This window comes from Kribbella sp. NPDC000426, assembly GCF_040300265.1.
Lineage (GTDB): Bacteria > Actinomycetota > Actinomycetes > Propionibacteriales > Kribbellaceae > Kribbella.
Genome location: NZ_JBEPDK010000007.1, coordinates 338,711 through 393,888 on the forward strand (window position 1 = coordinate 338,711; position 55,178 = coordinate 393,888).

Annotated in this window: 59 protein-coding genes (2 of these 59 running past the window's edge); 32 read left to right on the forward strand and 27 right to left on the reverse strand. The window is 68.4% G+C overall.

Going from position 1 to position 55,178, the window contains the following annotated elements; translation table 11 throughout:
• Positions 1-204, reverse strand: partial view of a cysteine dioxygenase family protein gene (locus tag ABT313_RS33215; protein WP_350861968.1) — the beginning only. It extends 306 nt beyond the left edge of the window; only the first 204 of its 510 coding nucleotides appear in the window; the start codon lies at positions 202-204; its stop codon lies off the left edge, out of view.
• 75 nt (positions 205-279) lie between these two features.
• Between ABT313_RS33215 and ABT313_RS33220 the strand changes: the two genes are divergently transcribed.
• Positions 280-1,146 carry a LysR family transcriptional regulator gene (locus ABT313_RS33220; protein ID WP_350861970.1) on the forward strand — a complete coding sequence of 289 codons (867 nt, stop codon included), beginning with the start codon at positions 280-282 and terminating at the stop codon, positions 1,144-1,146.
• Between the two features lies 1 nt (position 1,147).
• On the opposite strand, the gene ABT313_RS33225 is transcribed toward ABT313_RS33220, so the two are convergent.
• Both ABT313_RS33225 and ABT313_RS33230 read right to left on the reverse strand, forming a co-directional pair.
• The gene (locus ABT313_RS33225; protein ID WP_350861973.1) at positions 1,148-4,375 is read right to left on the reverse strand and encodes an ATP-dependent helicase; all 3,228 of its coding nucleotides are present in this window, start codon (positions 4,373-4,375) and stop codon (positions 1,148-1,150) included.
• Positions 4,375-7,593: an ATP-dependent helicase gene (locus ABT313_RS33230; RefSeq protein ID WP_350861975.1), complete on the reverse strand. Its 3,219-nt coding sequence runs from the start codon at positions 7,591-7,593 to the stop codon at positions 4,375-4,377. The genes ABT313_RS33225 and ABT313_RS33230 overlap by 1 nt, the downstream gene beginning before the upstream one ends.
• A gap of 160 nt (positions 7,594-7,753) precedes the next feature.
• Here ABT313_RS33230 and ABT313_RS33235 point away from each other — a divergent pair, with 160 nt between their 5' ends.
• Positions 7,754-8,665: a hypothetical protein gene (locus ABT313_RS33235; RefSeq protein WP_350861977.1), complete on the forward strand. Its 912-nt coding sequence runs from the start codon at positions 7,754-7,756 to the stop codon at positions 8,663-8,665.
• Between the two features lie 4 nt (positions 8,666-8,669).
• Here the strand turns inward: ABT313_RS33235 and ABT313_RS33240 are convergent, their stop codons facing one another.
• From ABT313_RS33240 to ABT313_RS33255, 4 genes are read right to left on the reverse strand one after another with little or no spacing between them, the layout of a single operon-like run.
• Positions 8,670-8,966, reverse strand: coding sequence for an MGMT family protein (locus tag ABT313_RS33240; protein WP_350861979.1), 297 nt, complete (start codon positions 8,964-8,966; stop codon positions 8,670-8,672).
• 9 nt (positions 8,967-8,975) lie between these two features.
• The gene (locus tag ABT313_RS33245) at positions 8,976-9,815 is read right to left on the reverse strand and encodes a TIGR03560 family F420-dependent LLM class oxidoreductase (RefSeq protein ID WP_350861981.1); all 840 of its coding nucleotides are present in this window, start codon (positions 9,813-9,815) and stop codon (positions 8,976-8,978) included.
• A 49-nt stretch (positions 9,816-9,864) separates the two neighbouring features.
• Positions 9,865-10,227 (reverse strand): hypothetical protein, encoded by a 363-nt coding sequence (locus tag ABT313_RS33250; protein WP_350861983.1) that lies wholly within the window; start codon positions 10,225-10,227, stop codon positions 9,865-9,867.
• 9 nt (positions 10,228-10,236) lie between these two features.
• Complete coding sequence (locus tag ABT313_RS33255) at positions 10,237-10,503, reverse strand: DUF2277 domain-containing protein (protein WP_167207287.1); 267 nt, start codon at positions 10,501-10,503, stop codon at positions 10,237-10,239.
• A gap of 87 nt (positions 10,504-10,590) precedes the next feature.
• Here ABT313_RS33255 and ABT313_RS33260 point away from each other — a divergent pair, with 87 nt between their 5' ends.
• Together ABT313_RS33260 and ABT313_RS33265 are read left to right on the forward strand one after the other, a co-directional pair.
• Entirely contained in the window at positions 10,591-11,235 is a 645-nt protein-coding gene (locus ABT313_RS33260) for a TetR/AcrR family transcriptional regulator (protein WP_350861985.1), read from the forward strand.
• Positions 11,232-12,020: a maleylpyruvate isomerase family mycothiol-dependent enzyme gene (locus ABT313_RS33265; RefSeq protein ID WP_350861987.1), complete on the forward strand. Its 789-nt coding sequence runs from the start codon at positions 11,232-11,234 to the stop codon at positions 12,018-12,020. Before ABT313_RS33260 ends, ABT313_RS33265 begins: the two co-directional genes overlap by 4 nt.
• Before the next feature lie 4 nt (positions 12,021-12,024).
• Here ABT313_RS33265 and moeZ read toward each other — a convergent pair whose 3' ends face one another.
• The 3 genes from moeZ to ABT313_RS33280 all read right to left on the reverse strand — a co-directional run bounded on the left by moeZ (position 12,025) and on the right by ABT313_RS33280 (position 17,096).
• Positions 12,025-13,218 carry an adenylyltransferase/sulfurtransferase MoeZ gene (gene moeZ / locus ABT313_RS33270; protein WP_350861989.1) on the reverse strand — a complete coding sequence of 398 codons (1,194 nt, stop codon included), beginning with the start codon at positions 13,216-13,218 and terminating at the stop codon, positions 12,025-12,027.
• Positions 13,219-13,392: 174 nt separating this feature from the next.
• A complete protein-coding gene (locus ABT313_RS33275; protein WP_350861991.1) occupies positions 13,393-16,140 on the reverse strand; it encodes a Calx-beta domain-containing protein in 2,748 nt (915 codons plus the stop codon).
• 92 nt (positions 16,141-16,232) lie between these two features.
• On the reverse strand, positions 16,233-17,096 hold the full coding sequence (locus tag ABT313_RS33280) for an alpha/beta fold hydrolase (RefSeq protein ID WP_350861993.1): 864 nt from the start codon (positions 17,094-17,096) through the stop codon (positions 16,233-16,235).
• A gap of 111 nt (positions 17,097-17,207) precedes the next feature.
• Here ABT313_RS33280 and ligD point away from each other — a divergent pair, with 111 nt between their 5' ends.
• From ligD to ABT313_RS33305, 5 genes are all read left to right on the forward strand, one after another.
• Positions 17,208-18,134, forward strand: coding sequence for a non-homologous end-joining DNA ligase (gene ligD / locus ABT313_RS33285; protein WP_350861994.1), 927 nt, complete (start codon positions 17,208-17,210; stop codon positions 18,132-18,134).
• A gap of 13 nt (positions 18,135-18,147) precedes the next feature.
• The gene (locus tag ABT313_RS33290; protein ID WP_350861996.1) at positions 18,148-18,327 is read left to right on the forward strand and encodes a hypothetical protein; all 180 of its coding nucleotides are present in this window, start codon (positions 18,148-18,150) and stop codon (positions 18,325-18,327) included.
• 92 nt (positions 18,328-18,419) lie between these two features.
• Complete coding sequence (locus ABT313_RS33295) at positions 18,420-19,049, forward strand: TetR/AcrR family transcriptional regulator (RefSeq protein WP_134108667.1); 630 nt, start codon at positions 18,420-18,422, stop codon at positions 19,047-19,049.
• 131 nt (positions 19,050-19,180) lie between these two features.
• The gene (locus tag ABT313_RS33300) at positions 19,181-19,408 is read left to right on the forward strand and encodes a DUF3107 domain-containing protein (protein WP_130439935.1); all 228 of its coding nucleotides are present in this window, start codon (positions 19,181-19,183) and stop codon (positions 19,406-19,408) included.
• Between the two features lie 145 nt (positions 19,409-19,553).
• Entirely contained in the window at positions 19,554-19,829 is a 276-nt protein-coding gene (locus ABT313_RS33305; RefSeq protein WP_350861999.1) for a GlsB/YeaQ/YmgE family stress response membrane protein, read from the forward strand.
• Between the two features lie 55 nt (positions 19,830-19,884).
• On the opposite strand, the gene ABT313_RS33310 is transcribed toward ABT313_RS33305, so the two are convergent.
• Positions 19,885-20,565: a ferritin-like fold-containing protein gene (locus ABT313_RS33310; protein ID WP_350862001.1), complete on the reverse strand. Its 681-nt coding sequence runs from the start codon at positions 20,563-20,565 to the stop codon at positions 19,885-19,887.
• 311 nt (positions 20,566-20,876) lie between these two features.
• On the opposite strand from ABT313_RS33310, the gene ABT313_RS33315 reads away from it, so the two are divergent.
• Together ABT313_RS33315 and ABT313_RS33320 are read left to right on the forward strand one after the other, a co-directional pair.
• A complete protein-coding gene (locus ABT313_RS33315; RefSeq protein WP_350862003.1) occupies positions 20,877-22,904 on the forward strand; it encodes a DEAD/DEAH box helicase in 2,028 nt (675 codons plus the stop codon).
• 86 nt (positions 22,905-22,990) lie between these two features.
• The gene (locus tag ABT313_RS33320; RefSeq protein ID WP_350862005.1) at positions 22,991-23,899 is read left to right on the forward strand and encodes a DUF4349 domain-containing protein; all 909 of its coding nucleotides are present in this window, start codon (positions 22,991-22,993) and stop codon (positions 23,897-23,899) included.
• On the opposite strand, the gene ABT313_RS33325 is transcribed toward ABT313_RS33320, so the two are convergent.
• On the reverse strand, positions 23,893-24,645 hold the full coding sequence (locus ABT313_RS33325; protein WP_350862007.1) for a ParA family protein: 753 nt from the start codon (positions 24,643-24,645) through the stop codon (positions 23,893-23,895). The genes ABT313_RS33320 and ABT313_RS33325 overlap by 7 nt on opposite strands.
• 61 nt (positions 24,646-24,706) lie before the next feature.
• Between ABT313_RS33325 and ABT313_RS33330 the strand changes: the two genes are divergently transcribed.
• Complete coding sequence (locus ABT313_RS33330) at positions 24,707-25,585, forward strand: alpha/beta fold hydrolase (protein ID WP_350862009.1); 879 nt, start codon at positions 24,707-24,709, stop codon at positions 25,583-25,585.
• Here ABT313_RS33330 and ABT313_RS33335 read toward each other — a convergent pair.
• Positions 25,582-26,622: a hypothetical protein gene (locus ABT313_RS33335; protein ID WP_350862011.1), complete on the reverse strand. Its 1,041-nt coding sequence runs from the start codon at positions 26,620-26,622 to the stop codon at positions 25,582-25,584. The two genes, ABT313_RS33330 and ABT313_RS33335, sit on opposite strands and share 4 nt — an antisense overlap.
• Complete coding sequence (locus tag ABT313_RS33340; RefSeq protein WP_350862013.1) at positions 26,619-27,149, reverse strand: RNA polymerase sigma factor; 531 nt, start codon at positions 27,147-27,149, stop codon at positions 26,619-26,621. The genes ABT313_RS33335 and ABT313_RS33340 overlap by 4 nt, the downstream gene beginning before the upstream one ends.
• Before the next feature lie 194 nt (positions 27,150-27,343).
• Between ABT313_RS33340 and ABT313_RS33345 the strand changes: the two genes are divergently transcribed.
• The 3 genes from ABT313_RS33345 to ABT313_RS33355 are packed head-to-tail and all read left to right on the forward strand — an operon-like array spanning position 27,344 to position 28,815.
• A complete protein-coding gene (locus tag ABT313_RS33345) occupies positions 27,344-28,153 on the forward strand; it encodes a hypothetical protein (protein ID WP_350862015.1) in 810 nt (269 codons plus the stop codon).
• Positions 28,150-28,461 carry a hypothetical protein gene (locus ABT313_RS33350; protein ID WP_350862017.1) on the forward strand — a complete coding sequence of 104 codons (312 nt, stop codon included), beginning with the start codon at positions 28,150-28,152 and terminating at the stop codon, positions 28,459-28,461. Before ABT313_RS33345 ends, ABT313_RS33350 begins: the two co-directional genes overlap by 4 nt.
• Positions 28,462-28,500: 39 nt before the next feature.
• Positions 28,501-28,815, forward strand: a complete 315-nt coding sequence (locus ABT313_RS33355; protein ID WP_350862019.1) for a hypothetical protein — start codon at positions 28,501-28,503, stop codon at positions 28,813-28,815.
• Between the two features lie 7 nt (positions 28,816-28,822).
• On the opposite strand, the gene ABT313_RS33360 is transcribed toward ABT313_RS33355, so the two are convergent.
• The 7 genes from ABT313_RS33360 to ABT313_RS33390 form a co-directional block, all read right to left on the reverse strand.
• On the reverse strand, positions 28,823-29,776 hold the full coding sequence (locus tag ABT313_RS33360; protein WP_350862021.1) for an ABC transporter ATP-binding protein: 954 nt from the start codon (positions 29,774-29,776) through the stop codon (positions 28,823-28,825).
• Between the two features lies 1 nt (position 29,777).
• Positions 29,778-30,593 carry an ABC transporter permease gene (locus tag ABT313_RS33365; protein ID WP_350862023.1) on the reverse strand — a complete coding sequence of 272 codons (816 nt, stop codon included), beginning with the start codon at positions 30,591-30,593 and terminating at the stop codon, positions 29,778-29,780.
• Positions 30,586-31,383, reverse strand: coding sequence for an ABC transporter permease (locus tag ABT313_RS33370; protein WP_350862025.1), 798 nt, complete (start codon positions 31,381-31,383; stop codon positions 30,586-30,588). Before ABT313_RS33370 ends, ABT313_RS33365 begins: the two co-directional genes overlap by 8 nt.
• A 233-nt stretch (positions 31,384-31,616) precedes the next feature.
• Positions 31,617-32,456 carry an alpha/beta fold hydrolase gene (locus ABT313_RS33375; RefSeq protein WP_350862027.1) on the reverse strand — a complete coding sequence of 280 codons (840 nt, stop codon included), beginning with the start codon at positions 32,454-32,456 and terminating at the stop codon, positions 31,617-31,619.
• A gap of 77 nt (positions 32,457-32,533) precedes the next feature.
• Positions 32,534-33,403: a RecB family exonuclease gene (locus ABT313_RS33380; protein ID WP_350862029.1), complete on the reverse strand. Its 870-nt coding sequence runs from the start codon at positions 33,401-33,403 to the stop codon at positions 32,534-32,536.
• A 13-nt stretch (positions 33,404-33,416) separates the two neighbouring features.
• Complete coding sequence (locus tag ABT313_RS33385) at positions 33,417-34,034, reverse strand: MarC family protein (protein WP_350862031.1); 618 nt, start codon at positions 34,032-34,034, stop codon at positions 33,417-33,419.
• Positions 34,031-34,912, reverse strand: coding sequence for a PHP domain-containing protein (locus ABT313_RS33390; protein ID WP_350862033.1), 882 nt, complete (start codon positions 34,910-34,912; stop codon positions 34,031-34,033). The genes ABT313_RS33385 and ABT313_RS33390 overlap by 4 nt, the downstream gene beginning before the upstream one ends.
• A gap of 103 nt (positions 34,913-35,015) precedes the next feature.
• Between ABT313_RS33390 and ABT313_RS33395 the strand changes: the two genes are divergently transcribed.
• Positions 35,016-35,414, forward strand: coding sequence for an NUDIX domain-containing protein (locus ABT313_RS33395; protein WP_350862035.1), 399 nt, complete (start codon positions 35,016-35,018; stop codon positions 35,412-35,414).
• Between the two features lies 1 nt (position 35,415).
• Here ABT313_RS33395 and ABT313_RS33400 read toward each other — a convergent pair whose 3' ends face one another.
• On the reverse strand, positions 35,416-36,141 hold the full coding sequence (locus tag ABT313_RS33400; protein ID WP_350862037.1) for a helix-turn-helix domain-containing protein: 726 nt from the start codon (positions 36,139-36,141) through the stop codon (positions 35,416-35,418).
• Positions 36,142-36,226: 85 nt separating this feature from the next.
• Between ABT313_RS33400 and ABT313_RS33405 the strand changes: the two genes are divergently transcribed.
• Both ABT313_RS33405 and ABT313_RS33410 read left to right on the forward strand, forming a co-directional pair.
• Positions 36,227-37,048, forward strand: a complete 822-nt coding sequence (locus ABT313_RS33405) for an NAD(P)H-binding protein (RefSeq protein WP_350862039.1) — start codon at positions 36,227-36,229, stop codon at positions 37,046-37,048.
• Positions 37,049-37,065: 17 nt separating this feature from the next.
• The gene (locus tag ABT313_RS33410) at positions 37,066-37,821 is read left to right on the forward strand and encodes a GNAT family N-acetyltransferase (RefSeq protein WP_350862041.1); all 756 of its coding nucleotides are present in this window, start codon (positions 37,066-37,068) and stop codon (positions 37,819-37,821) included.
• On the opposite strand, the gene ABT313_RS33415 is transcribed toward ABT313_RS33410, so the two are convergent.
• On the reverse strand, positions 37,797-38,198 hold the full coding sequence (locus tag ABT313_RS33415; RefSeq protein ID WP_350862043.1) for a DUF4267 domain-containing protein: 402 nt from the start codon (positions 38,196-38,198) through the stop codon (positions 37,797-37,799). The two genes, ABT313_RS33410 and ABT313_RS33415, sit on opposite strands and share 25 nt — an antisense overlap.
• 90 nt (positions 38,199-38,288) lie before the next feature.
• Here ABT313_RS33415 and ABT313_RS33420 point away from each other — a divergent pair, with 90 nt between their 5' ends.
• From ABT313_RS33420 to ABT313_RS33430, 3 genes are all read left to right on the forward strand, one after another.
• Positions 38,289-38,864, forward strand: a complete 576-nt coding sequence (locus ABT313_RS33420; RefSeq protein WP_350862045.1) for a TetR/AcrR family transcriptional regulator — start codon at positions 38,289-38,291, stop codon at positions 38,862-38,864.
• Positions 38,865-38,957: 93 nt separating this feature from the next.
• On the forward strand, positions 38,958-39,512 hold the full coding sequence (locus ABT313_RS33425; protein WP_350862047.1) for a hypothetical protein: 555 nt from the start codon (positions 38,958-38,960) through the stop codon (positions 39,510-39,512).
• Positions 39,513-39,550: 38 nt separating this feature from the next.
• Positions 39,551-39,934, forward strand: a complete 384-nt coding sequence (locus tag ABT313_RS33430) for a putative endonuclease domain-containing protein (protein ID WP_350862048.1) — start codon at positions 39,551-39,553, stop codon at positions 39,932-39,934.
• A gap of 25 nt (positions 39,935-39,959) precedes the next feature.
• Here ABT313_RS33430 and ABT313_RS33435 read toward each other — a convergent pair whose 3' ends face one another.
• On the reverse strand, positions 39,960-40,535 hold the full coding sequence (locus ABT313_RS33435) for a histidine phosphatase family protein (RefSeq protein WP_350862050.1): 576 nt from the start codon (positions 40,533-40,535) through the stop codon (positions 39,960-39,962).
• A 116-nt stretch (positions 40,536-40,651) separates the two neighbouring features.
• Here ABT313_RS33435 and ABT313_RS33440 point away from each other — a divergent pair, with 116 nt between their 5' ends.
• Genes ABT313_RS33440 through ABT313_RS33465 form a run of 6 tightly spaced genes read left to right on the forward strand, consistent with a single transcriptional unit; the run spans position 40,652 to position 48,158 of the window.
• Entirely contained in the window at positions 40,652-41,680 is a 1,029-nt protein-coding gene (locus ABT313_RS33440) for a LacI family DNA-binding transcriptional regulator (protein ID WP_350862052.1), read from the forward strand.
• A gap of 11 nt (positions 41,681-41,691) precedes the next feature.
• The gene (locus ABT313_RS33445; RefSeq protein ID WP_130439983.1) at positions 41,692-42,987 is read left to right on the forward strand and encodes a sugar ABC transporter substrate-binding protein; all 1,296 of its coding nucleotides are present in this window, start codon (positions 41,692-41,694) and stop codon (positions 42,985-42,987) included.
• 5 nt (positions 42,988-42,992) lie between these two features.
• Positions 42,993-43,934 carry a carbohydrate ABC transporter permease gene (locus ABT313_RS33450; RefSeq protein WP_350862054.1) on the forward strand — a complete coding sequence of 314 codons (942 nt, stop codon included), beginning with the start codon at positions 42,993-42,995 and terminating at the stop codon, positions 43,932-43,934.
• On the forward strand, positions 43,934-44,746 hold the full coding sequence (locus ABT313_RS33455) for a carbohydrate ABC transporter permease (protein ID WP_350862056.1): 813 nt from the start codon (positions 43,934-43,936) through the stop codon (positions 44,744-44,746). Before ABT313_RS33450 ends, ABT313_RS33455 begins: the two co-directional genes overlap by 1 nt.
• Before the next feature lie 10 nt (positions 44,747-44,756).
• Entirely contained in the window at positions 44,757-46,331 is a 1,575-nt protein-coding gene (locus ABT313_RS33460; protein WP_350862058.1) for a glucoamylase family protein, read from the forward strand.
• 12 nt (positions 46,332-46,343) lie between these two features.
• Positions 46,344-48,158 (forward strand): GH39 family glycosyl hydrolase, encoded by a 1,815-nt coding sequence (locus ABT313_RS33465; protein ID WP_350862060.1) that lies wholly within the window; start codon positions 46,344-46,346, stop codon positions 48,156-48,158.
• Here ABT313_RS33465 and ABT313_RS33470 read toward each other — a convergent pair.
• The gene (locus ABT313_RS33470; protein ID WP_350862062.1) at positions 48,064-48,825 is read right to left on the reverse strand and encodes a FadR/GntR family transcriptional regulator; all 762 of its coding nucleotides are present in this window, start codon (positions 48,823-48,825) and stop codon (positions 48,064-48,066) included. The genes ABT313_RS33465 and ABT313_RS33470 overlap by 95 nt on opposite strands.
• Before the next feature lie 170 nt (positions 48,826-48,995).
• Here ABT313_RS33470 and ABT313_RS33475 point away from each other — a divergent pair, with 170 nt between their 5' ends.
• The 4 genes from ABT313_RS33475 to ABT313_RS33490 are packed head-to-tail and all read left to right on the forward strand — an operon-like array spanning position 48,996 to position 53,375.
• On the forward strand, positions 48,996-50,267 hold the full coding sequence (locus ABT313_RS33475; protein WP_350862064.1) for an ABC transporter substrate-binding protein: 1,272 nt from the start codon (positions 48,996-48,998) through the stop codon (positions 50,265-50,267).
• Positions 50,267-51,211, forward strand: coding sequence for a carbohydrate ABC transporter permease (locus ABT313_RS33480; RefSeq protein ID WP_350862067.1), 945 nt, complete (start codon positions 50,267-50,269; stop codon positions 51,209-51,211). The genes ABT313_RS33475 and ABT313_RS33480 overlap by 1 nt, the downstream gene beginning before the upstream one ends.
• Entirely contained in the window at positions 51,201-52,049 is an 849-nt protein-coding gene (locus tag ABT313_RS33485; RefSeq protein WP_130439999.1) for a carbohydrate ABC transporter permease, read from the forward strand. The genes ABT313_RS33480 and ABT313_RS33485 overlap by 11 nt, the downstream gene beginning before the upstream one ends.
• 18 nt (positions 52,050-52,067) lie before the next feature.
• Positions 52,068-53,375 carry an alpha-L-fucosidase gene (locus ABT313_RS33490; protein ID WP_350862069.1) on the forward strand — a complete coding sequence of 436 codons (1,308 nt, stop codon included), beginning with the start codon at positions 52,068-52,070 and terminating at the stop codon, positions 53,373-53,375.
• A gap of 170 nt (positions 53,376-53,545) precedes the next feature.
• Here the strand turns inward: ABT313_RS33490 and ABT313_RS33495 are convergent, their stop codons facing one another.
• Entirely contained in the window at positions 53,546-54,049 is a 504-nt protein-coding gene (locus tag ABT313_RS33495; RefSeq protein WP_350862071.1) for a MaoC family dehydratase, read from the reverse strand.
• 90 nt (positions 54,050-54,139) lie between these two features.
• Positions 54,140-54,673 carry a YflT domain-containing protein gene (locus tag ABT313_RS33500; protein WP_350862073.1) on the reverse strand — a complete coding sequence of 178 codons (534 nt, stop codon included), beginning with the start codon at positions 54,671-54,673 and terminating at the stop codon, positions 54,140-54,142.
• 75 nt (positions 54,674-54,748) lie between these two features.
• Between ABT313_RS33500 and ABT313_RS33505 the strand changes: the two genes are divergently transcribed.
• On the forward strand, positions 54,749-55,178 hold the 5' end (the start) of the coding sequence (locus ABT313_RS33505) for a magnesium and cobalt transport protein CorA (RefSeq protein ID WP_350862075.1). 677 nt of this gene lie beyond the right edge of the window; only the first 430 of its 1,107 coding nucleotides appear in the window; its start codon is at positions 54,749-54,751; its stop codon lies off the right edge, out of view.

Sequence of the window (55,178 nt, forward strand, 5' to 3'; positions counted from 1 at the left end):
GACGTGCAGCGTGTGGCTCTGGTAGGTCTCGTCCGATCCGAGGCGCTGTTCGGCCGTGAGTACGTCGGGAGTCGGCAGGTGACGGCGCAGTTGCTCGGCCACGAGCTGCGCGGTGCCGTGCCAATCGGCGTGCTGGTCGATCGCGGTACGGACGCCCGCGGCGAGGTCGGTCAGTTGACTGGTGGAGATCGTTGTCGTCGTCATGTCTTGAGCGTGCGCCACCCCAACCCATAGCGTCTAATGCCAAGTTTCGTTCTCACCCATAGACGGGTTTGATACATGCTCGATGTCACGAAGTTGCGCGTCATCGACGCCGTCGCGCGCCACGGATCGGTCACCGCCGCCGCGCGGGAACTGCACTATTCCCAGCCGTCGGTCACCCATCACCTGTCCCGCCTCGAGGCCGAGACCGGCGCACAGTTGGTGCAGCGCGCCGGCCGCGGCATCCGCCTGACCGAGGCCGGCCGGATGCTCGCTACCCGGGCCGCCGAGATCATCGGCCGGATCGACGCAGCCGACGCCGAGCTCGCCGCGCACGTCGGCCTGCGGGTCGGGCGGGTTCGTCTCGCGGGGTTCTCGTCGGCGATCGGCTCGCTCGTACCGGCAGCGGTCGCGGCGCTGGCCGGCAAGCATCCGGAGCTCGAGGTCAGCCTGACCGACCTGCATCCCCCAGAGGCACTCGAGCTCCTCCGCACCGGCAACATCGACGTCGCGATCGTCTTCCGGTACGACGAGACCGAGCCGGAGCCGAGCGGCGTACGGCTGCACCACCTGCTGGACGACCCGCTTTACCTGCTGTCGAAGGATCGGCCGGTCACGCTGGCCGAACTCGCCGACGCGACCTGGATCGCCGGCTGCGATCGTTGCCGCAGTCACCTGACTTCGTTGTGCGCGGTAGAGGGCTACGAGCCACGGGTCGGCTACACGTCCGACGACATGGTGGTGATGCAGGCCCTCGTCAGGTCCGGTCTCGGCGTAACGACGATGCCCGGTCTCGCGCTCCGCAGCCATCAGGTCGACGGCATCTTCGCAACCGAGATCCCCGGCTCACGCCGGCACGTCTACGCCGCGACGTACGGCGAACCGCCCGACCCACCCGCGATCGCAGCCGTGCTCGCGGCGCTGGACGAAGCTGCCGCGAGCTGAGTCAGCCGTTGAGGAGGTGGGTGAGTTCCGCCTTCCCGGGAAGGTTTTCGGGGCGGACGATGTCGCCGGTGCGGACGTAGTAGAAGGCTGCGGTGATCTGGGACAGGGGGATGTTGAGTAGTTCGGACCAGGCGACGCGGTAGATGGCCAGCTGGAGGGGGTCGGCGGTTTCGGAGCGGTGGGTTTTCCAGTCGATGACGTCGTAGCCGCGGGATCCGTCGTCGCGGACGACCTGGTAGACGGCGTCGATGCGGCCGCGGATGACGCGGCCGTCGAGGGCGAGGGCGAAGGGGGCCTCGATCTCGTACGGCGTGGTTTCGCCGAACGGTCCGTCGCGGAACGCATCCATCAGGTCGGTGAGGTCGGTGTCGTCGACGATGTCCTCGTCCGCAGCGCCGGGGAGGTCGTCCGGGTCCAGCAGGAGTTGCTGGCCGAAGTAGCTCTCCACCCAGGCGTGGAAGCGGGTGCCGAACCGCGCCGCCCGGTTGGGTTTGCGGGGCATCGGGCGGGCGAGCTCGGCGGCGAGACCGTCGGGGTCCTTGGCCAGTCGCATCACCTGCGTCGCGGACAACGCGGCCGGCAGCGTCACGTCGTACGCCTTGCGGCTCCGGCTTTCCCTTGCCTCGGACAACAATCGCTCGATTTCGGAGTCCCAGCGCGCGACCGTCGCCTGCTCGTCGAGCAGCAGCGACTCCTCGGCCTCGACCGACGGACCTTCCGTCCGCGACAGCTCCACGAGCGCCGCCGCGTCGAGCCGCCGCTGGTACGACTCCAGGTCGTACGCCGTCGGCCACGGCGCCTGCGTCTGCTCCGCAAGCTCCGGGTTCTCCGCCGTCAGCTCCGGTTGCTCGGCCCACTCGATCACGCGGTCTCCGGCATGCTTCTTCAGCGTCGACAGGTACGACGACGGGCCGCGCGGGCGCTTCTGCGTCGGCCCCCACCAGTGCCCGGTCGCAACGAGCAGCTCCTTCGCGCGAGTGAAGGCGACGTACCCGAGCCGCCGTTCCTCCAGCGCGTTCATGTCCTTGCACTCGTCCGCGAACGACTTCAGCCCCGCGTTCGACAGGTCGTGAATATCCGGCAGCGTGTCCGCGTCACCGCGCAACGGCCACGGCAGCACCTTCGCGTTCGTCGTCCACTTGTCCCGGCCGCGATCCGACGGGAACACCTTCGAGACCAGCGTCGGCACGAACACGACCGGCCACTCCAGGCCCTTCGACCGGTGCGTGGTCAGCAGCTTCACCGAGTCGGCCTCGCTCGGTACGGCGAGGTCGAGGCCGGCGGCGTACTCCTCCTCGGCCGCCAGGTAGGCGAGCAGCCCGTCGAGCGAGCCGTCGGACTCGGTCGAGACAAAGTTGCCGACGGCATCCAAGAACGCGGCGAGGTGGTCGCGGCGGCCGGCGTCGACGTGGTCGGGGGTCGCGGTCAGCTCGACGTCCAAGCCGATCGTGCTGATCACTCGGCGGACCAGGTCGAGCAGCGGCTCACCGGCGTGGGCGCGCAGTTCGCGGAGTTCGGTGGACAGCTCCTTGAAGCGGACCAGCGCTTCCGGCGCGTACTCCGAACGGCCCGGATCGTCGACCGCTTCGGCCAGCGAGATGACCTCGGTCGAGTCCATCCCGGCCACGGCCGCGTCCAGCGCAGCGACCAGGTCGTCGGCAGCCGGCCGCTCCCCCGCATCGGCGAGTGCGCGGGCACGGTTGGCAAGCAGAGCGAGGTCGCGGTGGCCGATCCGGTACCGCGGGCCAGTGAGGATCCGGAGCATCGCGGCGTTCGCAGTCAGGTCGTTGACGGCCTGCAAGGTGGCGACGACGTCGACGACTTCCGGCAGTGCGAGGAGCCCGCCGAGACCGACGACCTCGACCGGGACCTTGCGGGCGATCAACGCTTCGTGGACCGCGCTGAGGTCGACGTTGGTCCGCATCAGGATGCCGATGTCTTTCCAGCGGCGGTTCCGGGTCTGGTGTGCGGCGACGATCGCGTCGGCGACCCACTCGATCTCCTTCGAGCGCGTCTCGAACAGTCCGACGGTGATCGCACCCTCGGGAGCGTCCGCCGGAGCCTCGAGCGGGATGACGCCCGGATGCTGCTCGTACAGCTCGGCAGCGTGCTGGTTGGCGGCCGCGAGGATGCGACTGCCGCAGCGCCGGTTGATGCTCAGCACGTATCGCTGGGCCGGCGTGCCGTCGGCCTGCGGGAAATGCACCGGGAACTCGTCGAGGTTCGCGACCGAGGCACCGCGCCACCCGTAGATCGCCTGACAGGGGTCGCCGACAGCCGTGACCGGGTGGCCACGCCCATCCCCTCCGGCGAACAGGGCCGTCAACATACGCCGTTGCGACACCGAGGTGTCCTGATACTCGTCGAGCAGCACAACCTTGTACCGAGCCCGCTCGACGGCAGCGACCTCCGGACATTCCTCCGCCAGCCGCGCGCCCAACGCCATCTGATCGGCGAAGTCGACAACGCCACGCTCAGCCTTGTAAGCCTGGTACTCCTCGACAAGCTGCAGGATCTCGCCACGCTTCAACGCGGTCTCGGCAAGCTTCCGCACCTCCACCGTTTGCTTACGAGCAGCGGCGACCTCGAGCCGCACGGCCTCGTCGTGGTCGCGGATGTCGTCCGCACGGAGCAGATGATCCGCAAGCTCGCCATCCAGCGCGAGCAGACTGTTGACGAGCGTCGGCACGTGGTGCGACGCAAACCGGATCGGCCCGGCCGACCGCCGTACAACCCGGCCGGCAAGCTGGTACCGCGTTGCATCGGCCAGCACCCGCGAGTCCGGCTCCAGGCCGAGCCGCAGGCCGTGCTCGGCGATCAACGTGCCGGCGAACGCGTGGTACGTCGAGACAACCGGCTCGCCCGGTTCCTCGGGCTCCCAGTTGGGGATGTTGCTCCGCAGATGCGCGGCCAGCAGCGGATGCTGGTCCTTCGGCAAGGTCGATCCGAGTACGCCGGCCTTCGTCAGGTCGTCGCGGATCCGTACGTCGAGCTCGTTCGCGGCCTTCTTCGTGAACGTCAGCCCGAGCACTTCCTCCGGCTTCACCTGTCCGGTGCAGATCAGCCACACCACGCGCGCGGCCATCGCGGTCGTCTTGCCGGAGCCGGCACCGGCAACGATCACGCCCGGCGCGAGCGGCGCCGTGATCGCGGCCAACTGCTGATCGGAGAACGGGATCCCGAGGAGGTCACACAGGTCTGCGGTGGTGCGGAGTTGGGCGGCGGCCATCAGACGATCTCCCGGCCTTCTGGCTGGATCGGGCAGAGGGCTCGGGCTTCGCACCGGGTGCAGCCGTCGTTGCGCTGGGCGGTGAACTGCTCGGTACGGATCATCGACTCGGCGTCGTCGACGGCTTCGTCGAGCCAGGTGCGGCCGTCGTCGTCGGCCTCCAACGGGCCCTGGTGCTGCACCTTCGGAAAGCCGCCGTTGTCGTCGTGCCGCAACTGGACCAGCTCGGCGCCACCGGCGACCGCGTCCTCGCCGAGCTTCTTCAGCTGGCGGGAGTTGATCGCCCGCTGGTAGATCGCGAGCTGCACATGCCGCGCCAACGCCGGCTTGGTCGGGATCGAGCGGCCGGTCTTCAGGTCGACCACCCGGACAGTCCCTTCGGCATCCTTCTCCACCCGGTCCATCCGGCCCTTGACCCGGACCGCAGGCTTGTCCTCGTCCGGCAGCAGCACGTCGAAGTCCACCTCGGTCCCCACCAGCGTCCGGTCCGGGCGTCCCTGGTGCCATGCGACGAACCGGCGCAACGCCTGCTCCGCCTCGGCGCGCTCGCGGTCCGAGATCCACGCGGACTCGAAGTCGAGCTGCGTCCACACCTTGTCGAGCCAGCCGTTGAGCTCGTCGATCGACGGGGGCAACGTCCCGGTCGCGACCGCATCGGCCAGCGTGTGCAGCACCATTCCGAAGCCGATCGCCGACGTGCTCGGTGTCTCTCCGCCGGCACGCCGCGTCAAGAACCATCGCAGCGGGCAGTCCACGATCGTCGTCAACGCGCTCCCCGACAACGGCACCGGGAGCGAAGGATCGGCGATCGGCCGCTCGGACCGGGTCCGCTCCCGCACACCCCACCACCGCGACGGATCGGCGGTCGGCACCAACGCATACTCACGGTCGTCAACGGCGTCGGCCAACTGCGCCAGCCGATCGGCCGCCACCCGCTTCAGCGCAGGTGACGACGAGGGATCCGCGAGTACGCAGCGCAGATCAGCGACCAGCCCCGGCAACGACAACGGCCGTCGCGGCCGACCCGCGACCAGTTTCAAAGGAATGTCCAGCTCGGCAAGGAATCGGGACGGCTGGTCGCCGTCGGCCTCGGGCGCCTGCACCGCCGTCACGATCAACCGCTCCCGGGCCCGGGTGATCGCGACGTAGAACAGCCGTCTCTCCTCGGCCAGCAACGCACCAGCCGACAGCGGATCGATCAGCCCGTCCGGCCCCAACCGGTCCGGCTCCAGCAACGACCCGCGCCGCCGCAGGTCGGGCCACTGCCCCTCTTGCACCGAGGCGACCACAACGAGCCGCCACTGCAGACCCTTGGACCGGTGCGCGGTCATCAGCTGTACGCCGGCCTCGCGGTACGTCCCGTCGAACCGGTTGTCCGCCGCGATGTCCAGCGACTCCAGCTCCGCCAGGAAGGCCGAAACCCCCTTGAATCCAACCTGTTCCTCGGCTCGGCCGGCCGCATCGAACAACGCGCACAGCGAATCCAGATCACGGTTGGCCGCGCGCGCGGTCTCGCCCCCCGACCCGGCCTGTCCGCGCAGCCGCCGTAACCAGGGCGACTCGGACCACAGTGACCACATCACCTCGTCCGGCGCGGCTCCCGCGGTCACGATGTTCCTTGCCTTGAGCAACCGCTCGCCCAGCGCCGCGAACCGCGCCTCGGCCGGGGACGCCTCCTCGTCGAGCAGCAGCGGGTTCATCAACGCTTCCCGCAGCAGCTCGTCCGACGAGCGCGGCAGCCGCTGGCCGCCCGCAGCATCCCGGTCGCGGCGGCGCAGTACCCGGGCCAGCCGCCGCAGCTGCCCCGCGTCCATCGCCCCCAACGGCGACAACGCCAACGCGCGCACGACCTCGACAGTCAGCGTCTCGGGATCGGCCACCGCCCGCAGCGCCAGCAACATCGGCCGTACGGCGGGCTCGCGCGACAGCGGCAACTCGTCACCCGCGACGTCCACCGGGATCCCGGCCGCGCACAGCGCACGCCGCAGCGGCGGGATCGAACGACTGCCGGACCGGACCAGCACAGCCATCTCGTGCCACCCGACGCCGTCCTGCACATGCGCCCGCCGCAGCAGGTCCGCGATGTGCTCGAGCTCGGCGCCACTGGTCGAGTACAGATTCGCCTCGACCTTCCCCGGGCCGAACACACAGGCCGACGCATCCGGGTTGCGGAACCGCTCGAACGTCTCCCGGTCGAGCGAACCCGGCACGCCGAGCCGGTTCACGACGTTGCGCGACACCCGCTGCAGCGTCGTACCGAACCGTCGTGTCGTCCCCAACGCGATCTGTGCGGCCTCGGCGCCGTCCCGGGCCCGGAACTCGTCGGCGAACCGCAGCAGACCACGGACGTCGGCGCCACGGAAGGTGTAGATCGACTGGTCCGGATCGCCCACGACGACGAGGTCGCGGCCGTCGCCCGCGATCGCCTGCAACAGCTTGGCCTGACCGGGATCGGTGTCCTGGTACTCGTCGACGAACACGGCTTTGAACTCGGCCCGCAGCTTCGCCTGCACCGACGGCTGCTGCGCCAGGATCACCGCGCGGTGGATGAGCTCGGAGTAGTCCAGCACCTGCTCGGCATCCAGGACCTGCAGGTACTCCTCGAAGAAGTCGCCGACCGCGACCCACTCGGCCCGCTCCGCCGACCGGCCGATCGCGGACAGGTCCTCCGGGTCGAGCCCGAGCTGCCGTGCCTTGCCGATCACCGCCTGCACCTCGTCGGTGAACCCGCGCGTCTTCAGCGCCGGATGCAGACTGCCCGGCCAGTGCACCGCGCCGACCTCACGGCTGCCCGACAACGCCTCGGACAGGCGCAGCGACTGCTCCGGCCCGGACGGCAGCCGCAGCGGCACGTCGAACGCGTCGGCCGGTGTGAACCGCCGGAGCAACGCGTAGCAGAAGGAATGGAAGGTCATCGACGGCATCACCCGGGTCGTCCGCCCGAGCCGGCCGGTGATCCGATCCCGGAGCTCGGTCGCCGCCTTCCGCCCGAAGGTCAGCACGAGCACTTCATCGGGACTCAGCCCGCGATTGCGCACCCGGTCGACGACAGCCTCGACCAACGTCGTCGTCTTCCCGGTCCCCGGACCGGCGAGGACCAGCAACGGGCCGCCGGGATGATCCACGACGGCCTGCTGATCAGCATCCAGGACAGGCGCCGCAGCGCTTCGTCCCTCGGCCCGGACCAACCGATACCGGGACCCCTGTCTGCTGACCATCGCACCATCTCAACAGACCCCACCGACAATCTGCGAAGAGCCACCCCGGGCCTCGTCGCGATAGCCGGAAACCGGACAACACGGACGTAGCCGGGCGATAACTTTCCGCACCCGCGGCGCATCGAGTACCTCGGAAGCAACCAACGATAAGGAGCACCGAATGAGGACGATGCGACGCACGGCCGCCCTCCTGGGGGCGGCTGTTCTGCTGGCTGGTCTGGGGACCGCCACTGCCTCCGCAACGAAGACGGCGAACCCGAAGATCCAGTCGATCTGCTCGCTGGATCTCGGCTCGATCACCGCGCAGGGAAACTATGTCGACCAGGTGGTGTCCGCCGCCAGCCCGCCAGTTGCGAGCGAACGCCGGGTCGGTCCGCAGGTCGCCCAGCCGGGCGAGACGCGGGCGAGCGCGACCTGGGAGTTCAAGCCCGAGCCCGAGGGCGGCAGCTCCGACAGCGGCTACGCGCTGTACGGCGACACGCTCTACAGCACGGTCATCAACAACGTGCCGGACGGACCGTGGTGGGGCCGTGGGCTCGCGATGGAGGACATGGGCGCCTACACCTCGATCGCGCGGGCGGCGTACCCGAAGGGCGACTCGCCGACCCGGCAGTACTTCTACGCGCTCCGCACCGACGGCTCGCTGGCGCGCTGGAAGCTCGACAAGGAAGGGTTCCACCCGCTCGGGACGTACGCCGGCTTCTCGGCCGTGAAGACGATGACGCTGATCAGCACGACGTCGACGTACGACACCTTCCTGGCCACCACCAAGGCCGGCGCGCTGTACACGATCCACATCCCGACCACGTCGCCGCTGACGCCGGTCGTGAAGGTCGTCCGGTCGTCGACCTGGCAGGGCTTCGAGGCGATCGTCGCGGAGAAGTGCGGCACGCAGTCCACGCTGCTGGCCGCGATCGACACCGACAGCGGGTCGGCGTACCTGTACGCCGTTGGTCACGCCAACGGTACGGCCACTGTCATCCAGAGCCTGGGCAAGGTCCCGGGCACGTTCGACGACCCCGTCTACTTCCTGCGCACCTCGCAGGCAGGCACGCCGCTGAACGGCGAGTGAGGGTCTAGGACTGCGGATCCCAACGGGCGTCGCGGAGGTTCACGCGCCCGTTGGTGATCCGTACCCCGTCCGACCGCAGCCGGTGGAGTTGCTCGTCGCCGACCTCTTCGGCCGGTACGCCGGACGCGCGGATCACCCGCCACCACGGCACGCTCGCGCCGTACTCGCGCATGATCGCGCCGACCTGGCGCGGCCCGCCCTGCCCGACGTACTCGGCGATATCGCCGTACGTCGCGACGCTGCCCTCCGGGATCGACTCCACTGCCCGCAGGACGGCCTCGATGTACTCCTCCCGATCCACGAGGTCAATCTAAGCCAGCGGCGCGAGCGCCTTCGCGAGCGGCTCCAGGACCGACGGCGGCGCGTCCAGCGGCAGGTTCATGATCACGAGGTCGACGCCGGCCTCGGCGTACGCCGCCGCGTCGGCGACCGCCTTGTCGAGCGGGCTGTCCGGGTCGACCCGGACGTTCACCGAGCAGGTGATCTCGTTGACGTCGCGGCCGACCTCGTCACAGCGCTGGACCAGGACGTCCTTGAGCGGCTTCCACTCCTCCGGGCTCGGGACGATCACGTTCCACTGCTGCGCCCACCGGGCCACCGCGCGGAGCGTCCGCTTCGGGCCCTTGCCGCCGATCGTGATCGGCGGGTGCGGGGTCTGCACCGGCTTCGGGTTGCAGTACGCCTCGGTGAGCTTGACGTACTTGCCGTCGAAGTTGGCGACCTTCTCGGTGAGCAGCTTGATCATCGCCTCGGTGCCCTCGTCGAAGCGGTCGAAGCGCTCCTTCAACGGGTACAGGTCGATGCCGTACGCCGCGGTCTCCATCTCGTTCCAGCCGGCGCCGATGCCGAGCTCGAGCCGGCCGTTGCTGATGATGTCCGTGGTCGCCGCCATGTTCGCGAGGACGGCGGGATGCCGGTAGATCATCCCGGTCACCTGGCAGCCGAGGCGGATCCGCGAGGTCGCCTGCGCCAGCGCGGCGAGCGTCGTCCAGGCCTCCAGGTTCGGGCCCTGCATGTCACCGCTGAGCGGGTAGAAGTGATCCCAGTGCCAGGCGGACTCGAAGATCTCGAACTGGTCCGCCGCGATCCACACGTCCCGCATCTGCTGCCAGGTGGTGTGTTCCGGCCTGGTCTTGATCGCGAACCGCATCCCGCGCCTCCCTAGAAGGGGAACCGTTTCCCCGACGGGACATTACCAACTAGCCGATGCACAGGGACGTGATCGGGCGACTCTGCTGGAGGACCGTCACCAAGGTGAAAACCTCGGACACAACGGCGGCGACGGCGGTCCAGAACAGGATCAGCACGAGCGTCTGCCGGCTGCGCCCGAACCAGCGCAGCAGCAGGAACAGCGCCACTGCCCCGACGGCCACACCGGCGAAGCTGAGCACGAAGGCACTCATCGGCAACGGCAGCGTGCCGTCGCAGGCAGCATGCCGACGTCGCGACAGCTCGGTCTCGGCGTTGGCGCTGGTCAGCGACAACAGCACGCCGGCCACGATCAGGCCGAACACCACCCCCTGGTGCCGGCGGGCCGGACGACCCTCCGCTTCGTCCCCCACGGGAAGCTTCTAGTCGAGGCCGAGGCGCGCGCGAACCTCCGGGCGCCGCAACGGTGGGACGGTCTGCGGCGGAGTCCGGCGGGCCGGCATCTCCTCCAGCAGTTGTTCGGTGATCCGCGCGACCTCGGTGGCCGCGCGCTCGATCGGGCCGCGCGTGGTCGCACTCAGCGAGCCGACGCCGGTCACCTTCCGCACGTACTGCAACGCCGCCGCGTAGACCTCCTCAGAGGTAGCGGACGGCTCGAGTCCCCGGAGCACGGTGATGTTTCTGCACATGTCACGACAGTACGTGGCTGGTGGGACAGTTAGGTCAAAACCTACGAGCTATTGACTTCCCTAATGGTCGTAGGTTTTCCTCAAGGCATGAGTACTACCGTGCCGGACCGGCGGTCCCGGCGTCGCCAGGAGACGATCGGGGAGATCCTCGACGTCGCGATCGAGCTGATGGCGGCCGAGGGCGTCGCCGCGCTGAGCCTGTCGGCGGTCGCCCGCCGGCTGGGGATGCAGCCGCCGTCGCTGTACCAGTACTTCCCGTCGAAGATCGCGATCTACGACGCGCTGTTCCAGCGGGGCGCCGAGTTGTTCCTGGCCGCGCAGCGGGAGGCGATCGCCGCAGCCACCACCGACGACGTCGTGGAGCTGCATCTGATCGGCACCACGGCGTACGCGCGCTGGAGCATGCAGAACCCGGTCTACTCGCAGCTGATGTTCTGGCGGACGATCCCCGGGTTCGAGCCGAGCCCGGAGGCGTACGCGCCGGCCCAGGAGGCGCTCGGCGTACTGCAGGACGGTCTGCAGGCGGCGGTGGACGTGGGCCGGCTGCACCCGGACGCTGCGAGCGAGGAGGGTCTCGCAGTGTTCACGTCGATCACGGCAGGGGTGTTGTCGCAGCAGATGGCGAACGAGCCGGAGGCGACCTTCGAGACGGGGCGGTTCACGCGGCTCTTCCCCGTCGTACTGGAGATGTTCTACCAGCACTACGCACCTAACAGGGGGAAGAAGAAATGAGCGCAGTACTCGCGGAACAGATAGGGCGGGCCGACCGGCCGCGGTGCCGGGTCCATCGGGACGCCGAGCTCCAGGCGTGGCACGGGCTGCTCGCGTCGATCGACGGGGACGAGTGGCAGCGCCGTACGGTCTGCGACGAGTGGGACGTCGCGGACATCGCCGGCCACCTGATCGGGCAGGCCGAGGACGTGAACCGGCTGTTCTCGTTCCCGCGCCGCTACCGGAAGGCCAAGCGGGTCTATCCCGACGTACTGCGGATCGACGCCCACATGATGGTCCAGGCTGACGAACACCGCGGTACGCCGCCGGCGCGGTTGCGGGCCGAGTTCGATGAGGTGTGGGCGAAAGCGACCCGGAAGATCTCGACCGAACCGGCGCTGATGCGGCGGATGTCGATGTCGATCGACGGGTTCGAGAGCGTCCGGCTGAGTCTCGGGTACATCCACGACATCCTGCTCGCGCGGGACCTGTGGATGCATCGCGATGACGTCTGCCAGGCGCTCGGCCGGCCGTTCGACGCCGGGCCGCACGCCGAGGAGCTGGTCGCGCAGGTGATGTACGACGTGATCGACGGGCCGTGGTGGGGAGAACGGCCCGCCGTCGAGGTGGAGCTGACCGGTCCGGGAGGTGCGACGTACCAGCTCGGGAGGGGCGAGTCGGTGGGTCGCGCCGCCGTCGACGCGGTCGGGTACATGCGGACGCTGTCCGGACGCGACGACGCCCCGGTGGTTACCGGTGATCCGGTAGCCACCGAGGCGATCGCGTCCTGCCGGATGCCGTTCTAGTTCGTTAGTACGAGGGCTGGCTCGGGTCGATCTGGTCGACCCAGGCCACCACGCCGCCGCCGACGTGGACGGCGTCGGAGAAGCCTGCGCCCTTGGCGATCGCGAGGACCTCGGCCGAGCGGACGCCGGACTTGCAGTGGAAGACCAGCTGCTTGTCCTGCGGCAGCTTCTCCAGCGCGACACCGGTCTGGAAGTCGGCCTTCGGGATCAGCACCGAGCCCGGGATCCGGTTGATCTCGTACTCGTTCGGCTCGCGGACGTCGATCAGCACGAAGTCCTTCTCGCCGTTGTCCTTGAGCTTGATCCACTCGCTCAGCTGCTTCACCGAGATCGTCGAGCCGACGGCCGCGTCGGCCGCCTCCTCGGTGATCGCGCCGCAGAAGCTCTCGTAGTCGATCAGCTCGGTGACGGTCGGGTTCTCACCGCAGATCGCGCAGTTCGGGTCCTTGCGGACCTTCAGCGAGCGCCAGTTGAGGTCGAGCGCCTCGTAGATGTTCAGCCGGCCGAGCGACGGGTCGCCGATACCGGTGAGCAGCTTGATCGCCTCGGTCACCTGGGCCGCGCCGACGGACGCGCACAGCACGCCGAGCACGCCGCCCTCGGCGCACGACGGGACCATGCCGGGCGGCGGCGGCTCCGGGTAGAGGCAGCGGTAGCACGGGCCGTTGTCGGCCCAGAACACGCTGACCTGGCCGTCGAAACGGAAGATCGAGCCCCACACGTACGGCTTGTGCAGCAGCACGGCGGCGTCGTTGACCAGGTAGCGGGTGGCGAAGTTGTCGGTGCCGTCCACGATCAGGTCGTACTGCTCGAAGATCTCGAACACATTGTCGTTGTCCAGCCGGGTCTCGTGCAGGACGACGTTCGTGTACGGGTTGGCCTCGAGGATGGACTCCTTGGCCGACTGGGCCTTGGACTTGCCCACGTCGGACTGGCCGTGGATGATCTGGCGCTGCAAGTTGGACTCGTCGACGGTGTCGAACTCGACGATGCCGAGGGTGCCCACACCGGCGGCGGCCAGGTACAGCAGAGCAGGGCTGCCGAGGCCGCCGGCGCCGATGACCAGCACCTTGGCGTTCTTCAGCCGCTTCTGCCCGGCCATCCCGACCTCCGGGATGATCAGGTGCCGCGAGTAGCGTCGCACCTCGTCGATCGTGAGCTCGTCGGCCGGTTCGACCAGCGGTGGCAGTGACGACACGTTGTCGGCTCCTCAGGAAGACGTCGGACGGGATCTGATGGTTTTCAACCATCTGTCCCACCTCCATGTTCCCGCACTCGCCAACCCGGTCCCGCGAGAGTCCACATCCCGGGAGAGTCGTCTCAGAAACGCGACGTGCCGGGCGCCCCCAGGGTGCCCGGCACGTCGGTAGTACTAGTCGTTGTCGATGATCGTTGCTGTGAGGGTCACCGGGACCTTCAGCGCGGCGCCGTCGACCTGCTGGATGATCGCGGTGAACGTCTCCGCCGGTTCCTTGACCTTGTCGTCGAGGATCTTCACGGACAGCTCGCCGGTGGTCTGCCCCGGCTCGACGTACCCGTCGACGGCGCGGTCGACCGGGCCGGTGCCGTCGTCGTTGGCGGATGTGTAGTCCTTGCGGATCACCGCCGTACCGTCCTTGAGCACTCCGCTGAACGACACGAACTTGTCGCTCGGAGCGGACAGTTTGACGCCGAAGTTGACCAGGCCGGTCTTCTCGGCCGTCTTCAGGCTGCTCAAGGTCAGCGACGGCGTCGGGTCGTCGTCCAGGACCAGACCGTCGCCGAAGGACTCGTTCAGCAGCCCGTCGTGCGGTACGGACAGCACCAGGCTGAAGGGCAGGTCATAGCTGTCCCGTGTGTTCCCGGTGATCGGCACAGACACCTTCTGCCGCACCTGTCCCGGCTTGAACACCAACTGCCGCCCAACGTCCCCGACGCTCTCACCGAGGTCGCCGTTGGTCTCGACGTACACACTGACCGGCCGGATGCTCGGCCGCGACATGGTCACCCAGAAGTCGACCGAGTGCGTGCCCTGGTCGCCTTCCTTCACCGTGACGCTCGACGCGGACAGCTTCGGCAGCAGCGCCGCAGGCACCGAATGGCCCAGCCCTGGCGACGAGAAGGCCAGATCGCTCACGTACGCCGACCCGCTGGCCACCCTGTCCGTACGGAGCTCCACCGCGCGCACGTCACGCAGGTCGATGCCCTTCAGCGACGACACCGGGATGCGGACCGTCCGGAGCAGGTTCTTCGGCAGACCGCTGTCGTTGCTCCCCGGCATCCGCACCAGCGCGTCACTGACAGCAGACACCGGTACGACGGCCGCCCGTCCGTGCCCGTCGACCACGTGAACGCTCAGATCGGTTCTCGGCGCCCCGGCCGGGTCCGGTGCGGCGCGGAACGTCAGTGCGGCAACCCGCCGCACGTCCCGCTGCCCTGCCGGGACGTTGACTCGCACTACCCCGTTCGTCCCACTCCACTGCAGTTTCGTGACCGCAGTGGTCGGCGTCTTGGCCGCGAACCACGCAGCACCCCAGTGCGGCGCGTTGGACCAGTCATCAGTCGCCATACAGGTCGGCGTCGAAGCTCGCAGCCCAGTAGTCGTCACACCAGCGCAGACCGTCGCAGTCACCTTCCCGGTAACCGCTCCGGCCGGCAGTGCCTTGTCCAGACGGTTCACGTCCCGTCCCTGCGACACCACCCGAACGACTGCCTTGCCCGCGGCCGCCGCCCGCGAGTCGGAGCCGTCGAACTGCGGCAGGAACTGCGTCTCGTGTCCCAGTTGCAGCCGGAAGAACCCGGCGACGTACGCCGTACCAACCGCCTGCTGCTCCTTCGGCGTCAAGCGACCCGGGTACTTCGCGCCGCACGGCGAGGCCTTCTCGTCGCCGAACCAGTCGTCGTTCGACGGCGCGGCGGACTGCCCCGGCGTCCACTCGGTGTTGAAGAAGTTGTGGTTGGCACCCATAACCGTGACCGTCGACCGCGCCGAGGCGTCGCCTCCGACGGAGTACCGGGTGTCGTCGTAGAACTTCTGTCCTTGCAGGTCGGACACGTCGCCGTCGCAGTACGGCAGTACGACGCTCATCGCCACACCTGGCACGGTTGCCCGCGCGAAGTCGGTCGGGGCGAGCGGCAGCACCGCACGGATCCCGTATTGACCGCCGCGGTCCGCGTTGAGGACCGCGGCACGCGCGACACCCTCACCGCCGCGGGAGTGGCCCATCAGCCCCACGTTCTGCAGGTCGATCTTGCCGACGAACCTGGTGCCGAACGGGCCGCCGCCGATCGTCGACCACTTCCGCCACAACGCCAGGTGGTCGAGGATCAGCTCGGCCCGAGCCTGCGCGCCCGCGTCGTACGCCTCGCTGTCCCAGGCGTTGATCGCGTTGGCGCTGATCGACACGACCTGGTACCCGTTGCTGGCCAGCGCTGTCGCCGGTCCGTCGTACCCGCGGTAGCTCGGGATCGCCTTCATGCCCGGCGGGCACGGCCACGGCTTGTCGTCGTCGGACGGGTGGGTCGGATCGCCGTAACAGACCTCGTGCCGGCCGTGCAGGAAGACGACCAGCGGCCGCGGACCGACCGCACCACGCGGCGAGTACACCTTGCCGAGCAGCTCCGAGCGGTGGCCGAGGCCCGGCAGGTAGACAGCCTCGTTGCCGAGGTTGTACTCCGCTGTGTCGACCTTGTACTTACCCAGCGCGCCGGGGTCGGCCGGCAGCAGCGGACCACGCCGCGCCTTCAACCAGTAGGCGTCGGTCGGGCCGGCCGCGGTGATGCTCCGGCTCATCCCGGACTGCTTACCCAGGTCGCCGGACCAGACCAGGCGTACGTCGCGGGCCTTCAGCACGGCCGGGTCGGCGCTGACCAGTGTCAGCGACTTGCGGTCCGGCGACTGCTGCGCCACACCCAGCGGTCTGCCGTCGACCTCCAGCAGCGGAAGCGAGGCACGCATCGGGGCGGGGGTGTCCAGGTGCAGCGTGAGCCGGTAGCCGCCGGTCACCGCACTCACATCCCACTGGTTGCCTTGAGCAACCGATTGTGGTGTTGCCGGCGGTGCGGCGGTAGCGGTGAGTGTCCCCACACCGAGCAGTGCGACCATCCCCAGCGACAGACTTCGGGCGGTTCTGCCGATCACTCGCACAGTGGTCCTCTCGTTCGTTCGACAAGTCATCTGTAGTACTTGTCAGGCGAGAGGAAAGTTGACCGGATCCGTCGCTCAGTCGTGTCTCAGTCGGACGTCGGATTCGACTCGATCAACTGGCGGAAAGCCCGGGCCACCTCGGCCGGATGCTCCATCTGTGCCACGTGTCCGGACTGCGGCAGATAGAGCAGCCGTGCGTTCGGGAACGTGCGCTGGGCCTTGGTGCGGATCCGTGCGTCGACCAGCCGGTCTCTACCGCCATAGATCAACAGGACCGGGCACTCCACTTTGGCTGCGTCCGCCCACAACGACCGGCGCGGTCTGGCCAGTGACGACCGCAGAATGCTCCGAGCGCCGTCCACCGTGGCCTGCCGGCCCCACGGGTCCGTGTCACGCCGGTGCAGCTCCGCCTCGTACGCCGCCCGTACCTCTGGCGCCAGCGACCGCGGATCGCCGAACACCATCGCCAGCGAGGCCTCGAACCGCCGCTCGAACGGCAGCCGCGCCGACCTCTGCAGTACTGCGGGGCCGAGCCTGGGCGTGGCGAGCGCCGTGAACCAGAGCGCACTGGCCGACACACGTGGATGTGGCAGCGCCGGCGACACCAGAGTCAGCGAGGCCACCAGGTCAGGACGCAGCGCAGCCAGCGCGACCGACGACGCCCCGCCCATCGAGTTCCCGAACACGTGCACGGGCTGGTCGTACTCACGCTCCAGCAGTTCGACCAGCACTGCGGCCTGCTCCGAGATCCCCGCCGCGCCCGACAGCGGCGTACGGCCGAAGCCAGGGAGGTCGGGGGCGACCCCGCGGATCGTGTCGTTGAGCATCAGACCCAGGGCGGTCCAGTTCAGGGACGATCCGCCCAGGCCGTGCACGAACAGGGCAGGCGGGAGGTCCGGCGTCGCACCAGGCAGGTCCCTGACCAGCAGATCCACCCCCGCGACCGGCACCCGCCGCTCCGGCCACTGATTCAGCTCCGGGGGTAGGCCATCCCCGGTTACTGGCCCGTAACTATCCACGCCACCCATGTTAGGACTGTTCCTAGGTGGAGACTGGGACGCATGGCGGGCGCGCAGCAGCAGCTGACGACCGAGGTGGACGGGCAGACCATGAAGCTCACCAACCTCGGCAAGGTGCTGTACCCACAGACCGGGTTCACCAAGGCCGAAGTGATCGACTACTACCACCAGGTGGCCGAGCTCCTGCTCCCCCACCTCAGCGACCGGCCCCTGACCCGCAAACGGTGGCCCGACGGCACCGAGGCGGCGTACTTCTTCGAGAAGAACGCTCCCCGCGGTACGCCGTCCTGGGTGCGCACCGAGACGCTGCCGACCCCTGGTAGCTCGACCGGACGCGACGAGATGAGCTTCGTGGTGTGCGACGACATCCAGACCGTGGTGTGGCTGGCCAACCTGGCCGCGCTCGAGCTGCACGTGCCGCAGTGGCGGATCGGGCTCTCCGACCAGGGCAGGGACCCGCAGGCCGACCTGATCGTCTTCGATCTCGACCCCGGGCCCGGGGCCACCATCGTCGAGTGCTGCGACGTCGCCCTGGCCCTGCGGGAGCTGCTCGGCCACTACGGGATGGAGGGCTGGCCGAAAACGTCCGGGAACAAGGGCATGCACCTGTACGTGCCGATCGAGCCCGCGTCGTCCCGGGAGACCAGCGCGTTCGCCAAACAGCTGGCCGAGCAGCTGGCAGAGGCCCTGCCGGAGAGCGTGACCGCCAACATGACCAAGGCACTCCGGCCCAACAAGGTCTTCATCGACTGGAGCCAGAACGCCAGTGCGAAGACCACGCTGGCGCCGTACTCGCTCCGGGGCTCCGACGAGCCACGGGTCTCCACACCGATCGACTGGGACGAGGTGGCGTCGGCCAGGTCCCCGGAGGAGCTCCGGTTCCTCCCGCACGACGTACTGGCCCGGATCGAGGAGTACGGCGACGTACTCGAGGGCCTGTACGACGATCCGCAGCCGCTACCGACCTGAGCAAGGAGGCGCCATGTCAGAGACCGACTTCGAAGGCCCGGACTACGACCCGGCGTTCGACGCGGAGTACGACACCGACCGGGACCCGCTCGACGAAGCCGCCGAGGAGGACGTGCCTGCTGACGCCAATCCCGCGGACGTGGAGGAGCAGCGCCGCGAGGTGGGCGACGACGAGGAAGACGATTACCGCTGACGGTGCCATCGCGGCCCGGTTCGGCGGGGAAGCTACTGGTGGGGAGGACTGCCCGGTAGGATTCGGGGAACGTCATCCGAAGGAGCACCACCGTGTCGACGACCCCCGAGACCGCACCGAAACGCGGCAGCCGCCTGCCTCGGCTGGCTCGGCGCGCGCAACTGCTCGAGGCGGCCCAGGAGGTGTTCGTCGCGAACGGCTACCACGCCGCCGCGATGGACGACATCGCCGACCGGGCCGGCGTCTCCAAGCCGGTCCTGTACCAGCACTTCCCCGGCAAGCTCGAGCTCTACCTCGCGCTCCTGGACACCTCCTGCGACGCGATCGTCGCCTCGGTGCAGGACGCGCTCAAGTCGACCGAGGACAACAAGCTCCGGGTCGCGGCGACCATGCACGCCTTCTACGACTACGTGGCGAACGCGCAAGGCGCGTTCCGGCTGGTGTTCGAGTCCGACCTGACCAACGAGCCGGCCGTGCGCGAGCGGGTCGACCGGGTCACGCAGGCCTGCGCGGAAGCCGTCTCCGAGGTGATCAGTGCGGACGCCGGCCTGAGCCGCGAGCAGTCGATGGTGCTGGCGGTCAGCCTGGTCGGCATGGCGCAGGTCAGCGCGCGGTACTGGCTGGGTGAGGGCAACCCGTCGATCCCGCAGGAGCACGCCGCCGACCTGGTCGCCTCGCTGGCCTGGCGCGGCATCCGCGGCTTCCCCCGCACCGATAGCTGAGGTTCTGCCGCCGATGTCCTGCGGCTGAGGTTCTGCTCTGGGCGGACGGGTGAGAGCTCGGCGGCGGCAGCGGATAGGCTCGAAAGCATTACCGGCGAGAGCCGCCGGTCGGAACGTGCCCGGAGGGTTTCGTGGAGGTAAAGATCGGCGTCCAGCACGCCAATCGTGAGCTGGTGCTGGAGAGCGAGCAGAGCCCGGAAGAGGTCCAGGAGCTGGTGGCTGAGGCCCTCGCCGGGAAGACCGGTCTGCTTCAGCTGACCGACGAGAAGGGCCGCCGGGTGCTGATCCCGGCCGACCGGCTGGCCTACGTCGAGATCGGCGAGGTGTCGACCCGCAAGGTCGGGTTCGGCGCGATCTGATCCCGGTCCGGACACAGTAGAGCGTGTCCGGGTTGCGGACTGCGGTCGAGAGGGCACGATGGCGGTAAGACCTGCGTCGTGAATGGTCTGGTTGTCACGGGGCACCAGCTACGCGCAGGTCGGCCATCCCTCACAAGGAGGAACCGTGTACTGGGTCTGGATGATCATCGTCAGTCTCATCGCGGGCATCATCTTCGGGCCGCTGGCCCGGCTGGTGCTCCCCGGCAAGCAGAACATCAGCCTCGGCTGGACCATCCTCGGCGGCGGCATCGGCGCCTTCATCGGTGGTCTGATCGCCTACTTCCTCGGCGTCAAGGACACATCGGGCCCGGACTGGATCCAGTACCTGATCCAGATCATCTGCGCCGCGATCGTCATCGCGATCATTTCGTCGCGCAACAGCAAAGCCAAAACCGCCTAGCCCAGGCACCCTCAAACGGCCGCCACCCCACCAGGGGCAGGCGGCCGTTGCCGTGTCAGGCCTGCAGGCCGAGGGCTGTCATGCGGGCGGTGTGGGCCTCGGTCAAACGGGTGAACATGCGGCCGATGGCGGCCAGGTCGAGGCCGGGGCGGTCGACGCTGCCGGCCAGCAGAGCGGTCAGGGAGTCGCGGTCGGCGGCGATGCGCTGGGCCTGGCTGAGAGCCTCGCCGACCAGCCGGCGGCCCCAGAGCGCCAGCCGGCCGCCCAGCTTCGGGTCCTCCTCGATGGCGGCGCGGACGCGGTCGACGACGAACTCGGCCTGGCCGGAGTCACCGAAGACGTCCAGCACCAGGGCCCGGGTCTCCGCGTCCACGAACGAGGCGATCTCGCGGTAGAAGTCGTTCGCCAGGCCGTCCCCGACGTACGCCTTGACCAGGCCTTCGAGCCAGTCCGACGGCGCGGTGTGGTCGTGGAACGCGTCCAGCGGCGTGACGAACGGCTCCATCGCGTCCATCGGGTCCACGCCGAGCTCCACCAGCCGGTCCCGGAGACGCTGGAAGTGGCCGAACTCGGTGGTCGCCAGCGCCGCCAGCTCCGCCTTGTCGTTCAGCGTCGGCGCCAGTTTGGCGTCCTCCGCCATCCGCTCGAACGCGGTCAGCTCGCCGTACGCGAGCACTCCCAGCAGATCCACCGCCGCGGCCCGGTAGGCGGGATCATCAAAGGCCGTCTGCTCCATGCCCGGCACCCTATCGGGCCGGGGGCGGTGGCAACGGACAAAAGAGAGGAAAAGAAGGGCGGAGTAGGAGGATGCCCGGCACCCGGTCGGGCCGGGCCCGCGAGTGGCGCAAACCACACGAAGCGGCGTTGACAGGTTGAGCGGTTACACTGGTGGGCGATTCGCCGGTGACGCGCCCAGATGGGCAAGCTGGTGCGAGGTGCTTGCACAGTGTCCCCGCGCCTCACGTAACAAGGCGCCCGGCCCCTGAGCAATCTGTCCGCACAAGCATGTGAGAGGCGATCAGCCTGACCACCTTCCGAGAGCTCGGCGTGCTGCCCGAGATCTGCGACGCGCTCGACCGCGTCAACATCGTGGAGCCGTTTCCGATCCAGGAGATGACACTCCCCGTCGCCCTGATGGGCACCGACCTGATCGGCCAGGCCCGGACCGGGACCGGCAAGACGCTCGGCTTCGGGATTCCGTTGCTGCAGCGCACCATTTCCCCCGGCGAGGCCGACTACGAGGAGCTCGCCGCTCCAGGCAAGCCGCAGGCGCTGGTCGTCACCCCGACCCGCGAGCTGACCATCCAGGTCGCCAAGGACCTGACCACCGCGTCCACCGTGCGTACGGTGCGCGTGCTGACCATCTACGGCGGCGTCGCGTACGAGCCGCAGCTGGACGCGCTGAAGAACGGCGTCGACGTCGTCGTCGGTACGCCGGGACGCCTGCTCGACCTGGCGAACCGGGGCGTTCTCGACCTCGGCCACATCAAGGTGCTCGTCCTCGACGAGGCCGACGAGATGCTCGACCTCGGCTTCCTGCCCGACGTGGAACGCATTCTGCGCAAGACGCCCGAGCTCCGGCAGACGATGTTGTTCTCGGCAACGATGCCGTCGGCCGTGATCGGGCTGGCCCGCACCCACATGCGGCACCCGCTGAACATCCGGGCGGAGTCGCACGAGGACACCCAGATGGTGCCGACCACGGCACAGTTCGTCTACCGGGCGCACGATCTGGACAAGCCCGAGGTGGTGGCGCGGATCCTGCAGGCCGAGGACCGCGGCCGGGTGATGATCTTCTGCCGGACCAAGCGCGAGGCGTCCCGGCTCACCGACGACCTGCAGGACCGCGGGTTCAAGGCGGCCGCGATCCACGGTGACCTGAACCAGCAGGCCCGGGAGCGGGCGCTGACCCGGTTCCGCGGCGACAAGATCGACGTACTGGTCTGTACCGATGTCGCGGCCCGGGGTATCGATGTCGAGGGCGTCACGCACGTCATCAACAACACCTGCCCCGAGGACGAGAAGACCTACATCCACCGGATCGGCCGGACCGGGCGCGCGGGGGCGAGTGGCATCGCCGTCACCTTCGTCGACTGGCCGGACGTGACCCGGTGGAAGGTGATCAACAAGGCGCTCGACCTGCCGTACGACGAGCCGCAGGAGATCTACTCCACGTCGCCGGAGCTGTACCACGACCTCGGCATCCCGACCGACGCCAAGGGCCGGATCCGCGCCGCCCGGGCTCCCGAGGCCCGTGAGGCGCGCGAGTCCCGTGAGTCCCGCGAGGACGCACCGCGTGGTCGTCGCGGCCGTGGGTCGGATCGGCCCGAGGGGCGCTCCGAGGGCGACGGTGCACCGCGGTCGGGACGCAAGCGGAACCGGACGCGGAAGCGCACCCGGGCCGGTCAGCCGGTCGAGGAACTCGCCGACGTCACCACGAAGACCGAGGTCCCACCGGCCACCGAGGCGCTCCAGGACGAGACCCGCAAGCCCCGCAAGCGCACCCGCACCCGCAAGTCCGCGGAGGCGCCGGCCGCCGAGGCACCGCAGGTTGTCGAGTCAGCAGCCGTGGTCGAGGCGCCGGCGGAGAAGCCCGCCAAGCGGACCCGCACCCGCAAGACGGCTGAGTCGAAGGCGGCCCAGCCGGGCGACGTCACGGCAGCCGAGGCGCCGGAGCAGGCGTCGGACGTGCAGGCAACTGCACCGACCGGCGACACGACCGCCGAGAAGCCCGCGAAGCGGACGCGCACCCGCAAGACCGCCGCAGCGAAGGTGGCCGAGCCGGTGGCCGAGGCGAGCGACGCCGAAGCCGGGGACAAGCCGGTTAAGCGGACACGGACGCGCAAGACCGCTGCGGCGGAGGTAGCTGAGCCGGTTGCCGCGGATGCCGAGGCCGGGGACCAGCCCGTCAAGCGGACGCGGAAGGCCGCCGCGGCGAAGGCGGCTGCGCCGGTGGCGGTGGCTGAGGCGGACGGTGCTGAGGCTGGGGAGAAGCCGGTTAAGCGGGCTCGGAAGGCGCCGGCCAAGAAGGCTGTCGGGCCGGCGACGACGCCGATCTTCAGTGCGCCGGAGTGACTGTTTCCGAACGGTGATCTGAGGCTGCAACACCCAGCCCCGCGTGGGCCGTCCTAGGGCGGTAACCACGAGAGAGGGGCTGGGTGATGGGGCGGATCAGAGCGGTAACAGCCGTGCTGGCCACAGCGGGGATCGTGCTGCTGTCCGGCTGTGGAGCGAGCAACGACAACACCAGCGGTACGAGCGAGGCCGCGCCCGTGCAGAAGCAGGGCTCCGAGGCGGCCGACGGCAACGCCAAGGCACAACCTCCGGCGCAACCGCAGGCCGGGAAGTCCCAGTCGAGCGGCAACGACGACCCGACGATCACGCGGGCGATCATCAAGACCGGTTCGCTGACCGTCGAAGGCGACGACGTCTCGGACATGCGCCAGAAGGCGGTTCTCGCGATCGCCGGCCTCGACGGCCAGGTCTCGTCCGAGGACACCGGCAGCGACCCGGACGGCAAGGTCACCCGGGCGAACCTCGTCCTCAAGGTCCCCACCAAGTCCTTCGAGACCGCGATCCAGCGGCTCTCCGATCTCGGCAAACGTCTACAGATCCACCAGGAGTCCACCGACGTGACCGAGCAGGTCGTCGACGTCGCCAGCCGGATCGAGTCCCAGCGCGCCAGCCTCGAGCGGATGCGCGCGCTGATGACCAAGGCGAACACGATCGCCGAGATCGTCTCGGTCGAGAGCGAACTCACCCGCCGCGAGTCCGACCTGGAAGCGCTCCTGGCCAAGCAGAAGAACCTCTCCCTGCAGACCGATCTCGCGACGCTCACGCTGACGCTGACCGAGAAGGGCAAGCCGCCGGTGGAGACCGAACCCGCGCAGGACAAGGGTTTCCTGGCCGGTCTCAAGGGCGGCTGGCACGCGTTCACCGCGGTGTTCTCCGCGCTCGCGACCGCGGTCGGCGCGATGCTGCCGTTCCTCGTGCTGCTCGCGATCATCGCCGTACCGCTGTGGCGTTTCCGGCACCGGCTGATCCGGAAGCAGCCGACCGCGGGTCAGTGAAGCAGTGCGCCGGCCAACGCCCGGTAGGCCTTCGCGCCGGGCGAGGCCGGCGCCGTACTGAGCACGGTCTCCCCGATCGCCGGCGCCTCCGCGAACCGGATCGACTTCGGGATCGCCGGCTGCAGGACGTCGAGCGAGTACGTGTCCGCGATCGTCTCCAGCACCGCCCGGGCATGTGTCGTGCGTCCGTCGTACAGCGTCGGGAGTACGCCGAGCACGTGCAGGCCCGGGTTGGTCAGCTGCTGTACGTCGTGCACCGTGTCAAGTAGTTGCCCTACGCCACGATGTGCCAAGGTCTCGCACTGCAAGGGAATCAGTACGTCGGACGCCGCCGACAGCCCGTTCACCGTGAGCAGCCCGAGCGTCGGCGGGCAGTCCACGATGATCCAGTCGTACGACGAACGCAGCGGCCGCAGCGCGGTCCGCAGTACCTGCTCGGGACTGCTGTCGCGGGCCAGCCGCACCTCGGCGCCGGCCAGCTCGATCGTGGCCGGCACCAGGTCCGGCGCGTCGTCGAACTCGACCAGCACGTCCTGCGCCTTCACGCCGCCGAGCAGCACGTGGTGGATCGACTTGTCGAGGTCCTCGGGGTCGATGCCGACCGAGAACGTCAGGCACGCCTGCGGGTCGAGGTCGACGAGCAGCACCCGTTGGCCGAGCTCCCCCAGGGCTGCGCCGAGGGTGGCGACGGTGGTCGTCTTGGCCACGCCGCCCTTCTGATTGGCGACCGCGAGAGTGCGAGGCACCCGGCCATTGTGCCGCACCGTTGAACCACCTGACACAGCGGAGCAGTTACCCTCTTTACTTGTGAGTACGCCGCGTACGCTGACGCTGCCCGACGGGGTGCACCCCGAGACCCTCGAGACCGATCGTGGCTCGTTCGCCACCCTCACCGCAGTACCGCAGATCGGTACGCCGCTGGGCACTGTCCTGCTCGTGCCGGGGTGGACCGGGAGCAAAGAGGACTTCACGCCGCTGGTCGACCACCTGTGCCGGTACGGGTGGCGGACCGTCGCGGTCGACCAGCGCGGTCAGTACGAGACGGCCGGTCCGGCGGACAAGACGGCGTACTCGCTGGCTGAGCTCGGCGCGGACGTGGTGGCGATGAGCAAGGCACTCGGCGGGTACAGCCAGCTGGTCGGGCACTCGTTCGGCGGGCTGGTTGCGCGTGAGGCTGTGCTGACGGACCCGTCGGTGTTCTCCACGATCTCGCTGATGTGCTCGGGGCCGGGCGCGTTCACGGACCAGGAGACGCTGCAGGGCCTGCAGATGCTCGCGTTCGGGCTGGACAACCTGCCGATCGAGCAGGTGTACGACCTGAAGCTCGGGCACGACCGCGAGAACCCGGGGTACGTCGCTCCGCCGGAAGACATCGCTGCCTTCCTGCGGACGCGCTTCACCAGCAACGTGCCGATCAGCCTCGCCGAGATCACCCGGCGGCTGACGGACGCCGAGGACAAGACGGATCAGCTCGCCAAGTCCGGCGTACGCACACAGGTCCTGCACGGCGAGACCGACGACGGCTGGCCGATCCCGGTGCAGGAAGCGATGGCCGCGGCGCTCGGCGTTGAGGCCGAGGTCGTCCCCGACGCCGGTCACTCACCGGCCATCGACCAGCCCGCCGCGACCGCTCGCCTCCTGGTCGACTTCTTCCACGACTACCCAAGCCTGACCACGCTGGCCTAACGCACCGGTCGCACCTGAGGCTGGATGTCGAGCAGGCCCAGACCGACCGGGGCGAGGGCGGTCTTCACTTGCTCGGTGTAGACGAGCAGCTGAAGCGGCGCGGGGCCGCCGGTCATCCCATCGGCGCCGCCGCTCATGTAGACGCCGAGGCGCTGCTTGCTGAGGATCGTGTCCAGCTCGGTCCGGACGCGATCGCTGTCCGCGTTGCTCATCAGCACCGGCGTCACACAGAGGTTCCCGCTGTAGACCTTCTCGAACGAGGCCCGGAACGCGGCGAGATCTCCATGTGCGACGCCGACCATCACGACGACCGGGGCGTTGCGCGAGGAGCCGTTCGGGTAGTAGATGACGGGGCCGTACGCCTGAGCGGCGTTCGCGGTAAGGAATGCTCTGACCGCAGCGGAGGAGATGTTGCTCGGCTGGGACGGCCATCCGCCGGCGGGGGCCGCGCACGGAAGCTTCGGCAGATCGGACGGCTCCGGCTCGATCGCGGGCGACTGCGCCTGTACGTCGATCGTGCCGTCGCGCCAGATGCCGGTGACCGTCGCATGGCCGACGCTGACGCCCTTGGTCGTGGTCAGGCCGCCGACCTGGTCGAGCTTCAAGCCGTTGAGCTTGACCGCCGCGTCATCGGGGCAGCTCGGCGCCGGCTCCTTACCTGGCAGGTATCCGATCAGCCTTTCCGCCAGCGGCGCACAGAAGACCGGCTGCTTGCCCGGTGCAACGATAATCCGGCCGCTCACCTGGACCTTGTCGCCGGGCTTCACGAGCAGCTCGTCGTTCGGCTGGTGGTTGCCTTGGGCAAAGGACTGCTGCGGGCTCTGCGCCGGGTCCTGGTGGTTCGGGAGTACGGCGATGATGCCCGCAGCAACGACCGCGACACTTGCGGCCGCGAGGGCCGGCACCCAGCGGCGGCGGGGTCTGCGGCCACCGGTCAGCATGTACTCGAGATCGGGCTCGGGCAGCGCCTCCTGATCGGCCCGCCACTGAGCGCCCGCGCGCGTCAGCAGGTCGTCGATCTCGTCGGTCGGCTTCATTCTGTGACCTCCAGCAAGGTGCGGAGCCGGGAGCGGGCGTCCGAGAGGGTCGACTTGACGGTGCCTTCGGAGCAGCCCATCACTGCAGCCGTGTCGGCGATCGACAGGTCGGCGAAGTAGTAGCAGTCGACGGCGAGCCGCTGTCGCGCGGACAACGCCGTGATCGCCTGGTCGACATCCATCCGGGCGTCGAGATCCGGACGGGATACCGGTCCGGCGTCGGGCGCGTCGGCCAGCGACAGGTCCGGGCCGGTGCGCATCCGGCGTACGGCCTTGCGGGCCTGGTCGGCGGTGATCGCGAGCAGCCAGGCCGACGGGGTGCCACGGCTCGCGTCGTACTGCGAACGCTTGGACCACGCCCGCGCGAGCGCCTCCTGCACGATGTCGTCCCGGTCCGCCCCAACCGCCAACCGCGCCGCCAACCGAGACATCGCCGCCAGATGCGGCCGCACCCACCGCGCGAACCCAGGCCCGTCCCCCGGCGGCACCGTCACCCCAGCCACCGGCTCACCCGTCATCGTCGGCATACCTTCTCTACCCCCGAATCACCCACCCGGTTGGGTCCCTACCCGCATTTCAACGACCCCACCACCCCCAGGTCACCACCCACCAGCCTTCTATAACCCACCCGAGTTATCCACAGATCCCCAAACCCACCCCATAACCCCCCACCCCATTCCCTACGGTCAAAGAAGACCACCAAGAAACCAAGGGGGACCAGATGCCATGCGCGCCGGATCATCCGGCCGACCTCGCTGCCCTCCGTCGAGCCTTCGAGGCCCGCCGCCCACTCGACTGGGGCGACAAGCCGCTCGCCGCGGACGAGATCGCTCGCCGTTACGGCCCGAAGGCGGCCGGCAAGAGCCTCGAGTTGCTCCGGCGAACAGCTGAGATCGAGCCACGGGTCACCGCCCAGTTCCTCGCCTCGATCCCCACCGGCAGTTCGCCGTACCAGCTGAGTCGCCGGGTGAAATCCCCGGAGTCGCTGGCTCGCAAGCTGCGGACCTGGTCCGATGCGAACAACCGGAATCCGGTCGAGGACCTCCTCCGATACACCGTGCTGACCGAGTCAGCCGACGAGCTTGTCGCGTCGGCGCGCAGTACGACCGAGGCGCTGACAGATCGGGGGTGGCGGGTTCTGTACGCGATGCATTCCTACACGGACGGCTCGCGGTACAAGGGCATCCACGTGCATTTCGGCACGCCGGACATCGACCGGCTCGAGGTGCAATGGCACTCCGTCAGGTCGGCCGAGGTCAAGGAGCTGACGACCCGCTGGTACGAGGTCGAGCGCAGTCTCACCACCTCGGATGACGAGCGGACCGCTGCGCGTCAGAAGTGCGTGGAAGCATCAGCCCAACTTCGCACGCCGCCCGGGATCGATGCCCTCACACAGCTGGGCGGAAGACGTGTCAAGGTCAACAACTACAGTGACTCCAGACAGATGGTGACCAACCGACGACCCACCGCGACCGGACACCGAAGACGACCGGGGACAGATCGGGACCGAGGCGAGGGGATCGCGCGATGAAGCTCTACCTGGTGAAAGAGGACGACCGGCTGGTGTGGGTGGCGGCGTTGGCTCACGAGCACATGTACTCGTACGTCGCGAACACCGGGAAGTTCCACGACAACAATGCCCTGCGCAACGACTACTACATGGAGCGCTGGTTCACCTACGAACCAATCGGACCGGCCGACGCACGCCGCTTCATCAGCCAGGGCGTCGGCACCCTCGACGAGGACGACCAAGCCGACTCCCTCACCGCCTGGCGCGCCGACCCCAAACCCCTAGACCCCACCGACGTACTCTCCATCGCCGCCGGGTACACCGAGTAACCGCCAGCAGGTTCGGGATCGACAGAACGGGGCTTCACGATGACGCGGTTGTTCTTGGTCAAGGACGGGGAGACGGAGCTGTGGGTGGCTGCGTTGGTGGATGAGGACGTTTGGACGTACGTCGGGAACACCGGGAAGTTCCACTACAACGAGGGTGCCCGGCACGACTACTACTTCCTGAACGAGCTGCAGTACGTCGATATCGGGATCGCCGAGGCCAAGCGGCTGATCCGCGCCGGGGTGGGGACGGTCGACGAAGGCGAGTTGCCGGATGCGGTACGGCGGTGGCGTGCGGATCCGAAGGGCATGGATCCCGAGGTCGTCTTCGCCTCGATGGCCGCCGATCTCGCCTAGCCGACGGCTAGGACGGGGTTGGCGCGTAGAGCTGGGTTATGACGGATTCGATGGTGGGTTCGGAGACGGAGAGGTCTACGAGGGGGTAGTTGGCGGCGATCTGGGCGAGGAGTGGGGCGGCGCTGGTGGTGGGTGGGAAGGTGAGGTGCTGGCGGGGGCCGTCGACCTTGGTGACGGTGGCGCCTTCGACGGCGATGGGTGGGAGGGAGGTGGCGAGGTCGACCACGAGGGTGCGTGGGGCGGACTGGCTGGATTTCAGGCCGTCCAGGGTGCCGTCGAAGATCTGGTGGCCGTGGTCGATGACCATGACCCGGGTGCAGAGGGCCTCGATGTCGTCGAGGTCGTGGGTGGTGAGGATGATCGTCGTACGGCGGGCCGCGTTGATCTCGGCGAGGAACTCGCGGAGCCGGGCCTTGCTGATCACGTCCAGGCCGATGGTGGGTTCGTCGAGGTAGACGATCTCGGGATCGTGCAGCAGCGCGGCCGCGATGTCCCCGCGCATCCGTTGTCCCAGCGACAGCTGGCGAACGGGTACGTCGAGCAGGTCGCCCAGATCCAGCAGTTCCACGAACGTCGCGAGGTTCTCACGATGGCGCGCGAGAGGTACGCCGTACATCTTCTGCAGCACCGCGAACGAGTCCTTCAACGGCAGGTCCCACCACAGCGTCGTCCGCTGCCCGAACACCACGCCGATCCGCTTCGCCAGCTTCAGCCGGTTCCGGGACGGGTCCACGCCGGCGACCCGGATCGAGCCGCCCGACGGGACCAGGATCCCGGTCAGCATCTTGATCGTGGTGGACTTCCCGGCGCCGTTCGGGCCGATGTAGCCCATCACCTCCCCCGGCTCGACGGTGAACGACATCCCGTCGACCGCGCGCACCTCGCGTCGCGTCCGCCGCAAACCGGCCCGCGACGTGACCGTGAACGCCCGCGACACATCCGACAACTCGATGACAGGCATCTCAGCTCCCTGTACTGCGATAGCGACGAAGACCGCCGCGCCAGGCCAGCGCGGCGAGGGCGACCATGACGGCCGCGACCAGGGGCGACAGCAGTCCGATCCAGGACGGCAACCCCAACGGGGCAGGCTTACCCAGCAGGAACAGCACCGGGTAGTAGTTGACGAAGGCAAGCGGTACGACGAACGTCACGGCCCGCACGATCTCCTTGCCGAAGACCGTCAACGGGTACTGCGTCATCGCCTGCCCGCCGTAGGTGAACGAGTTGGCCAGCTCCGCGGAATCCACCGACACGAACTGGAACGCGGCGCCGAGCACGAAGATCGCGCCGAAGATCACCGACCCGGCGGCGATCGACACTGCCAGCATGATGCCGCGGGCAACTGTCCAGTCGATGTCGAGCCGGCTGAACGCGAACAGCATCACGACCAGCGCCTGCAACGGCCGGCCGATCCGCCGCAGCGCGAACCCGTCGGCCGCGGTCTGCAGGAAGGCCGGCACCGGCCGGATCAGGTACGCGTCGAACGACCCGGTCCGGATCCGCTCGCCGACCCGCTCGATCGACCCGGTGAACAGGTCCGCGATCCCGAGCGTCATCGAGGCCGTTGCGTAGAGCAACGCCATCTCCGCCAGCGAGAACCCGCCGAACGACGAGATGTGGCTGAACATCAGCGCGATCGCGACGAAGTCCATCAGGGTCAGCACCATCGAGCTGAACAGCATCAGGAAGAACGACGTCGGATACGCCATCGACGACCGGACCCACATCATGATCAGCATCCAGTACTGCGAAGGCGCCCGGAGCACCCGCTCAACCACCTTGGATCACCACCTTCCGGGTCGCCACCGATGTCACCAGCAGCGCGGACAGGAGCAGCACCGCGAGCCAGCCCAACTGGAACAGCAGCGCCGACCCCGCGCCACCCGGGCTCCGCCCGAGCCAGATGTCGATCGGCACCTGCATCGTCGCGGCCCACGGCGTCGCCCGGGCGACCTCCCCGATCCAGCCGGGGAACACCACCAGCGGCAGCACCATCCCCGAGAAGAACGTCGCCAGGACGAGGGCCAACTGCTCCATACCGCGCGTGTCGGTGATCCAGAACCCGGACAGCGCAACCAGGTAACGGATCGCGAAGCTGATCAGGATCGCCAGGAACACTCCGGCCGCAAACGCGAGCCACGCCAACGGCGTTGACGGGAACTTGAGGTCGAACACCAGCGATCCGACGATCAACGGTGCTCCGCCACGCACCAGCAACTGGAACAGCGCCCGCCCGAGGTCGACCGACAGCCACCACAGCAGCAGATGCGTCGGCCGGTACAGGTCCACCGCGATCTCACCGGTGCGGACCCGCTCCCCCAGTTCGCCCGTGGTCGTGGCGCCCCAGATCCCGACCGGCATCAGCAACCCCTGCTGCAGCCACACGAACGTCAGCGCGTCGGCGACGTCGTACCCGCCGAGGCCGGGCCGCTCGTGCCACAACGTCAGGTAGATGCCGCACATGATGAAGCCGAACACCGAATTCGTGAACGCGCCCGACACGGTGGCGATCCGGTACGTCGAGAATCGCCGGAAGGAACGTACGGCGATCGCCCAGTAGACACCCACTACCTACCTCCTCTCGCACTCGTGGTGGTGTCCGAGGAGCACAGCGGCACGCGGAACTGCCCCGAATCTGGAAGGACCCGGGGGTTCGGACACCACTGTGACGGCGTGCGAATCCACGCCGGATTGTCAAGGGCAGACAGGGACCGTACGCCGCGGAGCGCCGTACCGTCAACACAAATAACCGGTCCGGGTGCGAGACCCCTCAGACTCGCACCCGGACCGGTGGTCGCAGGTTAGACGGTGTCGGTCTTGAGCAGATGAGCGAGGTGGGTGGCGAACGGACCCGGGTGGCTCGAGTAGCCGCCGTGGCCGCCGGGGAACAGCACCACCGGCCAGCCGAGGTGGTTCGCGATGACCTCGATCGGCCGCCCCGGCAGGTGCGGGTGCGAGTCGAGCCCGGCCGCCGGAACGATCCGGTCCGCGACCCGCTTCAGTGCGTCGAGGTCCGGCTCGTAGCGGGTGAACGGCAACAGCTTGTGCTCGTAGAAGTTGGCCGCGTTCGCCTGCATCCGCTCCGCGAGTTCGCGGTACTCCGGCAGCAGGTCCTCCAGTGGCGGCATCGCGTCGCCGTCCATCCCGGTGCCCATCATGAACACCACGTCGGCCGCGGTCAGCCCGTCCTGGCGGTAGGTCTCGTACACCTCGCCGAAGAACGCCCGGGCGTCGTCCGCGTCTGGCAGGACCTCGGTGCACGGCGGCTCGTGCGCGACCAGCATCCGGACCCGGTCGGGGTACCGCGTGATCAGCTCGAGGCCGGTGATCGCGCCCGAACTGCTGCCGAAAACATAAGCAGGTTCACCGTCGCCGACCGCGTCGAGCAGCGCGAGCGCGTCCTCGGCCGACTGCTTGACGCGTTCGTCCGTCGCGTCGCCGTCGTACCGGCTCCGCGAGTTGCCCCGCGGGTCGTAGGTCACGACCGTGTACTCCGCCGCGAGCTGCCCGACCATCCCGGAGAACACGCCGGCATCGGTCCCGCCGCCGGCGATCAGCAGCAGCACCGGCCCCGAGCCGGCGACCTCGTAATGCAGCGTTGCCCCCGGCACCACCAGCTTGTTCACAGTCTTCGCACCCATCACGCGAACCCCTTTCATCCACCCTCAGGGTTCACCCACCCGCTGGCACCGAACGCACACGGCGCTGGCACGCAGACTCAGCCGGCCTCTTCGGTCGGGATCTGGTTGCTTTCGTCGAGACCTGCCCACGGGTCGCGTGGTGGGGATTCGCGGCGGCCCTGGGGGCAGATCTTGGCGAAGTCGCACCAGCCGCAGAGCGGGGACGGCTCGGGCGGGAAGGCTTCGTCGGCCTCGGCGGGCGTCAGACCCTCGCGCCAGCGGGCCTCGGCGGCTGCGGCGTCGTCGGCCATCGACTCGGCCCGGCGCTGGTGGCGGCCGAGGGACTCCTCGTCGTGGTCGGCCGCCGCGACGGTGTTGGTCGGGAGGTGGTGGAGCTCGACGCGGGTGCACGGTTTGTGCAGGACCCGCCGGGCGCCGAGGACGTACAGAGCCATCGCCAGCGACGACCGCGCATCGACGGCGGTCAGCGGCCGCCGGCCGGTCTTGTAGTCGACGATCGCCAGCTCGGTGCCACCGCTTCCGTCACGTGCCGGGCGTTCGTCGATCCGGTCGACGCGGCCGCGCAACGACGCCCGCTCGGTGGTGAAGGCGACGGTGCGCTCGACGCCGCGGGGTTCGTAGTACGGGTCGGTGTCGCGCAGGTAGCCGATGACCATCTCGGTCGAGCGATCGCGCCAGTCCAGTGACTGCTGCTCGTCGCGGAACCCCTCGCTCCGCCAGCTCGATCGCATCTTCGCGACAACCTCGTCCGGCGTACGACGGGCCGCGGGCCAGCGCCCGAAGAAGTCGGCCAGCACCTCGTGGACGATCGCGCCGACGGTGTTGTGCGCCCAGGGCGGACCCTTCGGCGGACGCGGGGTCTCGAGGTAGGTGTAGCGGTACTTGCGCTTGCAGTCCGCGAACGTCAGCAGTTTGGTCGGCGTCGCGACGAACAGCCGCGTCGGCATCCCGGGCAGCATCTCAGCCCGCCTTGATGAAGTCGGCCACCGCGTCGGCGACGAGCTGGACGGCGATCGCGCTCAGCAGCAGACCGGCGATCCGGGTGACGAGCAGTACGCCGTTCTCGCCGAGGATCCGCATGATGATGCCGGAGAACCGCAGCGTCAGCCACATCACGATGTGGATCGCGACGATGCCGACCGAGATCGCGACCACGTCCGGCAGCGATCCGTTCGCCCGCTGGACGAACACCATCGTGGCGACGATCGCGCCCGGCCCGGCGAGCAACGGCGTACCCAGCGGGACGAAGGCGATGTTCACGTTCTTGGTCTGGACCGGGTCCTCGGCGGTGTCGGTCAGCAACTGCAGCGCGATCAGCAGGAGCAGCAGGCCGCCCGCACATTGCAGTGCGGGCAGTGTGATGCCGAGGTGCTGCAGGATCTGCTGGCCGAACGCCGCGAACACGACGATCACACCGAATGCGACCAGCACCGCCTGCCAGGCGGCCTTCTTCCGCGCCGCGCGGGACTGTCCGGCGGTCAGCGAGATGAAGACCGGCACGGTGCCCGGCGGGTCCATGATCACGAACAGCGTGACGAAGACCGAGCTGAACAGACCCGCGTTGATGACACTGTTCACGGAAGGTAGGCCTCGGGAACCTGTGCACCGGAGGCGGCCGCGTTGTTCTTCGCCGTCTCGAGCAACCGCTCCAGCTGCTCCGGCTCGGTGGAGTTGACGCCCAGGTCGTGGTCGATCTTGCCGGCGCCGTGGTGATCGCTGGAGCCGGTGTAGAAGATGCCCAGGTTGTCGGCGATCGCGCGCAACGCCGTCCGGGACTCGGGTGAGTGGTCCTGGTGGTCGACCTCGATGCCGGCCAGGCCGTGGTCCTCGACCAGGCGGGCGAGGTTCTCCTCGGTCATCACCTTGTAGCTGGACCGGCCCCACGGATGCGCGATCACGGGCACACCGCCGGCCTCGCGGACCAGGTCGATCGCGCGTCCGGGCTCGAGGGCGTAGTGCGGGACGTGCCCGGCGCGGCCGTCGGCCAGATACCGGTCGAATGCCTCGGTGCGGTTCGCGACCGTGCCGTTGGCGACCAGTGCGTCGGCCACGTGCGGGCGGCCGACCGACGGCGTACCGGTCGCCTGGGCCAGCACTTCCTCGACCGTCAGCGGTACGCCGATGCTGTTCAGCCGGGCCACGATCGTCGGGATCCGGTCGGTGCGGCCGTCGCGGATCACCTGCAGGTCCTTCGCCAGCGGCGGGTACGACGGATCCGGCAGGTACGCGAGCAGATGGACGCTGATCCCGTTGAGCTTGCAGGAGATCTCGAGCCCCGGCACCAGCCCGACCCCCAGTTCCTCCGCGGCCTGCCGGGCCTCGACCCAGCCGTCGGCCGTGTCGTGGTCGGTGAGCGCGATCACATCGAGCCCCGCCTGCTGCGCGTGCGTCATCAGAACGGGGACCGGATCGGTGCCGTCCGAGCGGTTCGAGTGGGTGTGCAGGTCGATGCGCACGAGCGGTACGAGTCCCTTCGCCGGTCAGGTGTCACCGATGATGCTAGCGGCGTTCACCGACGAGCCCTGGTACTTATGCACAGAAGCTCTATCCTTCCGGTGCATGGAGCGCGTCGACTGTGTGGGAGCCCTCGTGTACGACGAGGAGCGCCGGCTGCTCGTGGTGAAGCGGGCACACGATCCGGGCCGGGGGCTGTGGTCGATTCCCGGCGGCCGGGTCGAACCGGGTGAGGACGACCCCACGGCCGTCGCCCGCGAGGTCGCCGAGGAGACCGGCCTGACCGTCGAGGTCGGGGATCTGGTCGGTGAGGTCGAACGGCCCGGTCCGCACGGAACGCTCTACGTGATCCGCGACTACGAGGCCACGGCCGTCGGCGGAACGCTCACCGCGGGTGACGACGCTACGGACGCTCGCTACGTCACACGGTCGGAGTTCCTCGCCCTCTCGACGACCGTACTGCTCGTTTCCACGCTGGAACAGTGGAACGCGCTCCCAGGTTGAGTCAGCAGCTGCTGAGCGGGACCTTGCCGGTGGCGAACGCCTTCGGCGTGACCCCCATCAACGAGCGGAAGTCCGCGATCAGGTGCGACTGGTCCGTGTACCCGGAGTACGCCGCCACGTCCGCCCAGGACCCACGCGACTGCCCGATCACGTTGCGTACACGGGTTATTCGAGCGAAATGCTTGGGCGACACACCGACCGCCTCTCGGAACACGCGCCGCAGGTAGCGGTCGCTCACCCCCAGCGCGGCCGCCGTCTCGTCCACCCGTCGTGGCGTCGCCATCCCGCCAGGTCCTTCTGCCAGCTCGGCGACGGCCTGGCTGACGAGCCGCAACCTGTCGGGCAACCGATGCGGCAACCGACCGACCAGGAAGCGGCCGAGCACCTCGACCGCGGCGGCAGGACGGTCGCGATAGTCCGCCAGGCGCTCCGCCAGGTCCGACGGGCCGACAACCTCCTCCAACGGGACGGTCCGATCGACCAGCTCGTCCGCGGCGGTGTCGAGCAGCGCCATCACCCGACCCGGCCGGATCCGGAGCCGCACACACACCGGCAGCTCCTTCGTGACGTGGTACGACGCCTTGGTCCGCGGACCGGCGACGAGTACGTCGCTCTCGCCCGCGCGCGTCATCCGCCAGACCACGGTGGTCGCCGGGTCGGGCGGCAGCACGGTGACCGGGGTGGTCGCAGGTTTCAGGGTGACGGTCTCGATCCAGGGGTCGTGCACGCTTCGAGCGTAGCCAGCCGGCGGGCCGCACCGTAGTACCGAAAGTTCCTATCCTGCGGTGGCGCGGGCCGGGCAGGGTGGCGGCATGATCCTGGTTACGGGTGCGACCGGCACCATCGGCAGTGAGCTCCTCCGTCAACTGGTTGCCTCGGGCATCCCGGCCCTGGGGATGACGCGTGGCGAGCGACCTGGTTTCGTCCAAGGGGACTTCGACGATCCCGATTCGTTGCGAAAGGCAATTGATGGCGTGGACACGGTGTTCCTGCTCAGTGCGCCAGGGCCCCAGGTGCCGGCGCACGATCGGGCGATGGTCGCAGCCGCGGTCGACGGTGACGTGCAGAAGATCGTGAAGCTCTCGGCTGTCGGCACAGACGACGAAGGGATGCCGGGGAACTGGCATGCGCCCGGCGAGCGTGCGGTGCGGGAGAGCGGGCTGGCGTGGACGATCCTGCGGCCCGCCGGGTTTGCGTCGAACGTACTGCGTTGGCTGCCGGCGATGCGGGCCGGGCAGCCGATTCCCAACCAGACCGGGGACGGCGAGCACGCGTTCGTCGATCCGCGTGACGTCGCGGCCGTTGCTGCGGCGACGTTGGTGTCTGGCGATCACGACGGGCAGACGTACACGTTGACCGGGCCGGAGTTGTTGAGCGTGCCGGATCAGGTCGCGGTGATGTCCGACGTACTCGGGCAGAGGCTGCGCGTGGTCGACGTACCGCTGGAGGTCTATGCGGAGCAGTTGCGCGCGGCGGGATTGGACGAGGCGTTCGTTTCGGTTGCGTTGCGGGGTGCGGAGTTGGTTCGCGATGGTGGGGCGCGGATGCTGACGGATGACGTGGAGCGGCTGCTGGGGCGACCGGCGGCGACGTTCCGCGGGTGGGTGGAAAGCAGTCGCGCGGCGTTCGCCTGATCGGTGAGACTGGGCGGATGGACGACGCTGAGCTGGTGCGGGCGATCGAGGACAACGCGACCGAACTGCTGATGGCGATGGGCGCCGCGGGCGGCGGCGAGCAGCGCGACGACGCCGTTGCCCGGTGGACCATCGGCGGGTCGCCCATCGATTACCACAACGCGGTCGTGGCGGCGTCCGACGAACGGGCCGCAGCGGAATCCCTTGCGCTGTTGAGGAAACACAACGTGCCGGGCTGCTGGCATGTCGGTCCGTCGATGCAGATCCCTCGCGAAGCCCTGACCGCGGCGGGCTTTGTGGACGGTGGCTCGGAGCCGGGGATGGCGGTGCGGATCGACGAACTGGTCCCGGCCGAGATGCCCGGGTTGTCGCTCACGCGGGTCGGCGACGACGACGCCCTGGCGGTGTGGGAGGCGACGCTCGGCCGCGGCTTCGGTGAGGGTGAGCGGGAGGCTCGCTGGGTGGCGTCGGTCTACCAGAAACTCGGGTACGACGACCCGTGGCAGCACTACATCGGCTGGCTCGACGGCTCGCCCGTCGGCACGGTGACCGTGTTCCTCGGAGCGGGCGTGGCCGGGTTGTACTTCGTGATGACGGTCCCCGAGGTACGCCGTCGCGGGATCGGGGCAGCGATCACGTACGGCGCACTCCGCGACGCGAGCGCGGAGTACGCCGTACTGGGATCGTCGCCGGCCGGGCGGTCGGTGTACGAGCGGCTCGGGTTCCGCGAGTACTGCACGATCGAGCTCTACGAGTGGACGCCGACCGGCTGAGGCGTCTCGACCGTACGGCGCTCGCGCAGCAGGAGGAAGGCGTCGAACAGCATCACGACCGCGGTCAGGCCGTGGATGCCGAGCGCGGTCGCGACCGTGCCGCCGTGAGTCAGGACGGTGATCATGTCCACGATCGGGACCAGCGTGGTGATCGCCATCAGGACGCCGGTGGCGCGCCGCTGCTTGAGCGCGAACAGCGCGAGCAGGTTGAGGCCGAGGACGATGTCGCGGATGCCCTTCGCCACGAAGAAGCCGCCGGCGGCGGCCGTGATTCCGTAGCCGGCTCCGGCGCCGGGCCCGTCGAACAGGAACCGGGTGCCGAAGGTGAGCGGGAAGAGGGCGAGCAGAACGGTCAGGACGGTGGTGAAGCGGCGCATCGAGATTCTCCTTGATCTAGCAGCGCTAACTTTCCTAGCAACGCTAACACTGCCGTTGCTAGATTGTCTAGCGGTGCTAGGATCCGGAGTATGCCGACCCCGACACGTCGCGAGCGGGCCCGCGAGGAGCGCCGTACGCTGATCCTCCGCGCCGCGCGCGATCTCGCCGAGTCCGAGGGCTGGGACGCCGTCACCACCCGCCGCCTCGCCGAAGCCGTCGACTACAGCCAGCCCGTGCTCTACGGCCACTTCAAGAACATGGACGCGATCGCCGACGCGGTCGCCCTGGAAGGCATCGAGGAACTCACCGACGTCTTCCGCACGGCCCGCTCGAACGCAACCGACGACAAGGCCGGGCTACGCGCGCTCGCACACGCCTACCTCGACTACGCCGACCAGCACCCGGCCGTCTACGACGCAATGTTCGTCCGCCGGACCGACCTGCAGTTCGGCCGGTCCGAGACGCCGGCCTCACTCATCGATGCCTTCAACGAGATCCGCGCCGTGGTGGAGCCTTTCGGAAGTAACGACCCGGAGACCCTGACCGAAGTCTTCTGGGGCTCCCTCCACGGCCTGGCCACCCTCACCCACGGCGCCCGCCTCCGCCCCGACCACCGCAACGCCCGGATCGATCTCCTCGTTGCCCAGTTCTCCGGAACTTATTAGCCAACTACTGCCACAAAAGCTCCGGAAAACCGCGACTCTCGTGTTGTCCACAGGCCTGGAGCGCCACGACTGCAGGATCCGTCATCCTGGGGCGTGGAGTGGTGGTGGCGCGGGCCGTTGCAGGCGAAGGGGATCGATGCGCTGATCCGGGACCAGGGCCAGATCGTTTCGCGGGCTCAACTGCTTGCCGCGGGATGGCCGGCGGACAGGATCCGGGGGCCGCTGCGGAACAGGCGCTGGCGTGCCGTCCACCCGGGCGTCTACGCGACCCACACCGGACCGATCGGGTACGGCGAACGCCTGCTCGCGGCACTCTTGTACGCCGGACCGGAGGCAGCCTGGAGCCATTACACCGCCGCCGAGCAACTCGGTTTGCTGAAACCGGATGCCAACCGGCCCGTCTTCGTCACCGTCCCCGAGCGGCGGAAGGTCCGGCCGCAGCCCGGGATCGTCGTTCACCGCGACGAGCACTGGGCCGATCGACTCGCGCCGGTCGCTCCACCCCGGCGTACCCCCGCGGACGCCGTCCTCGACATCGTGGGCATCAGTCCATCGGTCGACCACGCCGCCGCGGTGATCGCCGAGGCCTGCCAGAGCGGACGGGTGGTTCCGGCGGACATCCTGAGTGCGCTGGCCGGCCGCGACTGAGGCATCGCGGGAAGCTGCGGCCGATCATCGCCGATGTAGTGGCAGGATCACACTCGCTGCTGGAGATCCGCTATCTACGAGATGTCGAGCGCCGGCACGGGCTCCCGCGCGGACAGCGGCAACGCGCGGTGGATGGCGAGTTCACGGACGTGTTCTACGCCGGGTTCGGTCTGGTGGTGGAGCTCGACGGGAGGCTCCACCTGGTACCACGGCAACGGTGGCGGGACCTCGACCGTGACAACCGCGCGACGCTGCGCGCCGAGGCCACGCTGCGGTACGGGTGGTTCGATGTCACCAACCGCGCGTGCGATGCCGCCGTACAGGTACTGCGGGTCCTCCGCCGTACGAACCCGTCCCTCACCGCGACCCCATGCTCGCCGACCTGCCCCATCTCCGATCTCCGGAACATTTCTGCCATCTAGCGCCAGATAAGTTCCGGGAAGGCGGTCAGCTGTTCCAGTGGAGGATGGCGGGGGAGCCGCGTTCCCAGCCTAGGGTTGAGACGGTGGCGGTGTTGAGGACGAAGTGACGGCCTTCGGTGACGTCGAGTTCCAGCCAGCGGGCGGTGAGGCCGCGGAGGGCGTGCGAGTGGCCGAAGACCAGGACATCGCCCGGTACGGCGGCTATGCGGGCGGCGACCCGGTCGAGGCGGGTGGTGAGCTCGGCGGGCGTTTCGCCGTGGGGTACCGGATCGTCCCAAACCGTCCAGCCGGGGACGGTCTTGCGGATCTCCGCGGTGGTGATGCCTTCGTAGTCGCCGTAGTTCCACTCGACCAGGTCGTCGTCGACCTCGGCGTCGGGATAGCCGGCCAGTTCCGCCGTACGCCGCGCGCGCTGCCGCGGTGAGGTCAGCACCAGGTCGAACGACTCCCCCGCCAGGCGCTCCTTCAGCCCCGCCGCGACCCGCTCGCCCTCGGGCGTGAGCGGGAGGTCGGTGACGGACGTGTGCCGACCCGATCTGCTCCATTCGGTCTCACCGTGCCGAACCAGGAAGACCCGGTCGTCCCGCTCCTGTGTGGTCACGCCTGCATCCTCGCAGACCACCGGCCGATGGCGCGCGAGGCCTTGACCGTTTGAACGATCCAGGGCAGGGTATCCAAACTGTAAGCGCTTCCACTTTCCCCTCAGGAGTGAGCACAGTGGCATCCGGACCCACCGGGCGGCCGGCGACGATCTACGACGTCGCGGCGCTCGCGAAGCTGTCGATCGCGACGGTTTCGCGTGTCCTGCAAGGGACCGGGCCGGTTTCGGCGAAGGCGCGGGCCCGGGTGGACCAGGCGGCACAGGAGCTCAACTACGTTCCGTTGCGCGCCGCCCGGAGTCTCGCCGTCCAGCGGCACGAGGCGCACGGGCTCGTGCTGCCGGACCTCGCCGGTCCGTTCTACGGCGACCTGCTGATGGGGTACGAGCGCTGGGCCGGTGAGCACGGCCAGAGCGTGGTGATCACAGTGACCCACGGCAACCCCGAGCCGAGCCGCACCGTGCGGGACCTGGCCGGGCGGGTCGACGGGATCGTTGTCCATGGCAACGCTCTGGACCTGGCCACGATCCAGGGCCTGCGTAAGGCCGGCGTGCCGCTGGTGCTGGTGGCGCATCCGCCGCTCACCGGCTGCGACTCGGTCCGGACCGAGAGCGCGGCGAGCGCGGAGGCACTCACCACGCGGTTGCTCGAGCACGGCCGCACCAATCTGTTGTTCGTCGGCGATCCGGCCAGCTCGTACGACGTCTCCGAGCGGTACGCCGGGTTCGTGAAGGCGCTCGACACCCGCGGACTGCCGGTGCCGGAGCCGGTCCGGGTGCCGTTGACGGAGGAAGCCGGCCGGGCGGTCGCCGAGCAGTTGCTACAGGCAACCACCCACCCGCCCGACGGGCTGGTGTGTGCGAACGACGAGTTGGCGCTGGCCGCGATGAGTGTGTTCGCAACGAACGGGGTCGACGTGCCCGGCGACGTTGTGGTGACCGGATGGGACGACGTGATGGCGGCGCGCTATGTGTCGCCGGGGTTGACGACTGTGCGGCAGCCGATGATCGAGCTCGGCCGGCTGGCGGCACAGCGACTGCATGAGCGGGTGACCGGGGAACGGTCGCGCGCGCGGAACGACGTACTGGCGACACAACTCGTGCTGCGGGACAGCTGCGGCACGCAACCGGGGGATGTTATCGAGTGAGGAGACAACAGATGTTCACCCACAGCATCCGCCGCCGGCTGGTGATCGGCAGCGCTGCGCTCACCGCGACAGCACTTGCGCTGGCCGGCTGCGGCCGGTCGAGCGACTCCCCCGATGCGGGTTCCCAGGCCACGACGACTGTCAGCCAGGGACCCGCGACCGGGAACCTGACCGTCTGGGCGATGGGCACCGAAGGCGAGAACCTGCCCAAGCTGATGGAGCAGTTCAAACAGGCCAACCCGGGCGTGAACGTGACCGTCACGCCGATCCCGTGGGACGCGGCGCACAGCAAGTTCACCACCGCGATCACCGCGAACACGCTGCCGGACGCGGCGATGGTCGGCACCACGTGGATGGGTGAGTTCGCCGATCTCGGCGCGCTCGACCCGACGCCGCAGGGTTTCGACAACTCGGGCTTCTACCCGGGTGCGCTGGACACCACGAAGGTCGGCGGCACGCAGTACGGCGTTCCCTGGTACGTCGAGACGCGGCTGGTGTTCTACCGCAAGGATCTCGCCGCCAAGGCCGGTTTCAGCACGCCGCCGACGGACTGGGACGGGCTGAAGGCGATGGCCAAGGCGATGAAGGACAAGGCCGGCGCGAAGTACGGGATCAATCTGCAGCCGGGCGGTACCGGATCCTGGCAGACCGTGATGCCGTTCGCGTGGTCGGCCGGGGCGAACATCACCGGTGACGACGAGAAGTCGTTCACGTTCGACACGCCGGAGATGCAGGAGGGGCTCAAGTACTACCAGAGCTTCTTCACCGACAAGCTCGCCGGGACGGACCTGCCGCCGAACCAGACCGAGGCGCAGTTCGTGAACGGGCAGGTGCCGATGTTCATCTCCGGTCCGTGGATGGCGGGCTCGGTGGCGAAGGCGGGCGGGGACGCGATCAAGCCGAACATCGGCGTGTTCCAGCTGCCGAAGAACAAGACCGCGACGTCGTTCGTCGGCGGGTCGGACTTCGTCGTGTTCAAGTCGTCGAAGAACAAGGACAGCGCCTGGAAGCTGGTCAAGTGGCTGTCGGACGCGAAGACGCAGGCGTCGTGGTTCAAGATGTCGTCGGACCTGCCGGCCGTGAAGAGCGCGTGGCAGGACCCGAGCATCGCCTCCGACCCGCTGCTGCCCGTCTTCGGCAAGCAACTCGACGACGCGAAGGCCCCGCCGGCCATCGTCAACTGGGAACAGATCGCCGCCCAGTTCGACACCGAGGTGGAGAAGATGACCAAGGCCGGCCAGTCCCCCGCCGACACCGCCAAAGCCATCCAAACCAAGGCCACCCAGATCGGCGCCGGCGGTAGCTGATCACCATGACTGTCGTCACGGAGACGGAGGCCCGGGCGGTACGACGTACGCCGCCGCCCGGGCGCCCGCGCCGCAGAATCAGCCGTGAGTCCGCGGCGGCCTGGATTCTTGTCTTGCCGTTTGTTCTGCTGTTTCTCGCGTTCACGGCAGGCCCGGTGCTGGGCTCGTTGGGGATGAGTTTTACTGATATCAAGCAGCGGGATCTGCGGACGCCGTTTGCGGTGGACGGGGTTGGGTTCGGGAACTACGTCAAGGCGTTCGAGGACGAGACGTTCCGCAAGGCGGCGTTCAATACGGCGTACTTCGTGGTGCTGGGTGTGCCGTTGACGCTGGTGGTGGCGCTGGCTGCGGCGGTGTTGCTGGATCGTGGGGTCAAGCGGTTCCAGGCATTGTTCAAGGTCGGGTACTACCTGCCGGTGGTGACGTCGATCGTCGCGATCGCGGTGATCTGGCGGTTCGTGCTGGCGCCCGACTCGGGTCTGCTGAACACCGTGCTCGGCTGGGTCGGGATCGACGGACCCAACTGGCTGGCGTCGAAGACCTGGGCGATGCCGTCGCTGATCGCGATGGCGGTCTGGCGGAACTTCGGCTCCGCGATGATCATCTTCCTGGCCGGCCTGCAGGGCATCCCGCAGTCGGTCGAGGAGGCCGGCCAGATCGACGGTGCGGGCTCCTGGCAACGATTCCGGTACCTGATCCTGCCGTTGCTCAGGCCAACGATCCTGTTCACCAGCGTGACCACCGGGATCGGCTACCTGCAGTTCTTCGAGGAACCGTTCGTGATGACCCAGGGCGGCCCGTTGAACAGCACGATCTCGGTCTCGATGTACACCTACAACCAGTTCGGCTTCGGCAACTACGGGCTGGCCACGGCGATGGCGTACATCCTGTTCGTCGTGATCGCGGTGATCACGTTCATCCAGTTCCGGCTGCTGAGGGAGAAGTGATGCGCCGTACCTGGTGGATCTACCTGATCGGGGTGCTCGGCCTGGTGGCCGTGGCCGCACCGTTCCTCTGGATGGTGCTCGGCAGCTTCAAGACGCAGGGCGAACTGCTCCGCGTCCCGCCGACGTGGTGGCCGCAGGACGCCACCAACCAGAACTACAGCGACCTGTTCAGGAAGGCGAACTTCCCGCGGTACTTCGTCAACTCGACCCTGGTCGCGCTGGTCGTGACGGCCGGCAACCTGACCTTCTGCTCGATGATCGGCTACGCGCTGGCCAAGCTGAGGTTCAAGGGCCGCAACGCCCTGTTCGTGCTGGTGATGGCCACGTTGATGATCCCGGGCATGGTCACGTTCGTCCCGTTGTTCGTGCTCGTCACCAACGCCGGGCTGGCCAACAGCTACCCCGGCCTGATCCTGCCGTTCCTGGTCTCGCCGTTCGGCGTGTTCCTGATGCGGCAGTTCTTCCTCGGGCTGCCCGACGACCTGATCGACGCCGGCCGCGTGGACGGCAGCGGCGAGCTGGGCATCTTCGCCCGGATCATGCTGCCGCTGACCAGGCCCGCGCTGGCCACGCTCGGCATCCTCACCTTCCTCGGCTCCTGGAACAACTTCCTGTGGCCGCTGGTGATCGCCCAGACCGAGGACAAGTACACCCTTCCCGTCGCCCTGGCGCTGTACTCGACCGGACAGAACGCGCAGAACTACGGCCTGCTGATGGCCGGCGCGGTCGTCGTCGTACTGCCGGTGCTCGTCATGTTCCTCGCCTTCCAGCGGCACGTGACCAAGGGCATTGCCATTACCGGACTCAAATAGGAGACATCTGATGACCGCCAACATCAGTCGCCGGACCTTACTCGCATCGACCGGAGCGCTTGCGCTGGCCGGAACCGCGTCACCCGCCTTCGGAGGTACGCCCGATCCCGCCGTACTGCTGAAAGGCGGATGGCAGCCGAGCCGAGAGGACAAGGCCCTGGTCGGGCGGTGGGCCCGCGACACCTGGCGCAGCCTCGTCGCGATGACCGACGAGCACACTGGCCTGCCGGCCGACAACATCGGCGAGTCGGTGACGAGCCCGGTGCGGAGCAACTACACGTCGCCGACCAACATCGGCGGCTACTTGTGGAGCACGGTCGTCGCCAAGCACCTCGGGATCATCTCGCCGCAGGAGTCGCTGCGGCGGATCACGCAAACCCTGACGACGATGAAGAACGCCGTACACCACGTGCCGAGCGGGATGTACTTCAACTGGTACGACGAAGCGACCGGCGACGTGCGCGTGGTCGACCCGGACGGCACCAAGCCGATCACGCCGTTCGTGTCGAGCGTCGACAACGCCTGGTTCGCGTGTGCGCTGATGGTCGTCCGGAACGCCGAGCCGCGTGCTCGCGCGCTGGCCGACTCCGTGCTCGGCCGGATGAACTTCAAGTTCTACTACAACCCCGATGCTCGGCCCGGCGGCCTGATGCGCGGCGGATTCTTCGAGACGCCGCCGCCGGACGAAGAGACCGACAAGGGCAACCACGCCGGCGTCGGCCCGGATGTGTACTACCGCAAGTTCCATTACGACACCTGCAACACCGAGGCGCGCATCGCCGGGTACATGGGGTTCGCGCTCGGTCAGGTGCCGCACACGCAGTACTTCGCGACGTACCGCACCTTCCCGGATACGTGCGACTGGTCGTGGGTCGAGCAGAAGCCGAAGGGCGTGCACCGGACGTACCTCGGGCTCGACGTCTTCGAAGGCACCTACTCGTACCGCGGCATGCGGATCGTCCCGTCGTGGGGCGGCGACATGTTCGAATCGCTGATGCCCGACCTGTTCGTCCCCGAGGCAACCTGGGCGCCGCGCAGCTGGGGTCTCAACCACCCGCTCACGGTCCGCGCCCACATCGAGCACGGCCTCGACGACGCGAAGTACGGCTACTGGGGCTTCTCCCCCGCATCGAACCCGAAGGGCGGGTACTCCGTCTACGGCGTCGAACCGCTCGGGATGGATCCAACCGGTTACCCGTCCGACCTCGAGGGCACCAACTACGACGGCGGCTTCGAGGGCTGTCGAGAGGGCACGAATCCGAACCCGACGTACGGCGACGGGGTCGTCACCCCGCACGCCGCGTTCCTCGCGATGGCGTACGCGCCACGGCAGGCGATCGACAACCTGCACAAGATCGAGACCGACCTGCACGCGTACGGCGGCGGCGGGTTCTACGACTCGGTCGCGGTGAAGTCCGGGCTGATCGCGAAGCGGTACCTGTCCCTCGACCAGGCCATGGTGATGGGTGCCATCGGCAACGTGTTCGGCAACGACCTGATCCGGCGGAGCTTCGCCAGCCGGACGGTGGAGAGCCGGATCCGGCCGCTGATCGGGATGGAACAGTTCGAATCCGGCCTCGAATAGGAGACCCTCTTTATGCAGAACGACGCCGAGAGATCGGCACGGACCGATTGGGACGAGCGGATCGCGCTCCGCAGTGACGAGGAGCGCGAGTTCGCCTTCCCGGACCTCGACCCGCCCAAGGAGGTCAGCGCGGTCGGCGGTGTCGGTCAGGTGACGATCGACTGGTCGCCGGTCGACGGCGCCGCCGGATACCTGATCCTGCGCGGCGCCGGGGAGCACGGCCCGCTGCAGCCGGTCGATCACCACAGCCGCGACATCCTCTCGATCCCGGCGCCGCCGTACGTCGACACGACCTGCACGCCGGGTACGCCGTACCGCTATGCGGTGGTGAGCGTGCCGGAGGTGACGGCGACGAACGGGCGCCCGAGCGCGACCGCCGGCGCCGTACCACTGGTTGCCGACGGCACGGATCCGGCCGTGTCCGTGGCCGTGGATGTGGTTGCCGAGGGCACCGAGCTGCACCGGCCGTGGGTGCCGATGGTCGGCAGCGAACGGCTCAGCCAGCTGCTCTGCACGGATCGCACCGGCGGGCACGAGATCGGTGCGGAGCTCGAGGACGCGCTACGCAGGATGCACGACGAGATCGGCGTCCGTACGGTCCGTGCGCACGCGATCTTTCACGACGACACGCACGTGATCACCGAGTCCGGCTACGACTTCTCGGTCGTGGACACGATCTACGACAAGCTGCTCACGATCGGGCTGCGGCCCGTGGTCGAGCTCGGCTTCATGCCGCGTGAGCTCGCGAGCGATCCCTCGAAGACGGTCTTCGAGTACGGCGCGATCATCTCGCCGCCGGCGTCGTACCAACGCTGGCACGATCTGGTCCGGGCTCTCGTGCAGCACCTCGTCGACAGGTACGGGCTCGACGAGGTGCTGACCTGGGACTTCGAGGTGTGGAACGAGGCCAACCTCGAGGTCTTCTGGTCCGGCACCAAGGCCGAATGGATGCAGCTGTACGACGTGTCCGCGGCGGCCGTGAAGTCCGTGGATCCGCGTCTTGCGGTCGGCGGCCCGTCGTCGGCGGCGGCCGGTTGGGTGGACGACCTCCTCGACCATGCCAAACGGTATGGTATGCCGGTCGACTTCGTGTCGACGCACACCTACGGCTCGCCGCCGCTCGACGTACGGGCGTCGCTGGAGCGGCACGGGTTCGGGGACGCGCGGGTGTTGTGGACCGAGTGGGGCGTGACGCCGACGCACTTCAACCCGATCAACGACTCGGTCTTCTCCGGGGTGTTCCTGCTCCGCGGGATGAAGTCCGCGGCCGGCCGGATCGACGCGCTCTCGTACTGGGTGGCGTCGGACCACTTCGAAGAGCTCGGTCGTCCGCCGCGGTTGCTGCACGGCGGCTTCGGCCTGCAGACCGTTGGCGGGTTGGCGAAACCGCGCTTCCATGCGATGACTCTGCTGAGTCGGCTCGGCCCGGTGGAGCTCCCCGTCACCCTCAGCGGCGACGGCGCCGACGGTCTCATCGAGGCCTGGGCGTCCCGTGACCGCGACCGCGTCGCCGTACTGCTGTGGAACCTCACGCTCGATCAGACGAAGTCGGACGGCGCACCTGAGCTGGCCAGAACCATTCACCTCCAACTGCCAGGCGTTGATCCTTCCTGGCAAGCGACCGCAACCACGCTTGCGATCGGCGCCGGCGACATCGCAAAGGCCGCAGAAGGCCTACCTGACTGGCCGACCGACGACGAGCTGAGCGACCTCGGCGAGCGCAGCAAACTCCTCAGTACTCCACTGGAGTTGCACGACGGATCGGTCGAACTGTCCCTCCCGATGCCGAGCGCAGTTCTGGTGGAGCTTCGTCCTCGTCGAGATTGACCGCCTCCTGGATCCACCGTTCCACGCCCGCGATATGCACCGTCGCCCAGGACCTGGCCACCTCCGGCTCGCGCCCCTCGATCGCATCGAGGATGGCGCGGTGCTCGGCCAATGTCCGGGCGACGGCGTCGTTCTGCGTCAGCCCCCGCCAGATCCGCGCCCGGTACGTCGGTTGCCGCAGACTGTCGATAATCGACGCCAGCGCTCGATTGCCGCTCCCCAGCGCCACCACCCGGTGGAACTCAACGTCGCTGGCCAGCAGATCCTCGACCGACGGCTCCGGCCCGAGTTCGTCGAGCATCTTGCGGAGCGCCGCGATGTCGTCGTCCGCCATCCGCAACGCTGCACGCGCCGCCGCGGCCGGCTCGAGAATCCGCCGTACCTCGAAGAACTCCAGCACCGACGCGTCCTGATGCAGGTCGAGCACGAAGCCCATCGTCTCCATCAGCAGCGACGGATCGAGACTGGTCACGAACGTGCCGTCGCCTTGCCGGACCTCCAGCACCCGGATCAGCGCGAGCGCCTTCACCGCCTCGCGCAACGAGTTCCGGGACAGGCCGAGCCGGGCAGCCAGGTCGGCCTCCCGCGGCAAGCGATCGCCGGGCCGCAGCTCCCCGGCCACGATCATCTGCTTGATCCGATCGATCGCCTCGTCGGTGACGCGCATCGCCTCACCTCCTGAATCTGCTGAGACATCCGATGTTCCAGCACCATACATCGGATGTCTAGGGCTGAATTGCCGGTTCAGGTCGTGAATTATGGCCCTGAGGTGTTGACTCCGCGGAATGCATCCGACTATAGATCGGATGAATCAGTTAATTCCCCTGGAGGTCAGCGATGAAAGCAACACCGGCGCGGACACGCCGCTGGGTCACCGCCGCTCTGTCGGCTCTGGCCCTGACTACCGTGGCCGCCTGCGGGGGCAACAACGGCAGTGGCGGTAGCAGTTCGGGATCGGCCGACAAGGCCGACCTGACCTGGTCGTTCTGGATCGCCGGCAGCGAGGACCAGGCTGCTTGGCAGAAGGTCGCCGACCAGGCCCACACCGACCACGCCGGAATCACCGTCAAACTCCAGGGCGCCCCCTGGGACAGCTATTGGTCGAAGATCGGCACCACGCTCGCCGGCGGCAAGGCGCCGTGCATCATCGGCATGCAGAGCCTGCGGATGGCGTCGTACGCCAGCGCGATGCTGCCGCTGGACGACCTGATGAAGAAGTACGGCCTGAAGACCGAGGACTTCGACAAGCCGATCATGGACGGCCTGAAGGCCGACGGGAAACAGATCGCGATCCCGTACGACTCGGGCCCGATGGTGATCTTCTACAACAAGGACATGTTCAAGGCCGCCGGCGTCGCCGACCCGAAGCCGGGCTGGACGATGGACGACTTCAAGGCCGCCGCGAAGAAGCTGACCGCCGCCGGCAAGACCGGCCTGGTGACGACCCCCGGCGACCTCGGCACGATGTCCTGGGTACGGACGATGACCGGCGCCGAGCCGCTGTCCGACGGCAAGCTCAACTTCACCGACTCGAAGTTCGAGCAGGGTTTCTCGCAGTACGTCGACTTCGTCAAGACCGACAAGATCGCCCCGCAGGTGCCGGGCGGCAACCCGGACTTCGAGACCCAGCAGTTCACCGGTGGCAAGGCCGCCATGCAGCTGAACGGTCCGTGGTCGCTGATCGACACCAAGGGCAAGGTCAAGTTCGACCTCGGGATCGCGCCGATCCCGGCCGGTCCGGACGGGTCCAAGACCTACACCGCGGGCTCCGGCTTCGGCATCTCCCGGTCCTGCAAGACGCCCGACGCGGCCTTCCAGGCCATCATGTCGATGACGAGTGAGAAGCCGCTGACCGTGCTGGCCCAGGCCGGCCGCGCGTACCCGGCCCGCACCGTGGCGCACCCGGCCTGGTTCACCGCCGCCGGTATCGACGGTGCGAAGGAGACCATCGACTACGCCTCCGAGAACTCGATCCCGCTGGTCACCTCGAAGAACTGGGTCCAGGTGGCCGACCTGCTCAACCGGTTCGGAACCCAGGCGCTGAACGGCGAGATCCCGCCGGACCAGGCGCTGAAGACCATCCAGGACCAGGCAGGCGCTGGGTCGTAATGGCGACCGACACGACAACCGTCGCTCCCCCGGGCGCACCTTCGGGTGCCGCCCGGGCGGGGCGCCGGCCCGCGTTGCGCCGGGACGGTCGGTACGCGTCGGTCTTCCTGGCGCCGAGCCTCGGCGGGCTGGCCCTGTTCACGCTGTTCCCGACCGCGATGGCGCTCGGCATCAGCCTGTTCGACTGGCCGGTGTTCGGCACCCGCTCGTTCCTCGGCCTGGACAACTACTCGCACCTGCTGCACGACCCGGTGTTCCGCCGGGTGGTGCTCAACACCGTGCTGTTCGTGGTGCTGTACGTGCCGCTGAACGTGGTCGTCTCGCTCGGACTCGCGGTCTGGCTGGGCCCGCAGATCAAGGGCCGGCAGATCTTCCGGGTGCTGTTCTTCATCCCGGTGATGACGCCGATGGTCGCCAACGTGATGGTCTGGCGGCTGCTGTTCCAGCCCGGCGGGCTGATCGACGGCGGCCTGCAGAGCTGGTTCGGGATCGACGCGCCGAACTTCCTCGGCTCGTCGAACTGGGCCATGCCGGCCATCGTCGCGATGTCGATCTGGCAGGGCTTCGGGTACAACTTCCTGGTCTTCTCGGCCGCACTCGACCAGGTGCCGCAGTCCCAGTTGGAGTCCGCGCAGATCGACGGCGCCGGGCCGCTGCAGCGGTTCCGCTACATCACCTGGCCGATGATCACGCCGTCGATGTTCTTCGCCACCACGATGACGCTGATCACCTCGTTCCAGGTGTTCGCGCAGCCGTTCATCCTGACCCAGGGCGGTCCGGGCGTGGCCACCCAGACCATCGTCATGTACGTCTACAACCAGGGCTGGCAGTTCCTCCAGATGGGGCTGGCGTCCGCGGCCGGCTGGGTGCTGTTCGTGATCATCATGGGCATCACCGCGATCCAGTTCTTCGGCCAGAAGCGGTGGGTGAACTATGACGTCTGAGACCAACAGCGCCGTTCGCAAGGTCCGCAGCGGCGTCTCGCACACGCTGCTGATCATCGTCGCGATCGTCTTCCTGGGTCCCTTGGTGTACGCCGTTTCGACGTCGCTGAAGCCCGCCGACGAGGTATTCACGCCGACACCGCACCTGTTCGGCTCCGAGATCCGCTGGAAGAACTACGCGGACGCGTTCACGTTCGCGCCGTTCGACCGGTACTTCCTGAACAGCCTGTTCGTCGCAGTGGCCGGAACCCTGGTGGTGGTCGCTGCCTCGAGCCTGTCGGCGTACGCGTTCGCGCGGCTGAAATTCAGGGGCCGTGAGCAACTGTTCGTGCTGTTCCTCGGCACCCTGATGGTGCCGCAGGAAGTGCTGATCGTGCCGATGTACTGGCTGATGCAGTCGCTCGGCTGGGTGGACAGCTACTGGGCGCTGATCCTGCCCTGGGCATTCACCGCGTTCGGGACGTTCCTGCTGCGGCAGTTCTTCCTGACCGTACCGGCGGAGCTCGAGGAAGCGGCCCGGGTGGACGGGTGCGGTCCGTTCGGCTCGTTCTTCCGGATCATGCTCCCGCTCGCGCGGCCGGCCATCGCCGTACTGACGGTGTTCACGTTCATCAGTTTCTGGGGCAGTTTCCTGTGGCCGTTGATCATTATCAACAGCGTCGAGGACAAGGGCACCGTGCCGTTGGGGCTGGCGCAGTTCGTCGGCCAGCAGGGCACCCAGTGGAACCTGATGATGGCGGCGTCGGTGATGGCGATGATCCCGACCGTCCTGCTTGTGGTCCTGCTGCAGAAACACCTCGTCCGCGGCCTGCTCGTCACCGGGCTGGGCGGCCGTTAAACCTAAGGAGAAGTTTGTATGACTGATGCGCCTCCCGCGGCCTCTGTCGAGCGGTTCCGCGACTGGCGGTTCGGCCTGTTCGTCCACTGGGGCCTGTACTCGCTCCCGGCCCGGCACGAGTGGGTGAAGAACCGTGAACGGCTCACCGACGAGGACTACCAGCCGTACTTCGACCACTTCGAGCCGGACCTCTACGACCCGCGCAAGTGGGCCGCCGCGGCCCGTGGCGCCGGCATGAAGTACGCCGTACTCACGACCAAGCACCACGAGGGCTTCTGCCTGTGGGACTCCGAGGTGTCGGACTACACGGTCGCGCACACCGCCTGGGGAGCGGGCAAGGATCTGGTGAAGCAGTTCGTCGAGGCGTGCCGGGCCGAGGGGCTCGGGATCGGGTTCTACCACTCGCTGATCGACTGGCACCACCCGGAGTTCCCGATCGACGTCGTCCACCCGCAGCGGTACGACGAGGAGGCGCAGGCGAAGGCGGCGGGCCGCGACGTGCAGGTGTACGCCGACTACCTGCACGCGCAGACCCGTGAGCTGCTGACGAACTACGGGCCGATCGACATCATGTGGTTCGACTTCTCGTACCCGAACCGCAACCGGGAGGACGGGCTGCCCGGGCCGGGGAACGGCAAGGGTCGCGATGAGTGGCGGTCCGAGGAGCTGATGGCGATGGTCCGGGAGCTGCAGCCGGACATCCTCATCAACGACCGGCTCGACATCCCGGGCGACTTCGTCACGCCGGAGCAGTACCAGCCGGACGGCCCGATGGAGCGCGACGGCGTACCGGTGCTGTGGGAGGCGTGCCAGACGCTCAACGGCAGCTGGGGTTACGACCGCGACAACCTGGACTGGAAGTCACCGGAGACACTGGTGAAGATGCTGGTCGACTCGGTCTCCAAGGACGGCAACCTGCTCCTCAACGTCGGCCCGACCGGCCGCGGCGAGTTCGACCCACGCGCCCTGGCGACACTGGCCGACATCGGCGAGTGGATGCGGCTGCACGAGCGCTCGATCCGCGGCGCAAGGCCCTCGCAGTACACGCCGCCGACCGACGCCCGCTACACACAGAAGGGCGACCGCCTCTACCTGCACCTGTTCTCCTGGCCGATGGGCCACGTCCACCTGCCCGGGCTGGGCGGCAAGGTCAAGTACGCCCAACTCCTGAACGACGCCTCCGAAATCAAACGCGTCGCCAACGACCCCCACCAAACCGCCCAGAACACCCGCATGGGCGGCGTCTCCCCCGACACCCTGACACTCAAGCTCCCGATCCAACGCCCGAACGTCGAGGTCCCGGTCATCGAGCTGTTCCTGACCTGACACCCGCCGCCCCGAATCCGACCCACCCGCCGGCTTCCCCTTGGATGGGTTCACCTACCGCGTTGTGGGTTCCCGCACCGGACTCCGGTGGGGGAACCCACAACAGGCTAGGTAAACCCATCCAAGGCGGGCGGCGGGCGGGCGCGGGCTACGGGCGGGCTGGGCGAGGTCTAGGAGGCTGGGGTGGGGCGGCCGGGCTGTTCTCCGCTCCGGCTTTGCAGGTAGGTGTTCTTCGGGACCATTACCTTGCGGCGGAAGAGGCAGACGACGGTGCCGTCCTGTTTGTAGCCCTTGGTTTCTACGTGGACTATGCCTCGGTCGTCCTTGGACTTCGACTCCCACTTGTCCAGGACCACGGTCTCGCCGTAGATGGTGTCGCCGTGGAAGGTCGGCGCCACGTGGCGGAGGGACTCGATCTCGAGGTTCGCGATGGCCTTGCCGCTCACGTCGGGGACCGACATGCCGAGCAGGATCGAGTAGATGTAGTTGCCCACCACAACGTTCTTGCCGAACTGGGTGGTCTGCTCGGCGTAGTTCGCGTCCAGGTGCAGCGGATGATGGTTCATCGTCAGCAGGCAGAACAGGTGGTCGTCGTACTCCGTCACCGTCTTGCCGGGCCAGTGCTTGTAGACGGCACCGACCTCGAACTCCTCGTAGCTGCGCCCGAACTGCATCGCGGTCCTCCTCAGGTCCTGGATTCCCCATGCTGCCGGGTCCAGGCGCATCCGGACCGTGGTCTGGCTCTCACCGCCGCGAGAGATACGTCACTGGTCGGTCGTGGGCTGCTGCACCGGGTGCTCAGGCATCCGCGGGTGGACCTCGCCCTTGAGCGCCAGCTTGGCCAGGTGGTTCCGGGCCTCTTCAGCGAACTTGAAGTCGCACAGTACGTCGTACGTCGTCGCCACCACCGCGGTCCGCGACGTGAAGTCACGCCGGCCCGCGGACTGCGCGTAGCTCAACCCACCGAACACGAGACCGAAGAACGCACCCAGCACGACACCGGTCAGCAGCGCCGCAAGCCAGTTGCCGGTGGTGAACAGCCCCAGCAGCAGACCGACGAACAGACCGAACCAGGCGCCGCTGGCCAGACCTGCGGTCAGCGCGCGGCCCCACGTGAGCCGGCCGGTGATCTTCTCCACCTGGCGCAGGTTGTTGCCGACGATGGTCGTGTGCTCCACCGGGAACTTCTCGTCCGAGAGATAGTCGACAGCTCGCTGCGCCTCCCGGTAGGTGTCGTACGTCCCGATCGTCAGACCGGTCGGTCTGGGGTCCATCGAGGGCATGCCCTGCGTGGTCATCGTCGTTCCTCTCCACGTGCGTCCACCCCCATCATTGCCGACAGCTGGTTACCGCGTCTTGATAGCCTCGCCGTGATGGCCGGGCGACGGTGGGACATGGGCGCGACACGCCGAGTAGGACGGGTCTTCGCCCGCCGCGGTGGCGCTGACGGCCGCCCGCCGGACGACGTGGTCACCGGCAAGCTCGAGGGCGCCCTGGTCGACTGGGGTCTGTACCGCGACGGCGTCCGCGACCAGCGGGTCAACTCCTACACCGACGCGCTGGCCAGGGCCCGCCGCGGCCAGGGGTTCGTCTGGATCGGCCTGTTCGAGCCCACCGACCACCAGCTCGCCATCATCGGCCACGAGTTCGGCCTGCACCCGCTGGCGCTGGAGGATGCGTCGGAGGCACACCAGCGCCCCAAACTCGAGCGGTACGCCGACACTCTGTTCGCCGTCTTCAAAACGGTCACGTACGTCCCGCACCGGGACCTGACCGCTACGAGCGAGGTCGTGGCGACCGGTG

What these genes read in the sequence shown, in the direction of transcription:
- ABT313_RS33255 (WP_167207287.1), bottom strand. Translation starts at nt 10,503, where the DNA reads ATGTGCAGAAACATCACCGTGCTCCGGGGACTCGAGCCGTCCGCTACC.
- ABT313_RS33355 (WP_350862019.1), top strand. Translation starts at nt 28,501, where the DNA reads ATGACGCGGTTGTTCTTGGTCAAGGACGGGGAGACGGAGCTGTGGGTG.
- ABT313_RS33455 (WP_350862056.1), top strand. Translation starts at nt 43,934, where the DNA reads ATGCGCCGTACCTGGTGGATCTACCTGATCGGGGTGCTCGGCCTGGTG.
- ABT313_RS33475 (WP_350862064.1), top strand. Translation starts at nt 48,996, where the DNA reads ATGAAAGCAACACCGGCGCGGACACGCCGCTGGGTCACCGCCGCTCTG.
- ABT313_RS33350 (WP_350862017.1), top strand. Translation starts at nt 28,150, where the DNA reads ATGAAGCTCTACCTGGTGAAAGAGGACGACCGGCTGGTGTGGGTGGCG.
- ABT313_RS33345 (WP_350862015.1), top strand. Translation starts at nt 27,344, where the DNA reads ATGCCATGCGCGCCGGATCATCCGGCCGACCTCGCTGCCCTCCGTCGA.
- ABT313_RS33225 (WP_350861973.1), bottom strand. Translation starts at nt 4,375, where the DNA reads ATGGCCGCCGCCCAACTCCGCACCACCGCAGACCTGTGTGACCTCCTC.
- ABT313_RS33485 (WP_130439999.1), top strand. Translation starts at nt 51,201, where the DNA reads ATGACGTCTGAGACCAACAGCGCCGTTCGCAAGGTCCGCAGCGGCGTC.
- ABT313_RS33450 (WP_350862054.1), top strand. Translation starts at nt 42,993, where the DNA reads ATGACTGTCGTCACGGAGACGGAGGCCCGGGCGGTACGACGTACGCCG.
- ABT313_RS33220 (WP_350861970.1), top strand. Translation starts at nt 280, where the DNA reads ATGCTCGATGTCACGAAGTTGCGCGTCATCGACGCCGTCGCGCGCCAC.
- ABT313_RS33310 (WP_350862001.1), bottom strand. Translation starts at nt 20,565, where the DNA reads ATGGAGCAGACGGCCTTTGATGATCCCGCCTACCGGGCCGCGGCGGTG.
- ABT313_RS33340 (WP_350862013.1), bottom strand. Translation starts at nt 27,149, where the DNA reads ATGCCGACGATGACGGGTGAGCCGGTGGCTGGGGTGACGGTGCCGCCG.
- ABT313_RS33230 (WP_350861975.1), bottom strand. Translation starts at nt 7,593, where the DNA reads ATGGTCAGCAGACAGGGGTCCCGGTATCGGTTGGTCCGGGCCGAGGGA.
- ABT313_RS33320 (WP_350862005.1), top strand. Translation starts at nt 22,991, where the DNA reads ATGGGGCGGATCAGAGCGGTAACAGCCGTGCTGGCCACAGCGGGGATC.
- ABT313_RS33490 (WP_350862069.1), top strand. Translation starts at nt 52,068, where the DNA reads ATGACTGATGCGCCTCCCGCGGCCTCTGTCGAGCGGTTCCGCGACTGG.
- ABT313_RS33265 (WP_350861987.1), top strand. Translation starts at nt 11,232, where the DNA reads ATGAGCGCAGTACTCGCGGAACAGATAGGGCGGGCCGACCGGCCGCGG.
- ABT313_RS33470 (WP_350862062.1), bottom strand. Translation starts at nt 48,825, where the DNA reads ATGCGCGTCACCGACGAGGCGATCGATCGGATCAAGCAGATGATCGTG.
- ABT313_RS33445 (WP_130439983.1), top strand. Translation starts at nt 41,692, where the DNA reads ATGTTCACCCACAGCATCCGCCGCCGGCTGGTGATCGGCAGCGCTGCG.
- ABT313_RS33260 (WP_350861985.1), top strand. Translation starts at nt 10,591, where the DNA reads ATGAGTACTACCGTGCCGGACCGGCGGTCCCGGCGTCGCCAGGAGACG.
- ABT313_RS33465 (WP_350862060.1), top strand. Translation starts at nt 46,344, where the DNA reads ATGCAGAACGACGCCGAGAGATCGGCACGGACCGATTGGGACGAGCGG.
- ABT313_RS33415 (WP_350862043.1), bottom strand. Translation starts at nt 38,198, where the DNA reads ATGCGCCGCTTCACCACCGTCCTGACCGTTCTGCTCGCCCTCTTCCCG.
- ABT313_RS33375 (WP_350862027.1), bottom strand. Translation starts at nt 32,456, where the DNA reads ATGGGTGCGAAGACTGTGAACAAGCTGGTGGTGCCGGGGGCAACGCTG.
- ABT313_RS33395 (WP_350862035.1), top strand. Translation starts at nt 35,016, where the DNA reads ATGGAGCGCGTCGACTGTGTGGGAGCCCTCGTGTACGACGAGGAGCGC.
- ABT313_RS33245 (WP_350861981.1), bottom strand. Translation starts at nt 9,815, where the DNA reads ATGCGGTTCGCGATCAAGACCAGGCCGGAACACACCACCTGGCAGCAG.
- ABT313_RS33360 (WP_350862021.1), bottom strand. Translation starts at nt 29,776, where the DNA reads ATGCCTGTCATCGAGTTGTCGGATGTGTCGCGGGCGTTCACGGTCACG.
- ABT313_RS33480 (WP_350862067.1), top strand. Translation starts at nt 50,267, where the DNA reads ATGGCGACCGACACGACAACCGTCGCTCCCCCGGGCGCACCTTCGGGT.
- ABT313_RS33495 (WP_350862071.1), bottom strand. Translation starts at nt 54,049, where the DNA reads ATGCAGTTCGGGCGCAGCTACGAGGAGTTCGAGGTCGGTGCCGTCTAC.
- ABT313_RS33500 (WP_350862073.1), bottom strand. Translation starts at nt 54,673, where the DNA reads ATGACCACGCAGGGCATGCCCTCGATGGACCCCAGACCGACCGGTCTG.
- ABT313_RS33235 (WP_350861977.1), top strand. Translation starts at nt 7,754, where the DNA reads ATGAGGACGATGCGACGCACGGCCGCCCTCCTGGGGGCGGCTGTTCTG.
- ABT313_RS33420 (WP_350862045.1), top strand. Translation starts at nt 38,289, where the DNA reads ATGCCGACCCCGACACGTCGCGAGCGGGCCCGCGAGGAGCGCCGTACG.
- ABT313_RS33410 (WP_350862041.1), top strand. Translation starts at nt 37,066, where the DNA reads ATGGACGACGCTGAGCTGGTGCGGGCGATCGAGGACAACGCGACCGAA.
- ABT313_RS33460 (WP_350862058.1), top strand. Translation starts at nt 44,757, where the DNA reads ATGACCGCCAACATCAGTCGCCGGACCTTACTCGCATCGACCGGAGCG.
- ABT313_RS33405 (WP_350862039.1), top strand. Translation starts at nt 36,227, where the DNA reads ATGATCCTGGTTACGGGTGCGACCGGCACCATCGGCAGTGAGCTCCTC.
- ligD (WP_350861994.1), top strand. Translation starts at nt 17,208, where the DNA reads ATGGCGGGCGCGCAGCAGCAGCTGACGACCGAGGTGGACGGGCAGACC.
- ABT313_RS33380 (WP_350862029.1), bottom strand. Translation starts at nt 33,403, where the DNA reads ATGCCGACGCGGCTGTTCGTCGCGACGCCGACCAAACTGCTGACGTTC.
- ABT313_RS33290 (WP_350861996.1), top strand. Translation starts at nt 18,148, where the DNA reads ATGTCAGAGACCGACTTCGAAGGCCCGGACTACGACCCGGCGTTCGAC.
- ABT313_RS33335 (WP_350862011.1), bottom strand. Translation starts at nt 26,622, where the DNA reads ATGAAGCCGACCGACGAGATCGACGACCTGCTGACGCGCGCGGGCGCT.